Here is a 57671-nt window from a genome sequence, read left to right as displayed (position 1 = left end):
ACCGCGAGCCGCGCAACCCATGATCGCCTGACGGAGTCTGCCATGATCACCCCGACCTCTCTGCTCTATCCCGACGCCTTTCTCTCCCCGCTCGCGCTCGACGAGGCCGTGCACCGCGCGCTCGATGAGGATCTCGGCCGTGCCGGCGACATCACCTCGCTTGCGACGATCCCCGAAGCAACGAAGGCGCAAGCAATCCTGGTCGCACGGCAGTCCGGCGTGATCGCCGGCTTGCCGCTGGCCCTCGCCACGTTGCAAAAACTCTCGCCCGACATCGAGATACGCGCACATGTTCGGGACGCCGCGCGCGTCGCCCGCGGGCAGCAGGTGCTGACGATCTCGGGGCCGGCACGCGCCATCCTCACGGCGGAGCGGACCGCGCTGAATTTCGTCGGCCGCCTGTCGGGCGTTGCAACACTCACCGCAGACTACGTTGCGCGCACCGAAGGCACCAGGATGCGGGTCTGCTGCACGCGAAAGACCACGCCAGGGCTGCGCGCCTTGGAGAAATACGCGGTACGCTGCGGCGGCGGCTTCAATCACCGCTTCGGCCTCGACGACGCGATCCTGATCAAGGACAACCACATCGCGGTCGCCGGCGGCATCCGCCCCGTGCTGGAGCGCGCCCGCGCCCATGCCGGCCATCTCGTCAAGATCGAGATCGAGGTCGACACGCTCACGCAATTGCGCGAGGTGCTCGACACCGGCCTTGCCGACGCCGTGCTGCTCGACAACATGGACATTGCGACGGTGCGCGAAGCCGTTGGGATCAACGAGGGACGCCTCAAACTGGAGGCATCCGGCGGTGTCACCCTGGACTCGATCGCAGCCATCGCGGCCACCGGCGTCGACTACGCCTCAGCCGGCGCACTGACGCATTCGGCGCCGAATTTCGACTGTGCACTGGATATTGAGGCCTGAGGAGGTCTTCTCCCTCTCCCCGTTCCTACCGGGCTGCAACGAGATTTGCTCGCGCCGAGAGGACTGGGGTGAGGGGCATCTCTCCACGTATTCGACTGTCGAAAGACCCGTACCCCCTCGCCCGCATCGCAAGAGCGATCTTACGTCTCCCCGCAAGCGGGGGACATAAGAAAGGTTACCGCCGTTCGCTCACGTCATCTCGGCCGAGCTCTTGGCTTCCTGGGCGAGTGCGGGGGGAGAGTACGGCGGTCTGCGCGGGGGTGCCCCAGCTTGGTTCCTCGCTGCCGTCGCCCCAGGCGCAAGGCCGGTAGAAGGTGTGGACGGCGCTCGTGTCATCTTCTTCATCTCGGCCACCCAGGACGGACGCACCCACTACGCGTGGTAGTGCGTCGACTTGCCGACCTCGGGCGCCGGATCTGGCCACCAGCATCGCCTTCCAGAGTTTCTGGCGCGCTTCCGCCTGCTTCCTGCTTCAGCGGTTCGAGCGGCTGAATCGTCAGCGAGCGCGCAGCGTCGCGGGCCTGGAACCGATTGGGATTGCGAGCGGCGGCGCGCGAACGGCTGAGGCGCCAGCGAAGAGGCGGTGTGCTACTGCCGGTCTCTCCTGGCGTTGATGCGAAAATGCAGAGACAAGTGCCGAAGGACGCTAACCGCGCGCCCTTCGGACGGGTACGCAAACACACAAGTCGCTACGCGCACGCTACGCTTACGCCAGAAAAATCGAACCGCAGTACATCCGTGCGATTCGAGGCTTCTCGTGAGTATCTAATTTAGATTGCTGGGGCGTTAATCGGCGTTGCGCGTGCAGCGCACGCAAGCGAACACAGGTGGTTCCACGCAGCGACCGCGTGCACTGGTAAACGCCGCTCATGGTAACGATAAACATCCGGTCAACGTGAGTGGTGAGAAGCCCTGCACGCCCGTATCATAAGGGACTCGCTGTGTTTCCCACTGTCTCACCATTGTCGTGCGGCCACTCCCTCGACCTCGCATCGGTGTTCCCCAGGAATTTATGAAGGGTACCCGGAAGCCCGATCGTGACCGGCAGGCCCTTCATGATCTCGAAGAAGCACCACGAAGTCGGCATGTGCCGCCGCGGGTCCGAAGCATCTGTAGCTTGCCTGCTCGACCGTAAACTCGGTGTCCTGCATGTCGCGCTAGTGCTTCTCGAGCAGCGTGTGGATCCGCGTCAACTCTTTCAATACCTGCGGCAGCGGCGATCCATCGACGCGTTGTGGGATCCCGTTCTCCGTGCTGCCTCACTGATGTTCTGCGGCGCACGAATGCTCGCCCATTACGCTCTTTGCACGGAATTCACGTTGCTTGCGGCTCGCGCTCTACAGGATGCCCCACGCGCGATAGCGTCCCCGGCCAGTCGTCTCGCGAAGGTCGAGTTCGGCGACGAGGTTTTGGGCCGCACGGGGCGTGATCCCAAGCTCCGCCGCGATCATGCCGGACGAGACAATCGGCCGGGTCAGCACGTAGTCGAGGAGCGCCGGCAGTTTTGAAGTGGCGCGCCTGCCGGTGAGTTTTCGGGCCAGCAGGTTTCTGGTCATCAGCCAGCGGTCGTGGTCCTTTAGGCCGGCCTCGGCGGCGGCCGTCATCGCCTCTAGCTGCACAACCAGCCGCGCTGCGACGTCACGTGCCCGCCGACGCTCACGCGAGATGCTTTTCAGCCCGCCATGCAGGCACAACAGATAGCAGCGTGTCTTGCCGCGGTCGCGCAACACGCTAGCTGCGAGCAGGCACCCTAGCCAAGGCGTGTGCTCGAGTGGTTCAATCGCGTCCCAAGCATCCGCGGCGATTGTAGCCGCCAGAGTCGGCGGCAAATTGCGGGTCGCATCGACGACGGCGCGCCAGTCATCGATGCGGCCGTCCTCGTCCCAGTCCGGATCGTAGACGAGCGAGTCCCGCTCTGGCCACGACCGAAGCTCGTCGGCAAGTCTGCGCTCCGCCTTGGCGTTGGCGGCGTCGACCGCGGCGAAGGCTGCGGCCAGATGGAGATCGGTGTTCATGACGCCAAGCGGTCCGTCGAAACCCACCGCGTCCCGCTCTGCGTCCTCGTTGAGCCCGAGACGTTCCTCAACCTCTTCTCGCTCACCCCGGCCCCGAAGGTCAGCCAGTCCGGAAACCGACAGCGCCCAATTGGGCTTTGCGTCGGCAATGCGCCGACGGGCGCGCAGCACGGCGTGAGCCCGGGTCAGCTCGTGGGTGGGGGCGCGGACGTCCATGCCGGCGTCGTGGAGCACGAGGTCATCGAGGTGGACAAGTTCGCCGTCAAGCCACAGAGTGGCGCAAGCGTCGGCGAAGTGCATTCGGCTGATCGCACCGTCACGGATTGGGCTTTTGGCCAGTCGCTCGTCGAGGCGGGCGACAGCATCCTCGGCCGCGGCAAGCGGCCCCGCGAGCTGAGCCCAAGGCAGTGGATCGGCGATTTTGTAGCCGGAAGACAAGGCCTTGATAACCTTAAGAGGAAACGGCGAAACGGAACCTAACACACCTTTATGTTCCGTCATAGCGAGACCTGTTCCCGCTCTCCTCTCGCTATCGATAAGCAGGCCTTATCGATCGGGTGACCCCGCAGTGGGATCAGCACGCGCAGCGCTGTAAATCACCACCGCCAAGCTTTAGATCAACCACAAATCGCCACTCGTGCCAACCCCGGCCGTATTCCGGACCAGCCGCACCTTTCCGGTGACTGTGCCCTACCCGGCAAAGCAGGCCGCCCTCGAAAATCGGCCTTCGCGGAGGCAAGGTGAAGCGTAGGTAAAAACAGGCCCGGAAATTGACGCCCGCCGGACCGCCCTTGCCCAAAGGGAGAATGGCGTCCAACGAGCTGTGCGGTCTCAGGCTGCACCGGGACTGCGGCAATCAGCATCAGCTAGCTAATCTTCGAGCCCCTCGCGGTGGCGCTGACCCAAAGATTAGTGCCGACGCCACGACACCCCCCTTCCCCACGGCCTGCGGCGACGTCAGACGCGTTCCGATTTGCTGCAGGCGAGCCAATAGCTCGCGTGCCTCGTCTCAGTCGCTGATGAGCGCGATGAAGGGCGATGCGCCGATGAATCTCCTCATACAGGCCGTCGCGGATTCCTTTTGGTGGGCCGTCCGCCGCGGAGTTGCCCCCCTTTGGCACATCCGGGCAGAACTGGACGCCACGGTCGAGGAAAACGACGTCGGCTCGATCTCGAGCTCATGAGCGCGTGCCGATGCACTGTTCGGGTGAGGCGGACCTTTTTCCACCACCGTCAATTCCCGCGCCATCGCCTCGGTCTGCGAATTCTCGATATGCACGGCTATGGCATGCTCCTCTAGACGCAACCATCCCTAGGTGATTCCGATACAGGGAATACGGGAGCAGGCCCCGTTAGTAGGACCGCCCTGGCCTTCCAGTGACGGGCGGCCTCAGGTCGACGTGCGGCTCTTTGTGGTGCTGACTGGAACTTTATGGTTAACGGCTGATAAACGCCTCCCCTATTCTTCCATCCTTCCGCTCCCCCGCTCCCCGGCCCTTTCCGTCTCCGGACACGCGGCGCGCCGGCGCTTTGCTTCTATCGATGTCGTCCTAGCTGACTTCGATCCGTCCCGGGCGACAACAGCCTCGTTGGCCCGCGCCCGCGCCTGCGTGGTTTCAAGACAACCGGTGCGAGACCCGCGCGGGCAAACCCTCGGCGCGGTGCGACCTCGATGGTGGCGGAAGGCGCCAAGGAACAGCGTAACTGGAAGCCTCCGCCGACACATGCGCATTCGCCCTCGGCTGCGAGCGGGAATGGGCTGCACCGTCGTTGATACGCGGTGTGGCCCGTTCCGCGAAAGAGAAGAGATGCCGTTCCTTCCGAACTGGATTGGCCGAGACCGGCTTCGGCGACACTGATCGCCCGACCGGCTCCGGTCTACCTCTTGCCCGTCGCGCCGCGGTGCCCTCCTCCATCCCTGCTGCTGTCTTAGTCCCGCCAGTCGCGTGGGACCAAGCAACCCGGGATGGCACGGCGGATGATCCGCATAGGACACCCGAGGGATAACAGGTCCTCAACCCCGTGCCTAAGCTCGAACGCCTGCCGCGCGAGGTGCACTGCTTCCGGGGTGTTGTGCCGCTTGGGAGCCGACTGTCCGCCAAAGCCCTTGATCGTCACGGTATGCGGGCTGACGTCGCGGTCGTGCTGTGCGAGCGCGACATGTTCGCAGCCGATGATCATGCTTCGAGGGTGGAACGGCGGCTGGGAGCGCGCCGGCGGTGAAAGAGGGCACTTTCCGTCGCTGCAGCGCTCGCCGGGTCGGCTCGCTATTCCAAGCCAGCACGCCACGAGTCGGTGCAAACGCAAGCGCCCGCATCTGGTGATGCGCTGGACGACTTGCTCGTAACGGGTCGCGGGACTCTCGACCTGCCATCCTTCCGACCTGCCATCCTTCGCGTCTGCACGGTCTAGCGCCCCGCAGCGGATGTTCGGTTGCGGCTGAGCGGAGCGCGCCAGGGCCCAACGCTGAGTTTTGATCCGAATGGGGCGGTGCTAGAGTTCGAGCGCGAGTCGAATGTGGGAACTGCGTCGGGACGACTGGAGAAAGTTGACCGCGGTCAACTTCGGTTTAAGAGCGGCGCCTTTGGACCCGCAGCAGCCGTGCAGGCAACGTGCCGAGAGTTGACCGCGGTCAACTTTAAACTACCCGTGGCCCGATTCGGACCGTTAAGGATTGGTTTACCCTTTAACTGTTGCGAGACCGGCCAGAATCGGGCGTAATAGCCACGCTTTGCGCATGCCGTGTACCCGAAATTCGTAACTACGCGAGAAAGCCGTGGCCCTGAACGACCAACAAGCGATGGCGTCAATCACGCCTGGCGCGCCGCAGGCGATCCACGACACGATCGCGGCAGACGCGCGGGAACTGTCGGCGAAGCTGCACGCCCACCGAACGAAGCTGTTCCCGCCAAAAGCACGCAAGCATCTGCGCCGCTTTACATCTGGCGAAGTCGCTAAGCTCGTCGGCATCAATGACGGCTACCTCCGCCAATTGTCGCTGGAGGGCAGGGGCCCTCAGCCGGACACCAGCCCATCGGGTCGAAGGTCGTACACATTCGACGATATTCAAAGTCTTCGTGCTTATCTCGATGAATCCGGCAAGGGCGCGCGCCGATACCGACCGTATCGCGTCGCGGGCGAACAGTTGCAAGTCATTGGGGTCGTTAATTTCAAGGGAGGGTCGGGGAAGACCACCACGGCCGCGCATCTCGCCCAACATCTCACCTTGCAGGGCTATCGAGTGCTGGCGATCGATCTGGATCCGCAGGCTTCGCTCTCCGCGCTGCACGGCTATCAGCCAGAGTTTGATGTCGAGGAAAACGGAACTCTGTACGGCGCCATCCGCTACGACGATGCGCGTCGCGAACTGAATGAGATCATTCGGCAGACTTACTTTTCGGGACTCGACATCGTTCCCGGCAACATCGAACTGATGGAATTCGAACATGAAACCCCGAAAGCGCTAGCGGCACGCCAGTCGGGTGACCCGCTGTTCTTCGCCCGCGTTGCCCGTGCCCTCGCCACGGTCCAGGACCGCTACGATATTGTCGTGATCGATTGTCCGCCTCAACTCGGATTTCTCACGCTTTCTGCGCTCTGCGCAGCAACGGCAATTCTGATCCCTGTGCATCCGCAAATGCTCGATGTCATGTCGATGTGCCAATTTCTAATCATGACATCCGACCTTCTTGCGGTCGTCGCCAAGGCCGGCGGCAACATGAATTACGATTGGATGCGCTATCTCGTCACGCGTTATGAGCCCGGCGATGGACCGCAGGCCCAAATGGTCGGCTTTATGCGCTCGCTGTTTGGCGACCGCATGGTCACGAACATGATGCTGAAAAGTACGGCGATCTCAGACGCCGGCATCACGAAGCAAACGCTCTATGAGGTTAGCCGAGATCAGTTCACGCGCGCTACCTACGACCGTGCGATGGAATCGCTGGACAGCGTCAATGGCGAAATCCAAAGCCTCATCCAGGCTGCGTGGGGGAGGGCCTAATGGGTCGAAAAAACCTGCTTGCTGATCTCATCGATGACAAGTTGACCGCGGTCAACGAACAACCGTCAGGTGAGCCCAGCGACAATCGCAGACCAACCCAGCCAACACTCGGGTCGCGTGGGGCTGTCGGCGCCATGAGCCGTTCACTCGAGATGCTGTCCGCGGAGCGCGACGCCGCCAAGGCCTTGACCGAGCAACTCACCACCGGTCAAACCGTCATCGAGATCGCCCCGGATTTGATTGACGCCTCGATCGTTCCCGATCGTATGACGAGCGTGGACGAGAAGCACTCTGGCCTCGTTGAATCGATCCGCGCCAATGGGCAGTTGGTGCCGATCCTCCTTCGCCCGCATCCGTCCAGCCCGGGCCGGTTTCAGATTGCCTATGGCCATCGTCGCGTTCGTGCGCTCGCCGAACTTGGCCGCCCTGCGCGGGCCGTGGTCCGCGACCTTAGCGACGAAGACCTGGTGGTGGCACAAGGCAAGGAGAATGGTGAGCGGGAGGATCTGTCCTTTATTGAGCGGGCAACTTACGCCGCCGCGCTCGAGGATCGTGGATTCAAGCGCGAGATCATCATGGCGGCGCTCAGCGTCGACAAGACGGAGCTCTCCCGCCTCATCACGGTCGCGCGAGCCCTTCCCCGGAGCCTACTCGATGCAATCGGGCCAGCGCCAAAAACCGGCCGCCGGCGCTGGATGGAGTTGGCAGAGCGGCTTGTAGGTCGCCACGACCAAAAGGTATTGGCCGACAGTGTTGCCAGCGATCGGTTTGTGCGCGCTACTTCCGATGAACGGTTCGCGATAACTTTCGCCGCGCTGGCGCCCCGCAAGCCCAAAGTTGCACGGCCGACAACCTGGGCGGACGACGGAGGCAAAAAGATCGTAAAGATTGAACGTCGCGCAGATCGCATCACGCTAGCTGTAGATGAAAAGGCCGCGCCTGCGTTTGGAGACTTTGTGATTTCGCGGCTGCCGGAACTCTACCGGGCATTTCTCGATGGAGGCACCGATGAGTGACATCGGGCGTCTTGCCGCTTTGGATATGGCGCTGCCTGGACCTCACACGGTCGGGCAGCGCGATGCGTACCCGCGTTTCCGTCCTCTCACCGTAGGAGCATAGCGGAAAAGAAAAAAGGCCCCCGGAACGTCTCCGTCCGAAAGCCTTCTCTCGTCACGTTTGGCGACTGACAGAGAATCACTTTCACGAATCGCAGTCAAGCGTCTTTAGCGACGGCACCGTTTTGGTGAGCGGATTTTCTTTGCCCGCATGAGGCAAAGACATGCAGTCACACTCCCCAACGACGCCCTTTGGGCGGCGATCGTTGACGCTTGCCCATGTGGCAAGCCAGATGGTCGCAACCGAACGTCCGCCCGAAAAGATCGTCCATAAGTGGAAGATCTTCCACGCCATCTGCACGGCACGGCCGCGCCTTGGCGTGTCGGAGCGCTCGCTCTCGGTCTTGAACGCGCTCTTAACGTTCCATCCCGAGACCGCACTGACGGGGGCAGGCGATCTGATTGTCTTCCCGTCCAATCATCAACTCAGTCGGCGGGCGCACGGCATGCCAGCGTCAACGCTGCGACGTCACCTCTCCGTGCTGGTCGACGCGGGCCTGATCGTTCGGCGCGACAGTCCCAATGGCAAGCGGTATGCGCGGAAGGACAATGCCGGCGACATCGAGCTCGCCTTCGGCTTCGATCTGTCGCCGCTGGTCGTGCGCTCGGAGGAGTTCGAGAGCCTGGCAGCCGATATCGAAGCCGAGGCCCGCGCACTCAAGCTGGTACGAGAGCGCATCACGCTGTGCCGGCGCGACATCGCGAAGATGATTGCAACTGGCATCGAGGAAGCGGTTCCGACGCGAAGGGGAGGGCAGGGGCCTGCCGATTGGCAGGTTGTGCACGCTGCCTTCCGCGCGATCGTCGATCAGATTCCGCGCACGGCTACGCGCCAGGAGCTCGAGCCGATCGCCGACGAGTTGTCTCAGCTTGCCGACGACGTGTTCAATCTTCTAGAAGAACACATCAAATCCAAGAATCCAAGCGCCAATGAGTCCCATTCTGAGCGCCACATACAGACTTCAAATCCAGATACCCCAATTGATCTTGAACCTGTCTTCCGAGAAGGCAGGGCGGCGGGAGCTGAGCCCAAGCCTCAACCGTCGCGAGTCGGGGAGGGGACATATCCGTTAGGAATGGTTCTGAGTGCGTGCCCCGACATGGTCGATTATGCGAAGGGTGGGGTTTCGAACTGGCGCGATTTCCTCGCTACCGCGGCCGTTGTGCGATCGATGCTGGGGATCAGTCCGAGCGCCTGGGAGGAGGCTCAAAAGGTTATGGGCGAGGTGCCCGCGGCCATCGTCGTCGCGTGTATCCTGCAGCGCGGGACGGCGATCAATTCCGCCGGCGGTTATTTGCGCGGACTGACGCGAAAAGCCGAGGTCGGCGAATTTTCGCTTGGCCCGATCCTGATGGCGCAGATCAATTCTCGCCGGCGAGACAAGCAGCGGGCGTGAGGCGATGAGGCGCCGCCCCTAAACCGTTCGTTTCTCGTGGATCGAAGAGGCCAGTCCAACCGGCTGCGGCGGTGTCGACGCAAAGCTGTTCGCAGGGATCGTCATGGCAAAACACCACCCGATCCTCACTCTGTTTTTCCAGCCTCGTCATGGAGGCGCCGCTGAGCGGCGGATGGAGGTGGCGCGGTTCGCGGACGGGGGGCCGAGCCTTGGGGGCGCTAATCCCGTTGGATGGGAGATGGTCGAGCACGCTGTTCCGGGACAACAGACTTTCGCGTCTGGTGCAACTTAGACGGTCGCCTCCAACCGCAGCCGAGCAGCGACAGTCTTTTTGAGGAGCTTCTGGAGAGAGGCTAATGAAGAGACGAGATCGGTGCCGCGATCCACGGACCGTTCCGCTCGATGCGAGTGGGTGCGGTTTTCCTTCGACGGCCGGCAGTCAGGCCGGCAACGTTCTCAACCTCCTCCGGAGCACCAGTAGTATCGATCTACGTACAGCCTCGCAGAAGATCTCCAAGGCGAGGCAAGTACCTGCCTATCTTAAGCGGAACGATACGACGCCTCAAGGAACGCACTTTCTCTCCATCGAATAGGGCGGGATTGACCAGCAGCATCGTGCTTGGAATGACAGCCCTTTTTCAAATGGACATGTTCGAGGGAGGAGTGATCGATGCTGCGCCGCTGCACCAGGGCGCTGACCTCTTCCTGCCGCTGCTGGAGAAGTGGACAGCCATGGAAGACTATGAACCGGTCGACGGGCTAAACTTTGCCGAGGGATTGCGCGATTTGGATCCCAGGACGCGTTGTCGGCGATCGAGCGGAGATTGAAGCAGGTGCTTGGTTCGAATGATATCGATCTTCTAGATTCTGACACGGCAGCACACGTTGGGCATGCACGACGACGTTACGTGAAAGACAGCATCTTCTGCCGCTTTCATTTCTCGAGAGAGTGGTCGCCCGATGTTCCTACAACGGGGCATCCGGAGCCGTCTCTATGATCGCCGCGCACGGCACGCAAACCGCGCTAGATGTATTGCTGGAAATCCACACGGGCGCCACAACGCGGTACGTTCGATCTTGATCCGAAGACCCCTTGTGGTCTACTGTCCTTTGTCCTAGGACAACGGACGAGAGCGAATCTGCATGAAAAGTCAAGACGTTGTTATATTGCTGAAGCTCGTGAGCCTTGAGCAGGCCAAAAATGAGGGCGACGCGCATCTTGTGGAGGCTGCGCATAACGATGACCCGTACTCAGTACGCAGCCTGGAGTCAGCCCTTGGTATCAGCAAGACAGAGGTCAATGCTTCGATCAACCGGAGCGTTTCGTCGGGACTTGCGGTCAAAGATCGGGAAACCGGCCAGGCAAAGCCCAACCGCCGCAATCTCTATAATTTCGTGGTGCACGGATTGAAGTTCGTTTTCCCGGCTAAACCGGGTGCGATGACCCGGGGCATCCCCACCGCCTTTGCGGCCGCCCCGCTTAAAAATCTTCTGATCAGCGCAGGAGAGTACATTTACGTCTGGCCGTACGCCAAAGGCAAGGACATGGGGCAGGCGGTAGACCCGCTGTTTAAAAGCGTACCCCAGGCCATTCAAAAAGACGATCGCCTGTACGAGTATCTGGCCCTTATCGATGGTGTCAGGCTTGGACATCAAAGGGAGGCTGGGCTCGCGGCCGAGCGTTTATCGGAAAGGCTTCTCAGAAAATGACCACCGTTAAAGGCCAATTGCTTCATATGTTGCAAACGGTCGCGCAGTCTTTGGGAGATGAACTGCGCGAGCGGCTGGTGTTTGTTGGCGGTTGCACAACAGCCCTTTTCATTACGGACGAGATCGTGCTCGAAGGCGTTCGGGCAACCGATGACGTGGATCTGATCGTTGATCTCGTCGGGCATGCGCAATGGGCTCAACTGCAAGACCAGTTGCGTCAGAAGGGGTTCGTGGAATCTCCGGAAGACGAGGTCATTTGCCGCATGCGGCTCGGCGACCTCAAAGTCGATTTCATGCCGGATGATGAAAGCATTCTCGGCTTTAGCAATCGCTGGTACGCCAAAGGCATCGGGACGGCGGTCACGTGTCACCTGAACGAGACATTGAACATCAAGCGCCTCACGCCGGAACTGTTCGTGGCGACAAAGTTGGAAGCATATCTCGGCCGCGGCAACGACGATCTCCTAGGCAGCCGTGACATCGAGGACATCCTTCTCGTCGTTGACGGGCGAGAGGAACTCGTGGCTGAAATCCAAAACGCAGACGATGATGTTCGCTGCTACATTGCAGAGAAGTTCAAAGCGCTCTTAGGTCATGAGGATTTTGATCATTTTCTCGACGGCAATATCAAGGGACCTGAAGGCCGGGTCGATATTGTACGAGAGCGCTTTGTCGCCATAAGCCAGAGCGATGCTGGCGAGCAAGAGGGGAATGGAGATCAAAGGGCGCAGTGAGCAAGGAAAGAGGACGCGCGATAACCCCGATTGCGGCGGAGTCGGAGTGCGCGCCGATGCCGTGTTATGTCTCCTTCTCGACGGTTCAACCTCTGCCCCAACAAGCGGTGACCTTGCCCGCCAGATTATCCGCGATGTCGTAGACTGGTGCGTCGCCACAGACGAAGCCGCAATGGCAGAAAGCCTCAGCCGGCAATTGCGCCGCACTCATCGCAGTTCGGCGATTTCCGCGAGACAGCGTGAGCTAAGTGCTCGCCCAACGTGGTGAACCAACGCCTGCGACTCGCCTCGGTTTCGCCCGCGCTGCTCGAGGTCTATGCCGACGAGGGCATGTCGCTCGAGCAGTTGATGGCCTTCGCCGTCACCGCGGATCACGGCCACCAGGAGCAGGTCTGGCAGACCATCTCCGGCTCTTGGCAGAAAGAGCCTTATCAGATCCGCCGCATGCTGACGGAGAAGTCGGTGCGCGCCTCCGACCGTCGCGCCATGTTTGTTGGCCTAGATGCCTATGAGGCGGCCGGTGGTGTGGTGCTGCGCAACCCCTTCCAGTCCGACGACGGCGGTTGGCTCGAGGACGTCGCTCTGCTCGACGGTCTGGTCGCTGAGAAGCGAAAGGCAGAGGCGGAAACGATCGCCGCCGAAGGCTGGAAGTGGATCGAGCTCCTAGGGTGCGAAGCTCATCGGCCAGTACGACAGCTCAGCGCTTTGTCGCTGGGTGGCATCCGACCGCTCGCCTGGACCTGCGCAGCAACACGCGCTTAGCCCTACGCATCTTGCGGCCGAGAAGTCGATGGGATGACTCCAGTTCTCATGTGATCCATCGTGAAATCCGAACCTGCCATCGGATTACTTGATCTCCGTCACCAAACGATTGCGTCCCAACGATACTGCGTCGGCCGCACAAATGCTGACCTCCAGTGGATAGGGACAATGACACTCTCAGAAACGAACTTTCGCTTACTTCGAACAAGCAAGAATATTGTTTTGACTCTTGCGGCGGCGTCTCTCGCGTCGAGTGGGGCACAAGCTGCTGACCTGCCAATTAAAGCCAGAGCAGTGGAGTACGTGAAGGTTTGCTCACTGTACGGCGCCGGCTTCTACTACATCCCTGGCTCGGACACTTGCATCAAGCTTGGCGGATATCTGCGCACTGACTTTGTCGCGAATAGCAACAGCGATTTTGACCCGGCCGCCAATGGCGTAGCGGGAGCACGCAACCGTCTAAGCAACAGCTACACTTGGCGCGCTCGTGAAGGACTGAGCATCGACACGCGCACCGCGACTGAGTACGGCCTCGTTCGCACCTATTTCTCGGGCGTGTTCACCTGGACGTCGGGTGGCTATACCGGCGCCGGCACGAGCGCCGTCAATGGGGCGACCGCTTATACAACGTCGACGGCTTCACAGGTCGCTGGTGGTTCGCTCGGCGTCTACTCCGCCTTTATCCAGTTCGCAGGCTTTACGATGGGTAAGGCCGTCTCACAGTTCTCGGCGCCCTGGACCAACTATCCAGGCAACGAGTTCGATGATCTTCCGGGCGGCGGCGGATGGGTCACCGGCGTGAACCAGTTCACCTATACCGCTGACTTCGGACAAGGCATCACGGCCGCTTTCTCAGCCCAGGATCAGGTAGCCTACGGTACGACCAATATCTGGAATGTAAGTGGAGCAACGGCGGCCGCTCTCGCCACCGGTGCGTACGGTACTAACAACATCGGCGGTTCATCGTCTCCAGACCTCGTCGCGATGGTTCGTATTGACCAGGCGTGGGGTCTCTTCCAGGCGTCGTTCGCGGCGCACGACAACCATGCTGGGTACTACGGTGGCGACGAAGCGACCGGGCATCCGAACGACAAGTGGGGCTGGGCTGCTGCTTTGGCCTTGTCAATCAAGAACATCCCGACCGGAGCCGGTGACACGATCAACGTGTCAGGCGCTTATACCAACGGCGCGACCCGCTACAACTTCAACGATTTGATGCCAACCACCTACGCGATGTACGGCGGCACGGGGCTGGCAGGTGCTTATCAGAGCGTCGGCCTGGCGGGCTTGTCTGACTCCGTGTTCGTTGCCGGTGCGGGCCAGGAGCTAACCAAGACGTACGGCTTCCATGCTGGTTACACCCACAACTGGGATCCTCATTGGAATAGTGCCATCTACGGCGGCTGGGGCGCCGTTCGGTATAACGGCACTGCCAAGGGCTACATCTGCGGCGCATTCGTCGCCAACCTTGCGCTGTCGAGCGGCAATGCTGGCTGTAATCCTGATTTCAACTATGGGGTTGTCGGCGTCGTTACGCGCTGGACGCCGGTCAAGAACCTAACCTTCACGGCGGATCTCGCCTACACCATGCTCGACCAAAAGTACACGAGCGGAAGTACAGTGACACTGCCTGTGCAGTCTGCGGTCGCCAAGCCGGCGGCTCTCTACGAATTGAAAGATCAGAGCACGCTGACCCTGCTCTTGCGGGCTCAGCGGAACTGGTGAGGCTCTGTCTAAACCAGCGGAAGGAGAAAAGAGAGGCTCAAAGAACGAAGAAAACCTCCAAGGAGGCCTCCGGCATGCCCGCCGGGGGCCTTCTGCAAATAGTATCTAAATCAGGGCTGAATGATACGGCGGCTTTCAAACGGCGTTGAAGGACCCTTTTTCTTGGTCCAGACGAAGGGCCGAGCGTCGTCGTTGTAGGCTTTGCTCCCACCTTCAAGAAAAGCGGGTGCTGGTGAGATCTTCAAGCAAGTTGGAATGCTGCTGCGACAATCTTATGCCGTCTCCGCAAGGGCGGTCTTCTTACAAAGACGGACGAGCCACCGGCAAAAAGCGCGAGACATTTCGGGATTATCGCCTCGGTCGACAGCATAGGCGCGATACTGCATGCCGCTGGGAGTGCGCGATCGTGGAATCACATTGAGAGCTCCGCCACGTACCAGGTCACTTACAATGATTTCGGGTGCGACCAGAAGACATTTGCCCGTCATCACCGCCGGCAGGGCCAGGTAATTGTGATCATATCGCGCTCCCGATTTTATATCCTTTGGGGTCAGGTTCATGGCCCGCAGCCAAGTCGGCATTATGTCAGGCCGGGATGTGATGTTCAGGATGGGTACTGTGCGAACAACCGGGAGGCTCTTGCCATCGACGTGATTTGGTGAGCCCACACATACGAGTTGCTCGTTGTAGATTTCCCAATCATCTGCCGGCTCGATTACGGAAAGATCCCGTGTGATCAAAATGTCGTAATCGTCGGACGACGTCGGTTGCGAAAGTGAGCTAATCACATCCACAACTACGCCGCCCATTTCATTAGAAAAAGCTTGTAGATTTGGAATCAGAAAGGCGTAAGCGAAAGTCGAGAGTGACGTGCGGACTACAATCCGATTGGTGTCTCGACGATTCCGTCGGCGCATTCTCTTAGCGGTGAAGCAAACGGTATCTAGCGGTTCTGCAACCGTGTTCGCAAAAAGCCGTCCGAATTCCGTCAATTCGCTACGCCGGCCGCGACGCTGCATGAGGTCACTGCCCAGATACTCCTGCAGCACGGCGAGGTAGCGGCTGACCGAACTCTGGGTCATTCGCAAGGCGCTAGCCGCGCGGGTTACGCTTCCCTCGCGCGCAATTGTGACGAATACCCGGATCGCATTGAGTGGCACTTCATCCGTTTCGGTAGCCATTTTGTGCTCCGGAATTTCGGGCATGCCCGTCAGTTCTCGCAGGAGGGCATTGCCAGAAACCAATAGTCCATCACATTATTCGATGATCGTAGCCGGGTTACTAGATACCAACTGCAGGTCGCGCGCGAAAGCGATTTCGCTCGGACGCGGTGCAATCCGTGCGAACGAGCTCACTTCTAGGTGCGCACATTGGTTTCCAAAGGCGCGACGAAATCGTGCCGTTAAATCGGCTGGCGTGATCGCTCTTTGCGCGGTAGGAGAGGGGCGTTTACAGCAATTGTCGAACAGCAAAAACTGCGCCCGAGCAGAGCTCAGACGCAATGACGCCGTCTTGGACAAGAGATCTAGCGAAGGAAGCGAGCTTCGGCCGCCTTGACGCTATCCACGTTCTGGAGGTCGAAAATCTCTTCGACCGGCAGAATATCCTTGTGGACGTTCTGGACGCCGCCATCGGCAATGATTCGGCGGAAGGTCTCTCTCATCGCAGTTGCAGCAGCGCGGATACCGTAATTGCCGTAGATCATTACGCGGATATTCCCGAGTGCTTTGACCCGCTCGGCGTCGAGATCCGGGTACGCGTTCGGCACGATCGCTAGCGGCACCGATCCGCCCCAGGCGCGCGAAAAGCTTTCGATCTCTGATGCATCCTTCTTTTTCGAATGGATTAGCACCATTTCGGCGCCGGCCTCTTCGTAAGCGTTTGCTCGGCGCAGAGCTTCCGTTTCGCCAAGGCCCGCAATCAGGGCTTCGGTGCGGGCGATCACGAGAAAATTTGGGTCCCGTCTTGTCGCAACAGCGGCCTCGATCTTGCCCTGGAACTCCTCGATGCGGAGCAGTTCCTGGCGTCCGCCAGCCATAAGGCTCGTCACTTTCGGAAATGTTTTGTCTTCGATTACCACAGCGCTGGCGCCAGCTCGCTCGTATTCGTGAACGGCGTGGATCACGTTGATTGCATTGCCATAACCGGTGTCAATGTCAGCGATGATCGGCAGCGTCGTGCGTCCAGCGATCGAGCGCAGCATGTCGAGATGCTGGGTCATCGAGATCAGGCTCATATCGGGCAGACCGTAAAGCGCGGAGAGTTCGAAGCCCGATGCCCACAAAGCATCGAACCCGGCCTCTTCGGCCAGCAGAGCCGAAAGAGGACTATGGGCGGCCATGACATGGATGAGACTGGTCTCGTCCAGGCGAGTACGAAGGCGTTTGATGGAGGACATCGGACAATCCTTCTTTCGCAGATTCGGCTGGCCTTCACTGAGCGGGGTCACCTCGGCGCCCTGATCGCGCAATTGGGCCGCGCCAGCGGTCATGATCTTGGCTTTTTGAGGGACGGACGACATCTGAGTCGGTCTTAAACGAGAGACAAGAGTCAGCACCTAAGTGAAAAGCGGAAATCTTGCCGGTTTCTAATTGCTCTTAAGCGGGCCGACCAATGGTGTGATCGCATTCTTGCGATCTAATGATCAACCATCTCGATGATGGCGTCGTGTCTCGTTGCACCTCAGAGCTGGTCAAGAAGCTAGGGGGGACATCGTTTCCGCGCGACACTTGATCACTCGAGACCATGTTGGTTGCGCTAACAGTGAGAGCGCTGATGACGTTTTAGTTGGGCAGCGTCCTCAGCCCAACCGGGAGCGACCCAGTTCCGAGGAGGCACCGTTCTCTGCCCGGAAGCCGCATGTCATCTCATCTGCTCACGTGAACATCGACTTAGTCGATGAATGTCATCGCAGCGTAGCATTTCGCGGCTCTAACGTCGGACACGTTTGGCAAGCACGAGATCAGCGATGCTAGCTTTCGACCGCTGCGAGGATCTGCTGATCGCCGCAAGGTCAAGGCTATGCGTTCCGTACTGATTGAAGCGAATTCCGGGAGACGGTGATGACCCGCAGCCATCTGACACGGCGAGAGGCTTTGACTGGTGCGGTCGCAGCAGGTTTGTTGCCGACCGCGAGCGCCGTCTGGGCTGAGAGCGACGGCAAGAAACCAGCCCGGCGGCGATTAAGAGTTGGCATGTCCGGCTTTCCCCGCACGTTTGACCCAGTCATCGCAACCGACACCGCCATTCGGCGGATCATGCCACAGCTGTTTGAGAGCCTCATTGCCTTTGACCACACCAATGGGATGGCGCTGCGGCCGGCATTGGCCGAACGTTGGGAGCGAGTCGATGCGCAGTCGCTGCGGCTGTTCCTGCGCAAAGGCGTGGCGTTCCATGATGGAAGCCCGCTGACTGCCGAAGATGTCGCCTTTAGCCTGGGGCCCGACCACCTGTTGGGACCGGGCCGCAGCGGAATGTCCGATGCGCTGCAGTCGCTGGACCGGCTCGACAGAGTGGATATCGTCGATCCCTATACGGTCATTGTCCACGCCAAAGGGAACGACGCGCTGCTTGAGCAGCGTCTGGCCTCCTGGGGAGCGGAGATCGTCAGCAAGCGCGCGTTCATCGCCGCGGGCTCGTGGGAGCGCTGGACGGCAGCTCCTGTAGGGAGCGGCCCGTACAAGCTCGTCAATCACAAGCTCGACATCCATGTCACGTTGACTGCGCACGATGCATATTGGGGCGGACGGCCACCATTTGAGGGCGTCGAATATCGCATTATTCCCGAGCTTTCCGCGCGCGTGAACGGCCTTCTTGCCAACGAGCTCGACATCATCACTGACATCCCACCCGATCAATTCGAGCGTATCGAGAAGCGCGCCGATCTCCAGATCTCGGGCGGGCCAGTACAGAATATCCGCTCGCTCGTGCTCGACCAGAACGATCCAGTGCTGAAAGATGTGCGGATCCGCCGTGCGATGAGCCTTGCGCTCGATCGCAAGCTCTTGATCGAGAGCCTGTGGGCAAACCGTCTGCCGATTCCGAATGGCTATCAACTCGCGAGCTATGGCCACGGCTACATCGAGGATTTCCCCGCGCTGCTTTATGATCCCGACAAGGCCAAGGAGCTGGTCGCTGCGGCGGGCTACAAAGGAGAGCCGATCATTTATCGGCTCCTCAACAACTACTACCCCAATCAGATCTCTGGCGCGCAAACCATGATCGAGATGTGGCGTGCAGTCGGCCTGAACGTCAAAATCGAGATGATGGAAAACTTTGCCCAAGTTCAGCGCCAGCCGGTGCGGGCGATCTTCGACACCTCCAACACGGCGTTGTTTCTGGATCATCTCGGCCATCCCTGGCGTGAATACGGCCCCAGCGGCGCCCTGCCGAAGTCGGTCGGGGTCTGGAAGAACGAGGAATATTTCGCCTTGGGCGCGCAGCTCCAGGAGACCGCTGAGCCCGAGCAGCGCCGTCCAATCGTGCGCCGCATGCTCGAGATCATCAATGAGGTCGATCCGCCCTGTGTGATTTTGCATGTGTCCGGCCAGTTCTATGGCAAGCGGCGCGACATACCCTGGTTGCCGGGGCTGACGCTCGACCTCAATTTCGGCCCATTCAACAGCGCCTTGATCCGGACCTGATTCAGGATGAATGACGCGTTCCTCCGCTTGCGCGCAGCTCCACCACGTGGGCTGCCCGGCTCCCGCAATCCCTACGACGCCGCCCGCGAGGAGCAGCCGCGTCGACGCTGGCAAGACAGGGAGATCAGATGACACCACTTCTTGAGATCACAGGGCTGCAGGTCGCCTTCGACCAGGTGCCGGTGCTGCGTGGAATAAATCTTGGCCTCCGCCGTGGCGAAACGCTCGGCATGGTCGGCGAAAGTGGTTGCGGAAAGTCGGTGACCTGGCTTGCGGCGCTTGGTCTGTTGGGGTCGCGCGCCCGGACGGCAGGCAGCGTACGCTTTGCTGGCGAAGACCTTCTCCATGCTCCCGCCCGTCATCTGGAACAGGTGCGTGGTCGCCGAATTGCAATGATCTTTCAGGATCCGACCAGCGCGCTCAATCCCGTGCGTACCGTGGGCGATCAGATCGGCGAAGCTCTGCAGCTCCATCGTGCGATGGACAGGCGCAGCGCGCTGAACGAAGCGCGTCGTCTGCTGGATCAGGTCGGCATTCCCGATGCGGCGCGACGGCTTGGCGGCTATCCGCACGAGTTTTCCGGTGGGCAGAATCAGCGGGTCATGATTGCCATGGCGCTTGCGGGACAGCCCGACATCCTCATCGCCGATGAACCCACCACCGCTTTGGACGTCACTATTCAGGCGCAGATCCTTGAGCTTCTGCAAGAGATTCAGCGCGAACGAGGCATGGCGCTGGTCCTGATCTCACATGATCTGGGCGTTGTCGCCGAGATCTGCGAGCGCGTGCTGGTGCTTTACGCCGGGCACATCATTGAAGAAGCACCCGCCGTGCGTCTGTTCGACCATCCCACTCATCCATATACACGCGGGCTTGTTGGGGCCCTCCCGAATCTAGACGGGCCTCGGCAGCGCCTCGCCGCCATTCCCGGTGTCGTTCCGAGCCCGGCGGACCTTCCGCCAGGATGTCCCTTCGCGCCACGCTGCGACCTGCGCACGGACCGGTGTGGTGAATGCACTGTCGAATTGACTTCTGTGGAGGATAATGCCGACCACAGAATTGCCTGCCTGCATGTCACCGGCCAGCGGTGCCAGGACGAGACCGTCGCCGCATGACGATGACGGTCGCACCGCTTCTCCAAGCCGATGGGCTTGTCCGACGATATTCCTTGCGCCAGGGCCTGTTTCGGGGCCACTCGACGGTCCACGCCGTCAATGGACTGTCGCTGTCTCTGGCCAGCGGCGAGACGCTCGGACTTGTTGGCGAATCGGGCTGCGGAAAATCCACCGCGGGCCGGCTTCTCATTGGCCTGGAACGACCGGATGCGGGCACCGTCAGCTTCGGCGGACAAGAGTTGCCGCCGATGGGCGATATCCGTTGGCGGCATCTCAGGATGCGAATCCAAATGGTATTTCAGGACCCGCTGGGGGCGCTCGATCGCCGGTTGACGATCGGGGCGCAAATCGCAGAACCGCTCGAAATTCATCGGATCGGCAGCAAGTCCGAAAGAGCGGACCTGATCAATAAGCTCCTCGCTGACGTTGGCCTCAGAACCGATCACGGGGCGCGCTATCCTCATGAACTCTCAGGTGGCCAACGCCAGCGTGCGGTGTTGGCACGAGCACTCGCGACCGATCCGGACCTCATCGTGTGCGACGAGCCGGTGTCCGCGCTCGACGTCTCGATCCAGGCTCAAGTCGTCAATCTTCTGCGTGACCTGCAGGAGCGGCGGCGCATGGCGATGATCTTCATCAGCCATGACCTGCGCGTCGTTCGGCAGATCAGTGATCGCATCGCCGTGATGTATCTCGGCTCGATCGTCGAAGAAGGCTCGCCCGATGCAGTTCTGCGCGCCCCCTTGCATCCGTATTCAAAAGCGCTGGTTTCTGCCGTACCCAAGCCTGGACGGCGTAACGAGCGCACGATCCTGCAAGGTGATCCGCCCAATCCATCGGCGCGGCCCGCCGGCTGCGCCTTCCATCCACGTTGTCCGGCGGCTCTTCCGGCCTGCGCACGGATTGTGCCAGAGCTCACATCCGTAGGCCCAGGACGCAGGGTCGCTTGCCATCTGATCAACAGGGATGGTCTTCAACTTGGGAGCGTCGCCTGATGACCCGCTTCATCATGGTTCGGCTGGCTCGCGCCGTGCTCACCATAGCGATGGTAGTTACATTCGCCTTCGTGGTTCTGCGAGCCTCTGGCGATCCCGCTCGCGCGATGCTGTCGCCGGAAACGTCGGCCGACGCAGTCGAGGCGTTTCGCAAGGCTTGGGGACTCGATGCACCACTCTGGGTCCAATACCTAAAATATCTTCTTGCAGTCGTCCACGGAGATCTCGGCCAATCCATGCGGGACGGGCGTACTGCCGCCACGGTTGTTGCCGAACGCATCCCGGTCACGCTGATGCTCACTGCTCCGGCACTCGCCCTCAATCTTCTCCTAGGCATTCCGGCCGGCATCTATGCAGCCCTCAAGCGCGACAGTTTCACGGACCGTCTGGTGATGATGGTGACGGTAGCGGGCTTCACCGTGCCATCATTCGTGCTCGGGCTCGTACTCGTGCTCGCCTTTGCGGTCGAGCTTCCCTGGTTTCCTTCAGGGGGTGCAGGCAGCTTGCGCCATATGGTCCTGCCGGTGGTCACGCTTGGCCTTGGCGGCGCGGCCGTTCTGGCTCGTTTCACCCGCAGCGCCATGCTCGAGGTGCTCGGGCAACCCTATATCCGCACGGCCAGTGCCAAGGGTGTACCGTGGCGCAGAGTCGTGACGGGCCATGCCCTGCCCAATGCCGCCATACCAGTGTTGACCATTGTTGGTTTGATGGTGGGCAACCTAATCGCGGGGACCGTGCTCGTCGAAAGCGTCTTTTCCTGGCCGGGAATTGGCAGCCTGCTCGTCGTCTCCGTCGTAAGTCGCGATCTGGCTGTGGTCCAATGCATCTTGCTGCTGGTGGCGGCCGCCATGATCGCGACAAACCTCGCAGTCGATCTCCTTTACGGTATGCTCGATCCGCGTCTGCGCAATACGCGGTCTGCTGGAGGAGCGTAGATGGCGGAAATGTCTGTCGGACAGATGTCGTTTGCTCACGCTAAGAAGAAGAGAGTACTTCGGTGGCGCAACGTTGCTGTGCAAGGCGCCATCGCTTGGCTCGCGCTCATGCTCGTCATCGCGATCCTGGCAGATCGTCTCGCTCCCTATGATTATGCCGCACTTGATCTTCGGCATCGTCTCGCCGCGCCTATTGGCTTCGGGGGGCACGTATCGCATCTGTTCGGCACCGACGAGCTTGGCAGGGACCTGCTGGCGCGCTTACTTATATCGATCCGGATGAGCCTTTTCATTGCCTTTGGAGCCACGCTGATAGGCGCATGCCTGGGTACCACGCTCGGCTTTCTCGCCGCTCATTTCCGCGGCTGGGTCGAACAGGTCATCCTCGCATGTGTCGATTTCCAGGCCAGCATGCCATTTCTCGTTCTGGCGCTCGCCGTACTTGCATTTGTCGGTAACTCTCTGCTGCTCTTCGTGGCCCTCCTTGGCCTTCATGGCTGGGAGCGCTACGCGCGCGTCACGCGCGCGCTCGCGATGAGCGCGAACACGCAAGGCTATGTGGTCGCCGTACGCCAGCTGGGCGCAGGACCTTGTCGCCTTTACCTGCGCCACATCCTACCGAACATCGCCTCAACCTTGATCGTCACCATGACGCTCGCCTTTCCGGATATTATTCTGCTCGAGAGTGGTCTGAGCTTCCTTGGTCTGGGCGTGCAGCCCCCGCTCACTTCCCTCGGCAATATGGTCGGCTATGGTCGTGACTATCTGACCCGCGCGCCCTGGATACTCGTGCCCTCTTCGCTGATCATCTCGCTCACCACACTGTCCATCTCGCTGGTGGGGGACTGGCTGCGCGACCGCATGGACAGGACATTATCGTGAAGGCCTCTGTGACTCACCCTGCTACCCGCCGCGTCATCCTTGTAAGTTTCGATGGGCTTCGTCCCGATCTTATTAATGCTACAGCGACTCCTCATCTTCATAGGCTGCAGCGGCAGGGCGTGACCCTCGCCCGGAATGTCACCGTCTTTCCGAGCGAAACGCGGGCGGCGATGCCTAGCCTTGTTACCGGCGCATCACCCGGGCGCCATGGCATGGTCGGGAACCAATACCTCGACCGGGCAGCGGAGCCGTCACGCTACGTCGACACGGCGGATGATCAACTGGTCGAAACCCTGGATACGTTGAGCGGCGGGCGTCTCATGGGCGTGCCATCGCTCGGCGAGGTTCTTGCCGCCCACGGCAAGACGCTCGCGGTGCTCGCGTCGAATTCTGCCGGGACAACCCGCTTGTTCAACCACAAGGCGCGCACGCTCGGTCATCCCACAATCTCGGGGCACTTCGCGCGGCTCGCGACTTCCCGATCTCTTCTCGAGGCGCTGAATGCTCGGATCGGTCCGCCCCCGGCGCCCCCGCCTGCAGGAACGCCCGATGTCGCAGCGCAGAGCTATCTGACGGCGGCTTTGCTCGACATCGTCTGGCCACAGCTTCGGCCGGACGTCACCATTCTCTCCTTTGGCGAACCGGACAGCTCGTCTCATTACTGCGGCACGGCAGAGGTACGGACTTTGGAAGCGCTCGCCTGGGCCGATCAGCAATTCGGTCGCGTTCTGGACTGGTGGGAGGCTGAAGGCCGGCGGCAGGACGTCCACATCATTGCCGTCTCAGATCATGGACACGTGAGCGTCCATGCGCAGGCTGACGTTCACCAAGTGCTCAGAGATGCCGGATTCCGTTGCGGCTCGGCGCCTGGGCAAGACGTAGATGCGATTCTCGTTCCCGGGCAGGTGGGGGCCATTTATCTGGCAGACCCCTCGGAGCTGAAGATCCGGCGAGCCGTCGCAACAATGACCAAGGCGCCGTGGTGCGGACCGATCTTCACCGCTGGACGAAATGACATCGAGGGCATCGCGCCGGGCAGTTTTGCGCGACAGCTTGTGATGGCAGATCATGCCCGTTCCAGCGACATCCTTTTCTCCTATCGCGCCGATAGTGAAGTCGATCCATTCGGCCTCATCGGCCGAACCTGGAGCAACGACGCGCCGATCGGACTGGGAGTACATGGCGGCTTGCATCCTAAAGAGATGGCCGCGGTCGGCATTCTCGCCGGGACTGCCTTCCGATCGGGCAGCCTTTCAGAAGTTCCGTCGGGAATCTGCGACATCGCGCCGACCATTCTGCATCTCCTGGGAATTGTCGCCCCTAGCCAAATGGATGGGCGCGTCCTCAACGAGACGTTTGCGACATTGCCCCGGGCTGCACCCGCGTCGGTCGTAGAGACCGTCAACGAGGCAAGCTCCTCCACTTACCACCAGGTCTTGCGCCGCATACAGGTAGGAGCCGCAGCCTATATCGAAGGCGGCTTTGCCGAGAGCGCCGCGTGAGTGTGGTGGCTCCCGGACCTTGTCGGGATTGTTTTGAGTGATTTGAAACGCAGCCTTGGGAAGCTCTACGCCAGCGAGGGACATTCCTCGATACCTCCGAGCAGTTGTTGAGCGCCTTGCTGCTGCAGGCGTTCTAAGGCGCATCCGCTCGGAAGGCCAATTGATGGAGCAATTGGACTCCAAAAATTGTTGTTCCGCTGGTTCGTGGGGCTTTCGCCGGGCCTTCCGATGTGGGGCGGACGAGCTTCACGAAGAACCGAGAGCGGCTTAGTTTTTTCAGCAGACTGCTAGAGGGGGGTGGGTGCCGATGGGTATTGCAACAAAGGAACACCGGCCTGTTCAACATCCGAGGATCCCATGGGAATCGGGGCCGAGTTTAGCAACGTGACAAGCTCGTTAACTTCGGTGACAAGCTCTTCGTAGCTCTTCGACAGGGTCCATCGCGATTTAATGGCGCTTATCGTTCGCGTTCGGACCTTGCCTTGACTAGTCACGTTGTGATTCGTGGTACTAGAATGCTTTCTTCCGTTCTCGACGGTTGTCGCGCCCGACAACGTTGCTTGAACGACAACGGAATGCCTGAGGAACTGATGGGCGGAAGCGGGAAATTCTACATCAAGAACGGCTACGTTTATGGTCCGGCAAATAGCGGCCAGTTTTATATCCGCAATGATTATATCTACGGTCCTCGCAACAGTGGCCAGTTCTATGTCAAGGACAATTATGTTTATGGCCCGCGGTGTTCGGGCCGCTGGTACATTTCCAATGACTATTTCTACGGGCCGCCCGAAGAAGACTACCCGCCATTCATGGCGTAAGCTTTTTCAGGCGGCGGCGGGCTCTCAACAACGAAGCTCGATATGCGTGAGCTCGAAAGGAATCTCCGGGTCCCGGACGCTCAATTCAAAGGCGGCCTCCACACCAAGGCTGGAGATGACCAGTTTTCGTCGCAAAGGTGCTGCAGCCATTGCTTCCGTGATCTCGCAGACGAGGTTGTCGAGCCCTTGGCAGTCCACTAGGTGGCCTTCGACTTGGTGACCTGCCACACTGCACGCGTAAGCGAGCGCTGGAATCAGTGCGCTCAGAATGCGTCCCTGATCGGTATGTTCGATTGACCGGGCGGTTGCCGCGGCACTCGCGGTCATTGGAAGATAGGCCGGTGCCTGATCGGCTCCTTCGCCTTTAAACCTCTCGAGGTCATGTCCAGGCAACTCCTGCTTGAGCACCAAAGGCCGCTGCAAGCTGGCCGACTGGATCCGGAAGGCTGCGGATCTGTCTTGGGCTTTCCGGACGCGTCGCGCTTGGCGAAACTTCGGATCATCTTGTCGAGGATCGACGTAACTGCCGTAGATGACAGGAACTGCTTGACGTCGGCTTCATCGAGCATCGACAAAGCAAAAGCCTTGACGATGCTCGACTTGCCTGACCCATTCGGTCCGACGATAACGTGCCAGCCAGGCTCCTGGCCTGGCTCGAAGTCCATGCGTAGGCTTTCGATCGACCGAACGCCGTCGATCGCCAGCGACCTCAGATACATGGAGGCTCCGATATCAGCGGAGTAAGTGCTCGTTCATCAACTCAGCTTCCGATGGTGAATTCTCGAGACCGAGAAATCCGACCATCATCATCTTCTTTCCAGGCGCTCTACGAGAAAACCATCATGCTGAGCCTTCAATGCCCGAAACACATACTGAAGACCGTCGCGTATGACATCGGTCTTGCTCTTTCCAAGTTGCTTTGCCGTCTGCTCAAGCTTGCCTGCCAATGGACCGACCAGATCGACCGTCATTCTAACGCGGACAGTTTCAGGACCATCGGATTGTCCAATTTCATGCGTGAGAAACGCGTTAGACTCGTCTGTCAAATCTAGATCTCGCAAACGCGTGCTCTTGGGCCGCGGTCCGGCGCTGGCGACCCCATGTCTTTCCAGAATTTTCGTTGCCATTTTTGACCTACTTCATCGGTGATTGGCGTGGATTTCATGCTGTTACCCCAGAATCCCTTGTGACATGAATTCGGGGTGTAGATCTCCGCTCACCTTGCCGCGTTGAACGTGAAGGCGTTGCGGTCAAGTCTGTCCCAGGAAGAAATGCGAGCCCAAGAGGCGCTCCGAAAGAAATTTCCGGCACGTCCCACGCTACTGAAATGATCACGCTCGACGATGTTCCGATCTCGCCCGGCGCCCAAACCCGATTGGCGGCTTGGCAGGCTGAAATCAACACGCTTCGCTCATACAGGGCGAGGGTGGCTGAAGCGGCTTCGAAGTTCAGCACCAGGAATAATCGAAGAAACAAGACCTTTCAGGAGGTTAGAGCCGCCTTAGAGAGGATGTGCTGCGGCGCCAAACGGTGCTGCTATTGCGAGGATTCTGCTGCCGACGAAGTCGAGCATATTGCGCCCAAGACCCTGTTTCCGGAGCGGGTATTTGATTGGACGAATTACATCTACGCCTGTGGGCCGTGCAACGGCCCCAAGAACAATCGGTACTCCTACATAACTCCACTAGGTGAGACGAAGGAGTTCGTAAGGACGCGGGGTGGGCGGCTTGTGGCGCCGCCTGGAGGGTGCGAGGCGTTGATCGTAAGCGCGAATTTCTCCGCACCTTTTGCTTTTGAGTGCCCTGATGCACAAGGTGTCCACCAAAATAGGTGGACACCTTGTGATGGCAGCGGATGATCAGAAACTGCGGGTCAGACTTGTTGGCCGGAACGGTCGCCGGCGCTACGAGGCGGCATCGAAAGAGCGTCTTGTCAGGGCCTGCCTTGAGCCTGGGGTTTCGGTATCGAGGCTTGCACTCGAACATGGGGTCAACGCGAACCTCCTTCGGAAGTGGATCAAGAAGCACAGCGCGACCAGGTCGCTGCCGCCGTCCTCACGCCCGGCGTTCATCCCGGTTCAGCTTGAGGGGAAGGCCGAGCGGGACCTGTCGCGAAAACACAGCGTGGCGACGGTTGATTTGCCGGCTTGCGATGAAGTGCGTGGTTCGGAACCCAAAGGGACTTCAGCTTTTTGTTCTCCGGCCAAAGTGAGCGTGTCGCTGCCGAACGGGGTGAAGCTCGCGCTGGAATGCGGCGATGTGGATGCATTGACGGCGATCATCGGAGCGCTGGGCGATGTTTAGACTGGGCGGTGACCTGCAGGTCTATCTGCACCGTGAGCCGATCGACTTCCGGGCTGGCATCAACAGCCTTGCGGTCCTGGTCCAGGAGACGATGGCGCTCGATCCATTCACTCCGGCGGTTTTTGCGTTCTGCAATCGCCGTTGCGACCGGATGAAGCTTCTGTTCTTCGATCGGTCCGGCTTTGTACTGGTCCTGAAGCGGCTGACCGAGGACAGGTTCCGATGGCCGCGCCGCCAGGAGGCGATCGTCACGCTGACGACGGAGCAATTGCACTGGATCCTTGACGGCATCGATATCGATGCGATGGTCCGCCATCCGGCGCGGCAATATCAGGTTGCCGGCTGAGCTCTCGAGTTGAGCGGTTGACGCGTCGGTACGGTTCAGATTCAAGAATCCGATGAATCGAACCGGCGATCCGAGTGTTGAAGTGCTGCTGGCGCGCATTGCTGCGCTGCAGGCGGAGAGCCATCAACTCGCCGACCGCATCGTCAAACTCGAGGAAGAACTGGCGCTGGCAAGGCTGCATCGTTTTGCGCCGCGCAGCGAAAAGCATGTTGATCGTCTCTTCACTGAAGCCGAGCAGGCCTCCGATGAGGAGGACGCCGGCAGTGAAACGAACAATATCGCCGAACTTCCGGACACGGGCTTGCCACCCGTCGAAAACACAACGGGAAAGAAGCGCGGCCGCAGGCCGCTGCCGGCGAACCTTCCGCGTGAGCGCGTCGAGTATGACCTGTCCGACGATCAGAAGGCGTGTCCTTGCTGCCTTGGCCAGATGCATCGCATGGGCGAGGCTGTCACGGAGCAACTTCATATCGAGGTGAAGGCGAAGGTTTTACAGAACGTACGCTTCAAATATGCGTGCCGCCATTGCGATCGCACCGGGATCAACGCCCCTGTCGTGACCGCGCCGATGGCGACGCAGCCGCTGCCGGGCAGCGTTGCCACGGCCTCAACGCTGGCGTTCGCGCTGGTTCATAAATATGTCGATGGCACGTCGCTCTACCGCCTGGCGCAGGCCTTCGAACGCGCCGGTGTTCCGGTCAGCCGCGGCGCTTTGGGTCGCTGGGTGATCGGCTCGAGCGAGAAACATCTCTCCCGCGTCTATGACGCCCTGAAGCTGCGGCTCAGATCGCAGCCTCTCATCCATGGCGACGAGACGACGGTTCAGGTCCTCAAGGAGAAGGACAAAAAGGCCACCAGCACATCGTACATGTGGGCTTATCGCAGCGGCAAGGGCAGCCACGAGCCGATCGTTCTTCTGGATTATCAGCCGGGCCGCGGCCAAATCTACCCGCAAGCCTTCCTCGGCGATTACCGTGGCATCGTGATGAGTGACGGCTATACCGCATGGCGCACGCTGGAAGGGGCCACCCACATTGGATGCATGGCCCACTCCCGGCGGCGCTTTGTCGATGCCCTCAAAGCCAGGAAGAAGGGCGGCGGTCCGCCCGAGCAAGCGCTGCGGTTCTTTGAACAGCTCTACCGGGTTGAAAGGCAGGCGCGGGATGGAATACCGGAGAAGGGTGAAACACAGGCCGACTGCATTCGCCGCTTCCGCCAGCAACATAGTGTCCCCATCCTCAATGCTCTCAAAGTATGGCTCGATGACATGGCCCCGAAGGTCTTGCCTGACAGCAAGCTCGGCGACGCCGTATCCTACACCCGAAACCAATGGGAATATCTGACGCGCTACACCGGGGACGGCAGCATGCCGATCGACAACAATCTTCTGGAGCGCGACATCAGGGTTTTTGCAACTGGCAGGAAGAGTTGGTTGTTCAGCGATACCGTGGACGGAGCCAAGGCCAGTGCCGTCGTCTACAGCCTGATGCTGACCTGCCGCGCCTCACGTGTCGAGCCGTTAGCGTGGTTGCGCCACGTCCTCACCGAATTGCCTCAGCGCGCCGGCGACGCCGATATTACCGACCTGCTGCCCTTCAACTTCCACAAAGCCGCCACTGCCTGAACGGCACGATATCGCCCGATACTAGGGCAATCCATCAAAACCGCCGGCGTCAACGTGCGCGGAAAATCGCGCTTACCGTTGATCGATCCTCGTCGAGAAGATCCGTTGAATTTCATGCAACTCGACCTCTCAGGAACTTTCTGTTTTGTACCTATTGGCACAGATCCGATCCTCGTTCGCCGCGCCGTTTGGACGATCGAGGTGCTCGATCTAAACAAGCCAACCCTGACTCGTGCGCGCTCATCCGCGTGCTTCAACTTCATGAATGCGTTGCGGTTCTATGCCGGTCAAAAGCTAGCGAACGTCCCGGTCGCAGAGCTCGAGCAGACGAAGCTGATGGTCCTGTCGCAACCACACCCGACCGTTCTCTTAGAAATGCAACGATCACCCTTAGCAGCCCCGCTCTTCGTCGACATCCCTGAAGCGAGAACTTGGCGTTTCACGCCGACCTAGCGCGCGCGATAGAACCCATGTGGGAGATCCGGACTTGCCTGCGCAAGCTGGACCCTGCTCCAACATCACGGGTGGGGCGCCCGCCCGGCTCTCTCATGTGAGTGGTACCGAATACTCCACGTACAGCGACGCGAGGTCAGAATGGGCCGATTTGGGGCCGAAGCGGAGGCGAGAGAAGAAACTTTCCCAGTCGGCTTGGGTGAGTTCGCCTGGCTTGTCCTGACGACGGGCTCGGTCGGCCTTCAAATCATCCAGAGACTTGTCTGCACGCAGAACTCTTCCCTTTGTTCTTTCCAGAAGATGCGTCAGAAGAGAGGGGAACGGCATATTCCAGTGCTTGATTTTGCGAGCAAATTCCTCTCTCACCGGGATCATTGCCACGAGATCTGGATGAGTCATTAGCTCAAGGCCATTGGTCCGCAGTGTCGCATTGTGGCTGGCGTGGTGGCCGACTTTATATAGCACCGTCGCGGCGAGGAGCTTTTGGATATCGATTGCGGCCGGATCCTCTCTCTTGGCGCCGCTCGGCCAAACGTATTGTTGCCAAGACTCCCAGTTTCCGACCTGCGCATCTCCAGGGAAGAGCAGCACGCGACGATCAGTTTGGGCTCCAAACGCGAAAGCGAGAACTAAGCTAGTGTTGTTGGTGTCGGAATCGAGCTTTAAAGCAAGCTGTTCTGCGGCCCCGAGCCAATCGCGATCAATCCGCCGCCATTGGTCCCGCTCAGAAAAATAAGCTTCGTTTTGTTCACGTTCAACCTCGGTAAACGGACGGAAATACTGGTTATCGAACGGCATTGAAAGTTCAATGGCTCTCGCTTCATCGGCATCAAGCGAGATGGCTTCCTTCTCCAGCTGAACCGCAGCCGCCAAATATACACCAAGTCCGGCGCTCTCGTCACTCAGGTAGACCTCACCCTTTCGCGGGTTGCTGCGGAGGAGGAATTTGGTGTCCTTCGGAGGTCCGAGAACATATGCTTCGACCGGAATCCCAGCGGGGAGCGGAATCGGATCCGCGCCCGGCGTGAAGTATCTTACCCTTTTGGCAAGGCCCTTGAGCATCGCCAAAATGGCTCCGGTATCCATCCTCGATGTCGCCGCACCGGGCGACTGGCCGGTGAACGCGAGCAGCTCTCTGACTTCATCCCGTTGTCCCCCGCCTCTTGGCGCTCTTCCCGCCTCATCTTCGTCCTCCTCTGGAGCGGTCGCGGGCGGTCCGAAGTGCTTGTCGAGTGTGAGCAGGAGCTGAAGCGCCTTTTGTCTGCGCGCGCGGATCCGTGCCGCATCAGCATCCTTGTCGTTTTCTGTCCAGGCCAGCCAAAGCTCGTCGATCTCGAACTTTCGGAAGATAGTCTCTGCCTGGCAAAATCCGGACAGATGATCCCAATGTTCGTGGGTGACTACCAGGACATCGAGACGAGATCCCGTCGTTTTTGCCAAGTCGTCGGCGATTTCGTTCAGAATGTTCGCCGCGGACGGCATTCCCTGGAGCGCTCCGCAATCGACCAAGACATTTACATCGCGCTCCGGTCCGGCAGGAACTCTGATCAGGAAGCAGTCGCCAAGGATGTTATTGTACATGCGAACAGAGATGTGGCCGGGCTTGGCTGATGGGGCTCCTGTGGTTGACCTTGCACTCTCTTCGCTGTCCACTCCGGATTGAGGAGATGGTGCGGACTGGCCGCCCTTCTTTCGCGCCGGCTTTTTGTCTGCCTTCTTCGCCGTCTTTCGGGTTGGAGCCTTCTTTCCTGCGCTCAGCATGAGGTCATCCGTTCCGATGCAGAAATGCGAACGGCTCCTCGCGTGAGTCGAGACCGAAATAAGTAGCTCCTAGCGACTCGGTCTCACGCTCAAATAGAAAACGCCTCTGCGCCTCGAGACGTGATGCGCTCAGAATGTCCTTGCTTACGATATATCGAACTTTTGCAGAGTGGAGATCGATGATCAGCGTGCATCCACCACGGAAGGTGAAATCTGCCCCGCGCGACCGGTGACCAGATGCATCAGCGCCCGATTGCTCCTGAGCATCGCTAAAGCCTCTCCGCTCCTGAACAATTTCGACCACAAGTTGTGGGAGTTCCTCGCCGTCGGGGCCGATACGTCGGGTGGTTCGGACCGACTGGACGTCAAAAGCTGGCAACCCACCCTCCTTGACTGACCGCCTGATCGTCTTGGGCGCATCGTCATCAAGCGCCAATCCCATCTTGCGAAGAGTTTCTGCCGGAAACCTGTTTCGGTCCTTCAGGCGCGCATAGAAAACTCCCGCGTTGTCGATCGCCTGCTTCCAGAGGTCCTCGCGGGTTTCCTTATAGCTCGTGTCGATGCCATCGAGCCATCCCAGAGCCATGTCCTCATTCGGCTCCCCCCATAACAAACTGTCGACTGCCAAGGATCGGCAATCACGGGGGTAGATACCCCGTCTTCTGAACGCTTCCACAAAAGCGATACGGTATCCACGATCGTCATCAGCAACCAGATCGCTGTCCGCCGTGACAATCGCCCGCAGAAAGTCGCCAAACGTGACGTCGACGGGAGGAAGATAGTCGAGTGCACGGATGCACATCCGCAGGACATGGCCTGCCGTCTTGTTTGCCTCGGAGGTTAAACGATTTAGCAGATCGGGATGAAGATCCCGGTCGGGAAAGCGTTCGCCCTCTCCGGTAACCATCCGGATCAGGTCCGCGACACGGGTTCGATAAATGGTGATGAATGCGTCGAATACCGCGGCGACCAAGATGGCCCCGCGTTCATGCGGCTCCGTCACATGCGCAATTGCCCGCGCGTCCGGGAGACCGCTCACCGGATCGATCTTGTCGATCCCGTCGCGAAGGGAGCCGTAATTACCTATTGCTTGGCCGAATTGCAGCGCAAGATTGCTCAGGAGCGATCGCTGGGAGAGATCGCCGCGTACGCGTCCGATCTGGTTCTTGACCGCCTCCGGCATGGTAAAGTGCTGCAACAGGGCTACGATATCGGCGAAAGCTTCGTGGAATGCTAGGGAGTCGGGATTGCTCGGTTCAAGATACATCCTATGCATGCCGTCCAAAATCGCATGGCTCATTTCGTGGGCGATGATGTCGTGCGACAGACAGGAGAAGATCATTCCCTCCGGCAAATTATTGCCAATCTCCTCTCCACTGGCCCTGAAATAGCCAAACAAGAGCGCGCGCTTTTGCGGACTGTAATACGCGTTGGCCTCGCGGAGCGCATGCGGATAGATGCGGAGCTTGCCAATGTAAGTTCTGCTTTTGAACGCTGCCAGATCGTCCCTTCGCGCCCATCGCCACGCCCAAAGGACTCGTCGCCCTAGGGCCCGCTCGAAGTTGCGGATTGTTGTCATTCCGATCGCATAAACCATCTGTTGATGGAACTGCGGGTTACCCTCCGATGGAGCATGCCCGTCTTGCGCCAGCAGCTGCGGTGAATTCAGATCGACCGGTTCATAAAAGGCGTCGCTCGCCGGGTCCACGTCAATCACTTCGAGGTACTCGCCGCTTGGACCAGCCCCAAGCGTCTCCCACGGTACCTTGATCACCGCCGCATTCATCGTGGCGGTCCGCAGGTCCGTTGAGGCGGAAGGATCGAACGCGTAGACACGCAACCGCCGGAACGCGGGAGAGCTGGGCTTACGCACGCTCAATATCCACCAGCAAAGGGAAATTGCGTCGGAGAGGTTATGGTAACCCCCAGCTTTGTCTGCAAAGCCGCATCAATATGTGCACGCAACGCGGCGTCGCAGATCGCATAGCCCCAGTTTATTAAGCGATCCTGTAGATTCCTTGGCATCGCCTCGAGTCTGGTGGGCACCTCGGCGAGAGCGCTTGAATTGCGGGTCGAGCATCCAAGTGGGTCTTCACTGAGTTGGTAATCGGCGAATGTCGTCCGAATACCCCAATACGTTCCGGAGTGATCGTTTCGACGAAACGAATCGATCAGGTGACGCTTGCGCAAACTCCTAACCTGGTTGTCCACCGTATCAAGCACCCGCAAGGAGTGGCGTGCCCAGTCCCGATGCGGGTCTGGCTCGGGAGCGATTTTCTGTCCTGCATCGCTAACAAGCAAGGTCGTGTACCTCTTTGAAATCGTCTCCAAGCCGAGGTTGTCGTAGACTCCTCCATCACTTAGGATGGCAGTTTTGGTGTAGGGCTCGCGATGGAGATCCGCGCCAGGGGTGTTCACGACGTCCTGAGTGATGTCGAGTTCGCACGGCGACAGGATTGGAGGGAAGGCCGAAGACGCAGCGACGGCTTTCGCCAGCGAAACATTCGGACGATCTACCAATCCCACCCTGTAGTCACCCATGTAGTTACGCGAGAAGCGCCAGAGAGCCGCCGTCTGAATGTTGGTCGCGTTTATGACGAAGCGCGGGTTGCCCGCCTGGGTGTCGTCGGGAAGATCTGCAAGCGTCGTCCCTTTGAACGCGACATCGTCATATGCTTTTGCGACCCGGTCGCTGATGGACCCGGGTAGCAGAATGCCGCCTATGATCGCGCCGGCGTCGATAGTCGTATCAGCCATCGCTCTGATTTGATTGACGACCATGCCAAGGTTGGTTGCAACGTCGTTTTTGAAAGTGAGTTTGCTCCAGTTCGCTCCGAGTATCCCAGCTGTGATCGAGCCACCCGACACGCTGGAGATCCTGTTGATCTTTCGCAGTAGCGCTAGCTCGTTCAGCCGGATCAGCGCGCCGGCATGGAACACCATGGCGCGGTAGCCTCCCCCGGAGAGCGCAAGCCCAATCCCGTCCTCAGGTTTGGCGAGGGGTCTGTCAATGAACTCGTCCACAGGCATGAGAAAAGCTCCAATCGATTCATGCTGAGAATGATCTTAGAGGAGCATGCATCAATCGGCATGCCGCTCAGCAATATGCTTCCGAAACTACAAAGTAGGCTTCACGAAAAGACCGGAAAAGAACTTACACGCTTTGGTAGAATTGGCAAGCCGCGAGCCGTGAGAGCTCGGACTGGTCGGCTAAGCCGCGAGGTGTGCCGCGCATCCTGCGAGTATATGCAGATCATGAGGGTTATCCACTTACTGCCCGTTGACTCTCGGTTGTGATGGACGCAACTTACCTGCTTTTTGGGTTATAGGAGGGGGCTGTGCGCTTTCAATTGCAATGTCAGAGAAGATCAGCATATCGGGCAGTTGCTTTAATCATCACGCTGGCTTCCCTTGCGGGCTGCACACGCGGCGAACTTGAACATAAGGCCGACGCCTACAATCAGGCCATTGCAGAATCGAACAATCGCCAAATCCTGCTGAATGCAGTTAGGGCGAGCCAACGCGCCCCGATGTCTTTTGTTGGATTCGGAGACGTCGCCGCAAGTCCCACGTTTTCTGGTACAGCTGGAGGAACATTCAATTTCGATCCGTTAGGGCTGACGACGTACAACATCAATCCCACCTTGAACGTAAACGGGGGGTTCACCTCCTTCACGATGAACAATCTTAACTATGCGGCCTTCGCCCAAGAACTCCAGCGCCCACTATCGCCGAGCATTGTTGAATATTTCGATCAGCTGAAGTTTCCGAAAGAACTTGTGAAGTTGATCTTCGTCCAAGAATACACGCTTGCGGTGCAGAGACGGCAGAGAATAGCGAGCGAAGCTGCCGTAAGGTGTCGAACCCGAGGAAACCAGCGTGACGCTGATATCTGCGCTGCGATGGAAAGGGATCGCGACCGATTTTATAAGGCTGGCTGCCAAGACTTCCCCGAGACGCATGGCACGATGACGGTGCTAAACGTCGGAAGAGATCTGTGTGCGATGGTCACGTTCCAGACGTTCGTCAGACAACTGCGGCTCCTCGAGGTCGAACTCCCATTCAAGCCGCGCACAAGTCAAGCAATCCTCTATTATCTTGGTGAGCTGATAGCTGCGCAGAACTATTCGACGCATCGGTTTTTGCCCGAAGTGTTGATCGAGAAAGATAGCCGCCGGTTGGCAGTTCCGCTGTTTGAGGTCGAGCGAGCTGCTGGGACCGTCGCCGGGGCGGCAGTAACCGTCTCTTATGGTGCGGAGACTTTCTTCATCCCGACGCCCGTGTTTGGCAGTAACGAAGAAGCCCGATCGCTGCAGGTGTTAGATTTGGTGTCACAGGTGATAACGGCCGCGACGTCCAAAGACGCGCTGCCGAAGACCTCAACGGTCACGTTGGTGCAGGCGCGCTAGGACCAGTTGCGGAGCAGTCGAAACACTGCGTGCCTGTCGAACAGCAAAGGTTCGGGACTTTAGGTGTCTCTTGCGAGAACAAGGGCAGTCCTGGTTCAACGTGCGGCGGACCGGATGGGGTAGTTTGCGCTCGAAGGCGTTGGGTAGAGGTGTGTGGGATTACTTCTGAATGAGAGCGGCAGTGTCGAAAAGGGCGGCAATTTAGCTGAAGCTCAGCAAGCTCGCGTGAACAAGGCGGCGACCTGGGCACAAATTGTAGGGCAAAGTCTGGGTGCTGGTCCGAGTGCAGACGCACGCTCCCTAGTAAGAAAGATGTTTGTCTGGATTGTTGAGCAGCCCGCGTAGACGCGGTAACGTGCAGCGTAAGATTGAGACGAGTTCGCAATGAGATCGGCGCACGAAGTGGACCGCCACTCTCTCCAAGCGTTTATGGCGTCTGTTTAGTTTTGCAGCTGCACAACAAAGTGAATAGTTGTCACGGGTGTCTGCACATCTGCAACTCTTGTACGGTCTCGTTCTATTCGGCTGCGAACCTGGGGAGAGATTTGTCATGCGAGCGATGATGACGTCCGGGTGGCGGGTGCGACGCGCAAATGCTCTTGCGGTCGTCGTCCTCATGCTTGCTACCGCACAATCATATGCCATGGACAAGCTCGGTAGCACGCCGTCTGCGGATGACGTCCAGCAGCAGTCCTCGAAGAGTCCGCTGGATCAACCGAAGGCGCCAGCTAACGCTCAGCAGCTCTCGACCCCTGACAACGCAGCCCCAGGCAAGCATGAGTCGCCTGTCCAGTTTGGGCCGCCGTTTCAAATTGTGGACTTTACTCTCGGAGCCGTCGACCCAAATCCGGTGATCATGGGCAGCGCTGCGATCGGCCAATTCGATCTCGTCGTTCGGTATGCTGATGATTCGAGTGGGCGTCGGGGTATAGGGGAGGTGCTGGATCGGCTGGCAGTTTCGATCGATGGCGAGAGCTTCGTTCGGGGCATCGCCTCCGCGCGATTTTCCGATTCACTTCAGCCGACCTCAGACGGTGCACGTCTGGAGCGGATGAAGGGATCATTCGTCTTCACCCTCAACCGCGACGTGCTCGCGACGGTGTTCGGTATCAGCTGGGGCTCCACACATATCATCTACCTCATCGATCGCGAAACCGGGATCAAGTCGAGCCCGCTCAATATCTTCGTCCGCAGCCCTTGGCCTGCAATCGTAGGAGTGTCATCTGCTGGCGGCGCATTCCTCGCGCTTGTCGGTTTCCTTGCTATCCGTTCGGCTAAGCGTAAGCCCTCGGAGTCCAAACCGCCTCTCGTTCTAGCGGCGAAGCCGACCGAGATCGAAGAAGCAGTAGTGACGAGGGCGGTGTTGCCGGCTCCAGAGGTGCCGTCAGCCGTGCTGACAGCCTTAGGCGAGGGGCGCGCGATGCTGGTGCTTGGGGGCGGTGCCTCTGCACAGGCCGGCTATCCCGATGGTGCAACTCTCGTAGCTCAGCTCGTGGAGCGGTTGGACGATGCGCTTCCGAGGAGCCTGATCGAGAGTGTTGAAGCTGAAGCGAAATTGATCGTCTCCGGCGACGGCTACAACAAGGTGATGGATGCGATCGCTGCTGCCGTCCCGCACGAGCGTGTCGCGCGCGAAATACAGGAAATCATCTCGACTACGCGGCCAAATGCTTCGCTGCACCATACCCTCGCTGCGCTGCCATGGCGCGGCGTCGTTACGCTCGCGCGCGATACGCTGGCGGATGGCATCTTCGCGGGGAAGACCGGCTGGTCGAAGTTCTCACTTGAACAAGCGAGTGAACTGCCGAACGCGATCAAGAGCGGCACGCATGCGCTTCTACGGCCTATGGGTGATCTCGACCGGCCCGATGCGCTATCGCTGTCGATGACCGAACTCCGTCGTAACCTAGCGCGCTGGCCGGAATTCCAGCGCCAGATGGCGCTTTTGCTGCAGACGCAGAATTTCGTGTTCATCGGCGTCGGCGCTACCACGCTCGAGCAGTTCCTACAGGCCGTTGGCGTGGACTTGGAAGTTGCCGGCGAGCGACATTTCGCGCTCGTGCCGGATCGCCACGACATCGGCCTGCTGAGCGCTACGGTATCGCGATTCGGTGTGACACTTTTGCCCTACACCGCCGATACGACCCATATTGCAGTCTCCGACTTCGTTACCAAACTTGCCCACCTTGCGCGCTTCACCGCGCCGGCCCGTGGGCGCGCCCAAGGCTCGCCCAACGAGTTTGCCGCCAGCCGCATCGAGGCCATCAAGCTCACCAACATTGGTCTGTTCGAGCAACTCGAGCTAAAGTTTCAGACCCAGATTCCCGGTGTTCCGGGCGCCGCATGGACCGTGATCTTCGGTCCCAATGGTTGCGGCAAGTCGAGCATTCTGCGCGCCATCGGGCTTGCTCTGAGTGGCAATGAGGCGAGCGCTGCAGCCGGACGCCTGCTCCAGGTCGGAAAAACCGAAGCCGCAATCGAGCTCACCTTCGGTTCACAAGTCCTGCGCACGCGGCTTGTGCGCAACCGCGACGTCTCCGTGGTGCCGAGCGCGACCACACCCGTGCAAGGTGGGCTGGCACTAGTGCTTGGCTTCCCCGCTCTGCGCGGCGCCCCCTCAATCAACCCGAAAGGGCCGGCCCCGCTAGAAGCGCGTCTTGCGGAGCCCGCCGATCTGCTGCCTTTGGTCAGTGGTGAGGTGGACCGGAGGCTCGGCAGTTTCAAGCAGTGGCTGATCAATGTGCTGGAACAGGCTGGTCGCGGCGACGCGCGAGCAGTGGCGAAGAAGGCATTGCTCGACAATATCATCCACGACGTTGTGCCCGGCATGTTCCGGAAGCTTGCGCCCCTCGACAGCAGCTATGTGATTCGCGTGAAGATCGACGACAAAGACGTCGCTTCGCCGGAGGATGTGCCGTTCGACGATCTCAGTCAGGGTATGTCGTCGATCTTCAACTGGCTCGGAGTTCTGGTGCAGCGGATGTATGACTTCTATCCCCAGGCGGCGGAGCCGCAGAAGGAGCACGCGATCACACTGATCGATGAAATCGATGCACATCTGCATCCGGATTGGCAGCGGCGTCTCGTCGAACTATCCAAAAAATTCTTTCCAAATGTTCAGGTCATCGCTACCTCGCACTCGCCGCTGCTCGCAGGTGCGCTGCGCGGCAAAGAAATGTGTGTGCTGGAGCGCGATCGGCGCAGCGGACGTGTCGGTCCGCTACCATTCGACCTCGATTTCTATGGCCGCAGCAGCCAGGAGATCCTCACAAGTGTGGTGTTTGGCCTCCAATCTGATCGCAACCCGGAGACGGAGCGTCTCATTCATCGTTATTACGACCTTTTTGAAAAGGTGAAGCGAACCCAGTCTGAGGATGATGAGCTGCAAGAGCTCGGGCAGCGTTTAAACAATGTGAGCTATGGCGCGATCACCGAGGCTGCCGTCGTCAAGACTACTGAGCCAGAGGAGTGGTCGGCAGATGAAACGGAAATCCTGCGTAAGCACTTCGAAGCAGCTAGCGCGACAACGTCGAGGGCAGCCTCGTGATTAGAGTAGTAAAAGATCCGCAACAGGACCCGTCTTGGCAGGACGTTTTCACCGAGGCGACGCGACAGCGCGGCGAACTAATTAAGGAGTTCAGAAAGCGGGGCGACACCACAGTCGAAGACCAACTGTACAAGAAATACATGAGCTTTCTGCTAAAGATATTCAATCAAAAATGCGCTTACTGTGAAACGGTGATCGGAAGCAATCAGCCGGGGGACGTCGAGCATTTCCGTCCCAAGGGGCGCGTTGCGGACGACAACTTCAAGCCGATCAAGGTCAAGGTCAGCAAGTGGGGCGAGATCGATCATCCCGGCTATTACTGGCTGGCGTACGACTGGGACAACTTGTTCCCGGCCTGCATCGACTGCAATCGTTATCGTAAACACGGCGCGGGCAAGGGCGAGGGGGCTGGCAAGGCCGATCGCTTCCCCGTCGACGGCTTTCGAGCGGCCGAGCCTGACCAGGAGAAGAGGGAAGTCGCGTTGCTCATAAATCCCAGTAAGGACGAGCCGGATGATCACTTGCAATTCCTGGATACCGGCGAGGTCTTTGCGCGAACCGAGATGGGCAAGCGGACGCTGCACATGCTGGGCCTAAATCGTCGCGAGGTGCTGGTGAAATCGCGCAAGCTTGCATTTAGCAATGCAAGGGTGCTTCTGCAGCAATACTGCACGGCCGTCCTGAGTGGTAGCGAGGAACAGGAGGAGCTGCGTGAACGCATCAACGCGATCTGGGAGGGACGGGAGTCATACACTGCTATGCAAAAGCTAGGATTCGAGATTATTCGTCAACGCGTCGCGAGCAAAGGGATCGCTATTGAATTGCCTCTGAAAAAGACTTGAGCACGGACGGCGCTGGAATGAAATGCGTCTTGTTCGGCGGGCAGCAATAGCTCTTGCGGCATTGGTGCTGATCCCTGGTACTGCAGCGTGCAAAGATCGAGGTCGCGCGAGGCGAGGTTATCGTAGCTCAGACCGCCTATCGGCGGACAGGTCAAGGATGCCGAAGCGGAGCGGGGAGGGGCGGTGGCCCTATCCCAAACGAAAGGTCCGAACCCACAGGCGCCCTTAATCTTCTTGCCGCCAGTGCGAGCGCGTGAGCTCGATGAAGACGTCAGTTGAAAGGTGGGAGATGCGCCGCACCGCATAGAGATCGGCGTTCGCGCCCTAGCGATGACAGAGGCCGGCGCGAAACGGGCTTGCTGTTGTGTTTCCGCTGACGATCCTTTCTCAGCTATTGAGATCCCGCAGCATGCACTGGTCGCTTTGATTATCTCGTTCGACTCTGGTCTTTTAGTCAAGCTCGACCATCCCGAACCGGCTCGTCGCATCTAGACCGACGCTTCCGGGACAGTGGTGCTGGCCGGCTGGAAGGGCCTACCTGGCACTTTGCTCCCCCGATGATTGGTCCGGTGGCAGCGCTGGTGTTAACAAGATCCTGCAGGCATTCGGCTTTCTCCGAGCCGCGTGGAGGAGGAAAGTAGACGAAGAGCATGGCTGGCGCAGGGTCCTTCGATCGCGCTCGGCTTCTGCCGCAATCAGGCGCTCGAAAACATCCAAACGATAGGCCTCTCACCCATGCTGGGCTCCGTCCGGCCAGCATGATGAATCGGTCCAACTGAGTTGGGAGTGCCAAATCTTCCGGCCTATCCCCATCTCGCTTAGCGGGATCGCGTGGATCCGCTCGTGTAATTGCCATGCCTTCAGCGCAACATTCAAGCGTCCTCCGGGGTCTGCGGCTCGTCAGGAGTGATTCCGTCGAAGAAGAAGCGCACAATATAGCGATCAAAAGGTCCTAGAGATTTGATCGCGAGCACCGCGTTACTCCCCAAAAACTTGAATCTCTCAAGTGTTCTTATGAGATCCATCTCGGGGTCTTCAAAATTGATGAGCCCAGCGGTATGGATCTTCTTCGATATCATGCGCGGTAGGCCGTATTCCTCGAGGTGGTAGACTGCACTGGGGAGAAACGCCCGGCTCATCCTGCCCACGAAACCGGAAACGTCGACAGAAGGGTTCACGATGATCTTATGAAGCTCATTTGCGTCGCCCAGGAGAGCGGACAACTTAAACGTAACAGTCCGCTCCAGTTTGAAGAAGTCCTCTATGCTTATGCCATCTTGCCTCAACGTCGAAATAATCTGGGAGAGGTCATCATGCCAATTGTGCGCGATCGCCTTGGTGACATTCACAACGTTAGACCATGTCGTATCCCAGCCGCCGGGTTTGAGTTTGAGTACTTTATACAGCATAGGGTCCCACTGGGAGGGATTTGATGAGTTGAGATAGCCGAACCCCTTCCACTCATCCGGAGCGTCCCTCATGTCTTTCGCCAAACGCAGCAGAAAGTCGGCATCGCTGTCCTGAAGAAGATTGTCCTTCTTGAGGCGCCCGAATTGTTCGGCGCCAATGATAGCGGACATTTGGCTTCTGTACTCGACGATCCGTTCAATTTGAAGGTCTGTCAGCTGGTCTGCATCGCCATGTTCGTCGAGAGTCCCTAGCATCTTATCTGGAAACGAGATTTCGAGTTGGGCATCTTCGGATTTTGGCGGCGCATCTAAAAGGAAAATATTGCCTACGAAGTACTTGAACATGCGCCCGCCGCGGCCAATAATATTCTTGTATGTAAAGTCCTTAAGGTTGGTCCTGCCAACCTTGCTGCGCCATACGATCACGTTCTGAGCGGAAGTGTTGACACCCTCAATGATCGAAGAGGTGGACACAATGCTGTCGAATCCGTCCTCATATTCAAAAAGTTTGATCTGCAGCTGGCTGAGGCATCTGTGCATGCTGCCATTGTGAACCCCGACGGCGCGCTCAACCAGGTCGGCCAAGAGCCAGTCCTCTTCGTAGTTGTCCCTGAGCCACTTGGCGAATGCTGAGGTGTAGATCCGATCAACGGGTGGCAGGTTCTCGATTACAAGGTCGGCAATCTTTCGGATCTCGGAGTATGTACCGGCATAGACAAGCGTTTTCTGATCGCCAGGAGAAATCAGCTCAATAAGCTTCGCGCCTTTCTTGGCGGCGTCTCCTCCAAAGTCCCTGTAAGGTTCTTGAATATTCAAGTACACCGTATTGAAATTAAGGAGTTCAATAAACTCCATGTCGCGCGTGAACGCATTATCGTTGAGTTTCTTGATGTTCGGCGCAAGGTAGTACCTCTGGGTTGCCTTCTTGGAAAGTTTTAGAATCGCCTTTATGAGAGTGGAGGCGCGCTCGGGGTCGTGCTCTTGGCTCGCCTTGTAGAATTCATCGACTACGAGAAGGTCGATCTTTTCCAGGGATGCCAGATATCCGAAGGCGCGCTCCTGCGGAAAGATGAAGATGTTTTTGAGTCCGAGCCGTGTATCCGGCGCAGTAATGATCGTGTAGTGGTCGGAGAATTTCTTGAACAGTCGCCTTCGTGTTTCATCCATGAGCGCGATCGTCGGAACAATAATCACGACGTTGTCGGGATGCTTTGCGGCTACAAATGCATCAATGATGAAGCTTTTCCCGAAGCTCGTTGGGGCGCTTACCGCGATGCTGTTTCCGTTCAGCAGCTTGGCAAGGATAGACGATTGCTCTCGGTGCAGGGTTGCCAATCGACGCCCAACGTCGACCTCAAACGCATGATGCACGTATTTTTGATCCCATGATGCGCTCTCAAGTTGCAGGTAGGGAAACAGGCCGGTCGCCCGGATCATATGGTTCACTAATTGAGGGTAGGGCGTCTTAGCCTGCTCCAAATCTGCTAGCAGTTGTATCAGGAGGTTTCTGGCAGCCAGCTCGTTCTGGCTGGATAGCAACCCATTGATCTCCTGACACGTCTCAAAAATCTCCATCATTTCTGTCCTTTGTAGAAGGCTACCGCGTGGACAAACGCATCAACGATCTTTTTCTTGCTTGGGACGGGAAAGAGGATGATGTGGAAGTTGAGATCACCGTATTTGTGAACTGAGTTGGATTTTGCGAGCTGCTTTGAAAAGTAAGAATTAGCCCGTTCCTTGTGAAACGCGGTCAACGTTGCCTTGTAATTCTGGGACAATTCCTTCGCAGCCGCGGTCGTAGCGCATTCATGTAGCAAGAGGATCGGTATATGAATCTTCGCCTTCAGCGTGTCGATCGACTCCCGGTTGCTTAAGGCGGCTTTGATCTTCTCCCGAAGGCCCGCCTCGATCGCCAGGCCATCCAGGTCCGAGACACTGGTGATGATCGCGTTTTCCTTCTTCAGCTTATCGGTCGAAAGCGAGTTTAGGACGGAAGTCACTACCGCATCGAGTCGAGCATCAGCTATGGAGTTGTAAAATTTCGCTTCGCCGAACCAGAGTGTAAAGTCGTCGCCATTCACTACGATGTGTACGCTGTCTGCACCCTTGGCATTGTCCTGAACGTTCTGCTTGTAAAATATCTTTGGAACGACTGGCAAAGCGCCAAACCGATGGCGCATTAGTCCATACAAGAACACTTCGGCAATTTCGCTGCCCTGACCCAGCTCATCCTTGTCAGTCAATCTGAGGTTCTGAGCGGCGGCTATAAGACTGCTGTGACTCTGGTCCACAAGTGCGGATCGCTCTCTTTGGGACAGGGCGGTTTGAGCTATATTGTCCCAGAGGTAACTCTGGAACTTGAGATACCGCCACTCGGCGTCCTCGAAGTCGTTAATTAAACTGAGGACCCGCTTGTTCACTAAGGCGGTGAGCTGAGACACGGAAGTGATTCCGGCAAGAGCGTCATCGATAAGGATCTCGAATGACAAGCCTGTCATTGATATAATTGTCTCCCAAAGACATACGCATAGTCCACCTTGGTACGAATTCCTACCGCACATTCCTGGGTAGTCGGGTGGGCGGCATACCTTTACCCGGGTTTTTTGAGCGGGCAGGGCCCGCGGCGGTATGGTGTTTCACGCTCATTGCTGCCGCGAACGCGACGGTCCGTTTCAAGCTGAGCCGAAGGATGCCGCCCATCAGCCTGGCTTCGTGCTGGCGATGGTGGTCGCGGAATCGGGGCCGGGCCTTGCCCCAGTCGCGCCGGCAAGCAGCGGCGGGTCCATGGGGCCGGCGCATTGACCTTGCCCCGAGGTGTTATCCGGTTCTGAGTTCGCCCTTGCCGTTGGATTTGCGCAGTTGGGCGGTGGGAGCTGGCGCGGAGCCTTCGGTATAGCGCAGCGCCATATCCCGGCGCGGATGGCAGGTCATCGCGAACTCGGACGGGGTTCTCCATCCAAGCTGCGAGTGCGGTCGTCTGTCGTTGTAGAAAGTAGTGCGAGTGTACGTCATAACCCACGCACAAAGCGATAGACGTTCTGGTTGATTGTCGAATGCCACGGCAAATCCCGCCCCAATCGTGTCACTGGTTATTAGGAGAGCAATCGGCAGCATCATCCCCTTACGAGTCTCATTGCGTTGTCCCCTTGCTTCCTATCCCCAGCGGAAACGTTGCACGGACCTCAAGTCCGGACTCATGCGGTCAGGCGGCCCTATGTGAAGGGTTTGCACGTCGCACCCGGGTAGCCGCATAGTCCAGTCTGCCCATCAACCGGCATGTAGCTGCACCGCATCAACGGTAGCTATGGGCCAACAGCGGTCATAGGGCGCGACAGAGTCATTGTCGCCATGCGTAAACCCATTGCTTCTGCTTTGTGCGCATGAGTATCTGGGATAACGTTTCGGATAGAAGTGCAGCGCCAAGTAATCAGGCCCGCAAGAGCTGGAAATTTGCTCGTTTCTGGCGGCACGAGGTGGGGTGGGGCTATGGACCTTGAGGACCGGTTCGACGAGTTGGTGTTTCAGCTTTTTAGGGCTGAAGGCTTCCACGCCGAGTCCAAAGCGGGTCCTCCCGCCGGGCTCCGTTGGTCTCCCCATTTGCTGATTCGTTCACGGACAGGGGCCACGGCGGTCGGCGGCACGCATATTTTCCGATCCCGGACCATGCCGGCTCACGCTCTAAGGAGCTCCGCCCTTCAAGCGGAGTATATGCGGCGTGCCTGGCCAGCGGAGCGTGGCATACTCGTCATCGGTAATAAGGTCGAATCCCGCGTACATAGCGAGGTGAAATCGCTGTTTCCAAACTTATTGATTTACGACATCGACAATCTCGCATTCCTAGTGTCGAAACACCCGGCGCTCGGTAGTACGTTTGAGGACATTACTCGCGAGGCCTTGCCGTTCTCCGAGGTCGCAGTACCTCAACCGCTGGAAACGAACATGGAGCTTGATTTTTCCAGTCCCCTAACGCCGCCGGCCGGCCTGCCGACGATTCTGAAGGAAACCAAAGGGAGTGATCTCTGCAAAGAGATAAACGCGATACCGATGGGGCGGGCCGATGCCGAGAAATTCGAAGAGAAGATGATAGAGGCTTTACGCTATATCTTTGACAAGGATCTCACCGCTTGGTCAGCTCAGAAGCCGAGCGATACCAAGCTCTCGTTCTACGATCTCGTTGTGCGAGTAGCGTCAGAACACGACTTTTGGAATGCGATCGTCAGTCAGTTTCGCTCCCGGTATATCGTGTTCGAATTCAAGAACTACGGAGCGAAGATCAAACAAACACAGATTTACACGACCGAGAAGTACCTCTTCTGTACTGCTTTGCGGTCGATGGCTATCATAATCTCTAGGAATGGGGCGGATAAAAACGCTCTGGCGGCGGCGCGCGGCGTTCTACGGGACAGCGGTAAGCTCTTGGTCAATCTCGATATCCAAGACCTTTGCGACATGCTTCATCGCAAGGAAAACGGGGATGACCACAACAGCATTCTGGTCGAGCGTGTCGACGATATGCTGATGAGGCTGGAGCGGTAGTTAGAAGAGAGGCGCTTGTACCGTTGCCTTCACTTTCGTCAGCGTCGGATGCTCGGTGCCGCTAGTGGGTTTGAGAGCGGATGACAGAAAAGCCAGTGCCCAATGGTGGGATGGCATCGGCTTGCACACCAACACGGGTTAGCCGGATGATACCTTCGATTGCGCGGACCGGTGAATGCATCGCGCGCTACGCTAGCGCCAACTCTTGGATGTGCCGACAATCACTTATCCGCCCTGTCACTACAATAGGGGCAGACGTTTGGTCTTGCTGACGACGCGCGTCTGCATCGGAGCCGGCTGTTTTCGTTGAGCGCAGTGGAGTGAATAGCGAGATTGCATTGACGAGTTAAACTCGCAGCCCTCAGCGACCTCGAACATGGGACCGGAGCAACGGGCCGTTGGTGAACGCCTAGGGCTCCCAGTCGAGGCGCTCGGCGTGCTCGTCGTGCCGGCGCGCGTCCCATTCATACCTCTCCGCCAAAGCATCGAGCGCCTTAGCCGTATGAGGGTGATCATAGGTGATCGCTTTGGCCCACGCCCGGTACTTTGCAGCTTCCTGGCGTTCGAGTTCACCGCCGTCGCCGGGCATGCGGGTGGTGATGCCGCGCCGGTTGCCTTTGCCGATCTGAAAGCCTTCGATCATCGGCTTGCTACGAAAAAGGTCGATCACCTCCCGGACTGGCTCGGCCGGCCAATTGCCGTCCGAGCCCATCGGCGAGGCCGACAGCATATTGCCGATACGACTGTCGGCGACGTCCTCCCGCCCGGCCGCCTTGGCCAGGGCTCGCGCCTCCTTGATCCAAGCCTCCAGCACTATGCCGTCGATCGAGCCGTCGTCGAGTGTCCCGGGAATCCGATTCCAAAGCTCCAGCAAGCGATAAGCCTGAGTGGCGACCGCTCGCGCATTCTCAGCGTTTTCCGGCTCCCGATCGACAACCCCACTTTCCTCGCTGGCCTTGTAGACCGCACTTAGCATTTCGATGAACAGCGACGGCTGTTCCGAGAGGGCCCTCAGCAGCACCTTCGCCGGTCGGCGAGAGTGTTCCAGCACCCGAAGATAGTTCCATTCCAGGGCGACGAGTGCATTTCGATCGATGTCGTTGCGTTCGTCGAGCAGCTCCAGAATCTCTGCGACATAGTGTTGGAACATGGTCGCTTCGTTGCTGTCGCCGTCGCTTTCGAAAGGTTGGCGAGCGGCCTCCCGTAGTACCTCAACCAGCAGGTCGCTGGGCAGATGCACCTTATTGCCCCGCCCTGCGAGCGGCAGGGCGTGCCGGGCGCGGCCGACGCTGATCAATTTACGGATAGCGTAGGCGACATCTTCGCTGTCGTCGCTCATCCAGAACACCGGCGCGTGGCGCCAGTACGTTGTTTCGAATTCACCGCCGATGCTGGCGACCTGATCCCAGGTCCAGCGCTCGATGGGAAGGGCGCGTAGAATAGTCTGTAGAGCGGTGTGGCTCCAGCTTCCGGCTCTCGCCTTTCCGATCAGCGCCGCCGCCCAGGGCTCCTTGCGATCTCGGAAAATGGAGATAATCAGGCCGTGCGCGACGTCCCGCTCGCGGGCATTGTCGCTCCGAACTGCTGCTTCGAGTAGAACGTCGAGCTCGGGTGCAGACAACCCGCTGTCATAGAGGGCCTTGCCAAGATAGCCAGCAGTACCCGTCAGTCTGGCGAGTGACAGGACGGCGGCGATCCCGCCCTTGGCGTAGACCGCCTGCGCGGCTTGCTGCCTCACGGTCTCGACATCCCGCTGTTCGGCTTCCCATCCCGCACCTGAAGGGTTCGGCAGTTGAACCGACTGCTGGAAAAGCCAGGCAACCTCATTGAGCGAATCGGTGGGGGCGAACCGGTCGTAGACCGCTTCTAGTCGATCCAACACTGGCGCTGGCAGTGACCACTCAGCATCCGGAAATTGTCGGTGATGGTTGAGCACCCGCCGCAGCTTGTCCCAGAACATCGCCCGATCGTTGCTGTCCGTAATCCGCGGCTCCGTCGCCTCAAGCGCCTCAAGCGCGGCGGCGGGGTCGGGCGCCAGATCCCCAAGGCGGTCGAGCAGAAGCGACCATCGCGCTGGGCTCAAGCCAACGTCGGCAAGCAGGCGCTCGCTGATCGCGGCAGCCCCCCGCCCGATGAGGGCCCAGGTAACCGTTTCAGCATTGTCGACAGTGAAGTCGCGCCAACGCGGCATAGGCGATGGCGTCGAGGTATCGTGCCCCCGAGGCAGGATACCGAGCATCAGCTTCCACGCAGCGTTTGGCTCCCGCTTTCTGATCAGATCTAGCGCGCGAAGCCGCTCGTCCAGCTTGGCATAGGTCTGCGGAATCCAGAGCAGATGGATCTCACGCAGGCTGTTGGCTGGGCCATTTGTGTACCGGCGGGGTTTGATGTCGATGGCGTCGAAGCGCGCTAGGACATGGGTCACTCGCGGCATCCAGTCTGGCGACCAGGCGAGGGCTTCGAGAGCCCACATCAAGTCGGACAGGTGCTCAGCACCGAACACTCCACCGTCGTCTTGGCCAAAGAGAGCGCCGATGGAAGGGTCGTTCTGGTCGAGACTGTCTTCGACTGCGCTCAGGAAGGCGCCCGGCGACGCCTCCGCCAATAGGCGAAAATCGCGGGAGAGCGACCACCACCGTCGCTGATCCGCGTTCTGAAGCAGCTTTCCTACAATGGCGTCGGCCCGCCGAGCGACGTCAGGCACAGCGCGAACCCGGTCGCCCCACAAAGCAAGCATGATGAGGACCTGACCAATGCCATGGCGCAGCATGCCCGAGTAGTCCCGGTGAATGCCGTGAACGGCCGCCATCCAGCGCTCGTCAGGATCCATGTCGAAGCGCGGGTCCGCCGACCCTAGGACGGCGTACGCCGCGGCCTCAAACCGCTTTATGTCGGCGCTCGTCAGGTAGTGCGCGAGCAGGAACCAAGCATCTGACGGAGAGGCGACGCGCCAAGTCGAACCGATCTTCTGCAACGGGCTGTCGAATTGGCCAATGTATGGCGCTAGAGCGGCGATCACGGTGTCATAGGGCTGATCGGCTAGCTCCGAGAGTCGAGCCCGATCAGCTCCGGCGTTTTCATCCCAGCCTCCAGCCAAGAGCGCCGCGAGCAGAGCCTGGGGCGGCGGCTCCTCCGCCCATTTTGGAAGTCGCCCAGGAGCTCCAGGAATCAAACGACGTAGGACGGCGAGGTTGCGAGCACTGTCGCGGGCGAGCGACTTCGCACGCGGCTCGGCAATGCCGGCACCCGTCAAAGCGCTGGCGATCCCTTCGCGTGTCGGTCGGGCAAGCGTGCGGACTTCTCCGCGCGACACCGGACGCTCGTCGTAGGCCTGCAGAACGTAGTGGCCGCGCTCCGCAAGACTCCGGGCTAGACCGGGCTCCGGCTCTGTTAGTAGCAGGATCTGAGGCGCGGGAGCGTTGGCCAGAGTCCGGGCCGCAGCGACGGTAGTCGCGACGAGACAGCGGGCGCGGTAGGCGGTCGCCAAGTCGTGGGGCAGCTCGCTGAGAGTGGCGTGGAAGAACGCCACTACCTCTTCCGTCGTGGTCGCCTGGAGGGAAAACACGGACGGCTCGCCGCGAAGCCAACGTAGGATTTCGGCGGCGTCCTGGTCCCGGTCGCTGAGAACCAGGTCCTCCGTCAGAGGCCATTGGGTCGCAAGCGACCATTCCTCCCAAACCTCTTCGAGCTCTCGCGTCCCGGGTGGCCGTTTGTCCAGACGGGTCGCAAGCCAGAGTCCGACGGCGGGCGTTTGCTCTATCCAGTGAACTAGGTCGTCGGCGTCATAGGCGAGAACCTTTCGCCAGGGACCTTCATCCTGGCGCGTCTTTGCCCACGCGTCCTTTTGCGGCCAATGGCGCGGGGTGACGAATACATAGGTTGCGTCGGTAGGGTCGAGCGGCGCGGGTTTGGCCGTTCGCTTTCGGTAATCGTCACTGGCCTTCTGGACGATGTTTTTGCGCTGAGCACCGATCTCCCATCCCGCGTCGCCTACAGGCACATAAGCACTGCCGACCACAGTCGAGGTAAGTCCGTCCCAGCCAGGATGCCGGACGCCCTCGTCGGCGGGGAACCGAAGTTGAGCCGATGGACCGAGGGTAGCCTGGATCAGGTGTGCTAGAAGCGTCGGGAGACTGACAGCGCCATCGGTACGGTTAGCCCAGTCCGAAAGATCTTCAGCGGTGACCCATCTGATCGGCGCCCCGGGACGATCGGACTTGGTAATAATTGGCACGGCCGGCCCAATGACGGCGCCAGCGGGCAGGAACCGAATACCAGCCCCTTCAAGGGCGCTACGGATAGCTTGGGCATTATTTGCCACGGGCGTGCGCTGGCCGCGCTCGAAGTCGGCGATAGTCGAGGTCGCCACCCCAGCCGCCTTCGCGAGATCTCGCTGCGACCATGCAAGGAGAGCACGTGCTGCCCGCACGTGCTTCGGTGTGAGATCAATAGGGGGACTGGACCCAGTCATGTCATACAATATATATGACATCAGCTCAGAATTCCAGGCTGTTCCCTTTCGTTGACAATTGATAGTTTTTGCCGACATTAGGTAACAATATGACCGAACGTCAGTATAATTACCGCGAGCGCGCCCTCAGCCTCACCCGGGCTCGAGGGATTGCGCGCGCGCGCGATTTTAAGGCCGCCGGCATCCCTCTCGTCTACCTAAAGCGCCTAACCGACGCCGGCGACCTTGTTCGCCTCGGTCGCGGCCTCTACCAAGACCCCGAGCGCGTCGGGCAAGACGTCGCACACGACCTGGCCGAGGCGGCGCGTTTGGTCCCGAACGGCGTCGTCAGCCTGATCAGCGCCCTTCGTCAGCACGAGCTGACCACCCAGCTGCCGCACGCTGTCTGGATGACCATACCTCACAAGTCCCGCACGCCGAATGCGCCGGGCCTGCGGCTGGAAATCGTCCGCGCAACCGGCGAAGCCCTGACGGTTGGCGTCAAGCACGTCGAGGTGGAAGGTGTGCAGGTGCCAATCTACTGCGTAGCGAAAACTGTCGCTGATTGTTTTAAGCATCGCCGCCACGTCGGCGAGGACGTGGCGATCGAAGCGCTCCGCGACGCCCTGCGCCAGAGGAAGACCACTCCGAGCGAGCTCATGAAATTTGCGGCCATCGACCGCGTCGCAAGCCTGATGGAGCCTCTTATCAAGGCCATGCAATGACGGGGAAGAGCGTCAAGGATCCCGCCGCGTCGATCCGGGCCAAACTTCTCGCACACGCCAAACAGCACCGTGAAGATTTCGGACGCGTGCTGACGCGCTACGCTATCGAACGCCTGCTGTTCCGTCTCAGCCAGACAGACGCTGCCGACCGCTTCGTGCTGAAAGGCGCGATGCTGTTCGTCACTTGGCCCCAGCATGTCTTTCGTCCCACTGGAGACCTCGACCTGCTCGGCCAAGGCGATCCCGATCCTGCAGCGCTTGCTGAACTCTTCACGCGCATCTGCCAAGTGGAGGTCGCTGACGATGGCATCATTTTCGACCAATCTACGCTGAAAACCGAGCACCTCCGCGAAGCCGACAAGTATCAGGGCGCTCGGTTGAGTTTGAAAGGGCGCCTAGCCCGGGCGATCATCCCCGTGCTGGTTGACATCGGTTTCGGAGACCACGTCTATCCGCCGCCAAAGCGCGCAAACTTCCCCAGCCTACTGCCGGGCCTGCCGCAGGCGAACATCCTAATGTACCCGCCAGAAACTGTCGTCGCCGAGAAGTTTGAGGCAATGCTCCGCTTCGGCGAGATCAACGGCCGGATCAAGGATTTTCATGACATCTGGGTCATAACGCGCACATTTGCTTTTGACTTGTCTAGGGTGGTCGAGGCGGTTGGCGGCACGCTTCGGCGCCGAGATACAGCGTTCCCGACCGGCATTCCTGTGGGCCTCACCCAATCATTTGCCGTGGTCGCTGAAGAGCGCGGGTTGTGGACGGGCTTTCTCCGCCGGACTCCGCCGAACCTTAAGCCGCCGCCGTTTCCGCAACTGCAGGAGGATCTGCGGCGCTTCTTCGGCCCCGTCATCGACCGCCTCGGCGTGCCCGAGGGTGCGAAGGGCCAATGGGATCCGGGCGCCGGAGCTTGGCGCTAGCGAAACTATCGGGCACAACAGCGAACCTGAGACACGTTCGAAAGTAGTCCATCCGCAAATCGGAGATGGCACGTCGATATGACCATCCGCGCCGCAGTACTCAAGTTCGGAGAGCGGCGGGGAATAAGCGTGACGTCATATCCTTGAAGGTTCAGTATTTCCGCGACGATCTCTTCAAACCTTCCAGAGGGTAGGGTCCAGGCTAACGACGGGTCGTTCTTCAAGCGCTTAACAATTTCAGAATTGGTGGACGACACGTCGACCATAATGCGGCCGAACTCCGGAGAGTCTTTTGATAGCGGCCTCCCATCCGGCCCCACAAGTCCAGGGGCGTGTCCCTGATGAAGTCGCCCGATCGCGTCAAAGGTTTATCGATGACGAGAACCTATCGCGCTGATCCTATCCTTACCTGATAACTCGGCGTTTTCCCATGCGATGCTTGGACGCCCCTGTCGGCTATTTGCCGTGGGGCGCTGGTGCGCCAAAGTCCACCAATTATTTCTTCGCAATTCGATCATTCAGCCATTGACCCACATATCGTCGGATCCGGACGTCACCCAGATCGTCGAGAACGGTCGACGGCAAAAGCTCATCAGTTGCGAGCAGTCTGCGTGCCGGGTGGCCGGTGTCGAGCAATTCGAGGAGGCCAAGCGCGGTCGCACGGTCTCGGCTCTCTAACGCGATGACGCCGAGCAGCAACAATGCCCTGTGCGGTTGGGAATGTCCGACCCGCTCAAACATTTGGACGGCATCGGCGACTGGAAGATGCGCTCCCACCAGAATCGTGGCAGAGGCCGCCAGCGGCGGCGGCAATCTCATTAAAAGGTCTGCGGTGATCTTCCCTACGATTTCGAGCTCCACTGTGCTGGCGGTGCTCAATGCGTCGATAGCGTCGACGCGCAGCCAACCAAGCGCCTTGTCAGCAAAGAGCGACCAGATCTGGCGTCGAATGGCCGGCCCGCAAAATCGGGCCGCGGCGCTCAACGCGTCCCGGCGTAGCTGCCGGTCGGAGGTCTGCCTGGCCAACGCGATCAGCTTGGTCCCGGTCTCATCACCAAGTGATGCGTACGTCTCTAGCGCGGCCACAGCTTCGCGCGCGATCGGATAGGAGTCCGGCTCCTGATAGTGCGGCTCGGCATCGGACCAACGGTCCAGAGTCAGTTGCATGAGTACCGGAAAATGCTCCGGGTGCGGTCGGCTGCTGAGGATAGCGGTCAAACTGCGGCGGACCCGGCTACCCTTATCACTCGCAAGAGCAAGGAGCTCGGTAGGTAGTGGATCTGGCAGTCTTGACGCCAGATATTCAAGCGCCCTTTGACGCGCGTCGGCGCGATCATGGTGCAGGGCCAACCAGATCAGAGGTTCCTGGCCAATCGTGATCGCAGCCTGAGTTGCGGCAGCTGCCTCGGCGCCGTCCGTCGCTTCCGCGAGCCACCTGCGGACAACGGGGGCCGGCTTTGATAAACTTGCGATCATCACTGGCACGATCACACGGAGCACGGTCGAAGCCGCAACTGGCGCTGCAGCCTCAAGCAAGGCGAGGGCAGCTGTTCCTACCGGACGTGGCTCCTGCTTGTTCGTTTCGAACGCCTCAAATAGTTCCCTTGCTTCTGGAGAGAGTTTCGAGAACACCGATTCCAACCGTTCCGCTTCGACACGGGCTTGAACGGCATAAATATCGACCAACAGATGAACGAACGCCGAGGGTGACGCCGCATGCGTCTCCAGGCAATTGATCAAGATCGACGGAGCCGCGGTGATCGCGCACTGGATCAGGGACCTGCGCAAGCCTTCATCATCCGGCTGCGACAAGATCCGGTCCGCCAGAAGGTTCTCCAACGTCGCGTTCCAACATTGACGCGCCGCGTTCCAACCTGCTTCCTCATCGCCGCTCTTGCGGGTCGCTTCCAGAATCGTACGGATTTCGGCTGCCGTCGCCGCAGCCTTGGAGGTAAAAACCTCCTGCGCCCAGCGCCAGGCAAAGTCTGTTAGCCGCGCGTGGTTGGCCAAGTCCTGCCATCGGCTGGCATTGCGCATGGTTTCGATGAAGGTGTCGACGATGACGCCTGATGCGTAGTCCCTGTCGTCGTCTTGCGTCGCGTAATATTCCTCGTACCCTTTGTCGTACTCGCCATCCTCAACAGCTCGCCACTCTTTCCCGGTGTCTTCGCGGCGAGATCGCCGAATGGCCGCCAAATCGTCGAGCGCCGCGATCAACACAGCCTCGTATCCAGCGAGGTCTCGGACCGCGCCTTCCGCTACTGCGTCGACGTTTCGATCGAACCCCGTCCCGATCAATTTGTGAGCGACCGCAAGGAACGCGGGTGTCAGACCAGTTGCAATTCGATCGAGTTTGTCTGCGAGGTCGCGACCATAGGATCCATGGTCCTGTGGAAGCTGCTCGCGAATGAAGCGATCGGCGATAATTGCCGATCGGGGATCAGCTGAGACTCGCTCGTACCAGGCATCGTCGAAACTTGGCGGCTCCCAATCGTCGATAAAGAACGCACCGCCGCGTCTTACCCCCTTGATGAACCATCTTGCGAGCTCGGCGGGGATGGACGCGCTCGTGCCAACGTCCGCCGCCAATTGCAGCAGGGCCCGGAAATCGGCGTCTGGGTCGAGCAGGGATTCCTCGAGCCACGCGTCAATCGCGGACCGGCTTTCGTCCGACGCCTGGAAAGTGTCATCCATTCCCTCGATCGTCGCCCATAGATTATTGGCAGCATTCAGCGAGCGGGCGGCCGTCTCCAACCCCCATGCACGAAAAGCACCTGTCAATTTAGTCAGGGCTGCAAGGAGAGATTCGAGGGCAACCTCACTGCGAGACCAGTTTTCCTTCAGGAACATTTCGAAGCCCGCCCGAACGCTCGGATGCGCGAACGAAACCGTGCGCAGGGGCTGGCGGAGGTGGCGTGTGGCGACCAGACGGTCGATGGTCGTTTCTAACCCATCGGCCAATCCGGCATCGGACTTTCGCAGCTGACGTTGCAGTGCAGTTAGCTGGGTGCGATCGATTTGACCTCGCGCTGCGAGCAAGCCCCAGATCACGGCGGACAGACCGATTTGATCGGTCGCGCCGAGATATTTGACGACGACGCCCTCAACGGCATCTCGGTGGGCCAAGCCGAGCAGGCGCTGCAAGAACGCGCGATCCGCCTCATCTGACTGAAGCCCATCCGCGAGGTTTGTAAAGAACAAGTCTAGCTCGAGCGGGGTCTCCAACGCTTCGAGCGCCGCTTGTCTGAACTTGAGCGCTTTGGGCTGTAGATCGGTCGCGAGCAGGTCCATGCGCTTGTCGTAGATATGAGCCAGCTCGCCGTTGCTGTACTGCTCGGCATTCAGCTCGATTGACCACCGGTTGAATGCGTCGTTCGCGCGGGCCTGGCCGAGCATATCACTGCGGGAGGTTATGACATATCGATGTCCGGGACGCGCATCTTTCAAAAGACGCGGTAGTTGCTCCGTCCAGGCTTCTGACCCGCGTCGCAGGCTATATTGGCCCCAAGGATCCTCGACGTAGAAGAGCGTAGGTCCGGTGTCAATCAGCCGTCTTGTAATCGAGGGTTCATCAGTAGGATTCACGGCGACGACATCGAGCCGCCCGTCCTGCTGACGAGCCATATCGCAAAGAGCAATTGCGGCCAGCGTCTTTCCTGTCCCGGAAGGCCCGGTGATCACGATGGCATTTCGCTGTTGCAGGAGAGATGCCATCTCGGCGAAGTTCGACGGCTTGACGAACCCCACGAGTTCCGCTGCGCTCGCAAGATATCCGCCGTGAGCCCGGATCGTTGCCAACAAGTCATCGCGTGTCCAGACGCCCGGGCCGGTTCCGCGCATTCTGCGTCGAGCTTCCTGGCAAAGTTGCCCGCGGCACTCGGTTTGACGAGAGTGTGGGACACGAAGCAGCTCGCTCAATATATAGCCGATCTCGAGCTCAATTAATCTCTCTGTCGCCCCGCCCCGGATCGCAATGCGTCCCTCTGGCGCAAAGGGTAGCGTCTTCCTGAGAGAAGACGGGAATTCCAGTGGGTCCGATTGCTCCTCAAAGTCGGAAACGAGCAAGTTACGTGCGGCTCCTTTCGCGTCGGCGTTGGTGACCAACAGAAACCGCGTGTCGAGGTCATCGAGATGATGTTTCGCAGGCCTTCGCTTCTCGCCATGGTTAAGCAATCTGTCGAGGTCTTCGATCGACCACGGTTCACCCCTGCGGAATTTAATCTGCACGACAAGCTTGTAGCCGCCTGCGACAATGGCACTCGGCACCACCCGGCCCGGTTCGTGGGCTTCGCAGTCGGCCTCAAGATCTTCCTCATTGGCCGGCTCTAACGTGATGCGTGTTGCCGATTTCGTAATCAGCAGCAATCGCAGAGCCGCCAGCACAGAGACGTTGAGCTGATATTCGTAGCCGGCCAGGGCTGCGGTCGCACCGCTGGCTGAGCTGGATGTGCTTTGTGACAACAGAGGATCTTGGCCCTTCATTCAAACTGCGTTTGCGCAATCGAGAACTTTAAATCACCTCGTTTATCGCGATGGCCTCCTGATCGCAACAAGGGTCTCGGCGCAATCAGTCCAGTTGTTCTGGGTGCAGGCATAGCAAATACACCAGCGGGCAATTCCAGCGCCTGATGGCCGACCACGGCAACGTCTGCGGCGCGGCATGAGCCGTTCCGGCAACGCCCGGGACATTGCCGCGATGGAGAGCTTCTTCTCGTCGCTCAAGTCTGTACGGACGAAAGGCAAAACCTAGAGGGCCAGGGACCAGGCGCGCGCCGATGTGTTCGACTACGTCGACGAGTGGGTGACGTTTACATCTACCATCCCCCAAATCGGTCTAGCGCCATCGAGTGGATTGCGGTACGCGAGCTTGCGCACGAACGAAAAGTGGACGTATCTGGTGCGGTTTCTGGTGCAGTCGTCGCGGTGCGAGCAACGAAGACCAAGCAAGTCGTCGCCGCCACCACCGCTGATATTCTTGGTGGGCCCGGCAGGACTCGAACCTGCAACCAGACCGTTATGAGCGGCCGGCTCTAACCATTGAGCTACAGGCCCGTTCCCAATCGTCTTGCTGACG

Annotated in this window: 40 protein-coding genes, 1 tRNA gene and 4 pseudogenes (1 of these 45 running past the window's edge); 28 read left to right on the top strand and 17 right to left on the bottom strand. The window is 59.3% G+C overall.

Annotated elements, in window-relative coordinates; all coding sequences use genetic code 11:
- Together IVB27_RS24685 and nadC are read left to right on the top strand one after the other, a co-directional pair.
- Window positions 1-31 carry the end of an L-aspartate oxidase gene (locus IVB27_RS24685; protein ID WP_247445772.1) on the top strand. It extends 1574 nt beyond the left edge of the window, so the window shows 31 of its 1605 coding nt (coding positions 1575-1605); its start codon lies off the left edge, out of view; its stop codon occupies window positions 29-31.
- Between the two features lie 11 nt (window positions 32-42).
- Window positions 43-921: a carboxylating nicotinate-nucleotide diphosphorylase gene (gene nadC / locus IVB27_RS24680; protein WP_247445771.1), complete on the top strand. Its 879-nt coding sequence runs from the start codon at window positions 43-45 to the stop codon at window positions 919-921.
- A 175-nt stretch (window positions 922-1096) separates the two neighbouring features.
- On the opposite strand, the pseudogene IVB27_RS24675 reads toward nadC, so the two are convergent.
- The 3 genes and pseudogenes from IVB27_RS24675 to IVB27_RS24665 all read right to left on the bottom strand — a co-directional run.
- A pseudogene (locus IVB27_RS24675) lies at window positions 1097-1329 on the bottom strand (cell wall hydrolase); the annotation flags it as partial.
- 929 nt (window positions 1330-2258) lie between these two features.
- A complete protein-coding gene (locus IVB27_RS24670) occupies window positions 2259-3437 on the bottom strand; it encodes an RHE_PE00001 family protein (RefSeq protein WP_247445770.1) in 1179 nt (392 codons plus the stop codon).
- Window positions 3438-3945: 508 nt separating this feature from the next.
- A complete protein-coding gene (locus IVB27_RS24665; RefSeq protein WP_247445769.1) occupies window positions 3946-4215 on the bottom strand; it encodes a hypothetical protein in 270 nt (89 codons plus the stop codon).
- A 1521-nt stretch (window positions 4216-5736) separates the two neighbouring features.
- Here IVB27_RS24665 and repA point away from each other — a divergent pair.
- The 8 genes and pseudogenes from repA (at window position 5737) to IVB27_RS24625 (ending at window position 14382) form a co-directional block, all read left to right on the top strand.
- Window positions 5737-6939, top strand: a complete 1203-nt coding sequence (gene repA / locus IVB27_RS24660; RefSeq protein ID WP_026233724.1) for a plasmid partitioning protein RepA — start codon at window positions 5737-5739, stop codon at window positions 6937-6939.
- Entirely contained in the window at window positions 6939-7955 is a 1017-nt protein-coding gene (gene repB, locus IVB27_RS24655) for a plasmid partitioning protein RepB (RefSeq protein ID WP_247445767.1), read from the top strand. The genes repA and repB overlap by 1 nt, the downstream gene beginning before the upstream one ends.
- A gap of 263 nt (window positions 7956-8218) precedes the next feature.
- Window positions 8219-9451 (top strand): plasmid replication protein RepC, encoded by a 1233-nt coding sequence (gene repC / locus IVB27_RS24650; RefSeq protein ID WP_247445766.1) that lies wholly within the window; start codon window positions 8219-8221, stop codon window positions 9449-9451.
- A gap of 600 nt (window positions 9452-10051) precedes the next feature.
- Window positions 10052-10279 (top strand): hypothetical protein, encoded by a 228-nt coding sequence (locus IVB27_RS24645; RefSeq protein ID WP_247445765.1) that lies wholly within the window; start codon window positions 10052-10054, stop codon window positions 10277-10279.
- A gap of 315 nt (window positions 10280-10594) precedes the next feature.
- Window positions 10595-11161 (top strand): hypothetical protein, encoded by a 567-nt coding sequence (locus tag IVB27_RS24640; protein WP_247445764.1) that lies wholly within the window; start codon window positions 10595-10597, stop codon window positions 11159-11161.
- Window positions 11158-11895: a hypothetical protein gene (locus IVB27_RS24635; protein ID WP_247445763.1), complete on the top strand. Its 738-nt coding sequence runs from the start codon at window positions 11158-11160 to the stop codon at window positions 11893-11895. Before IVB27_RS24640 ends, IVB27_RS24635 begins: the two co-directional genes overlap by 4 nt.
- A 258-nt stretch (window positions 11896-12153) precedes the next feature.
- Window positions 12154-12558: pseudogene (locus IVB27_RS24630) on the top strand (DNA-binding protein); the annotation flags it as partial.
- A 267-nt stretch (window positions 12559-12825) separates the two neighbouring features.
- Entirely contained in the window at window positions 12826-14382 is a 1557-nt protein-coding gene (locus IVB27_RS24625) for a porin (protein WP_247445762.1), read from the top strand.
- Window positions 14383-14654: 272 nt separating this feature from the next.
- Here IVB27_RS24625 and IVB27_RS24620 read toward each other — a convergent pair whose 3' ends face one another.
- Together IVB27_RS24620 and IVB27_RS24615 are read right to left on the bottom strand one after the other, a co-directional pair.
- Window positions 14655-15563: a LysR family transcriptional regulator gene (locus tag IVB27_RS24620; RefSeq protein ID WP_247282215.1), complete on the bottom strand. Its 909-nt coding sequence runs from the start codon at window positions 15561-15563 to the stop codon at window positions 14655-14657.
- 344 nt (window positions 15564-15907) lie between these two features.
- Window positions 15908-16780, bottom strand: a complete 873-nt coding sequence (locus IVB27_RS24615; protein ID WP_345946915.1) for an isocitrate lyase/phosphoenolpyruvate mutase family protein — start codon at window positions 16778-16780, stop codon at window positions 15908-15910.
- Between the two features lie 664 nt (window positions 16781-17444).
- Between IVB27_RS24615 and IVB27_RS24610 the strand changes: the two genes are divergently transcribed.
- From IVB27_RS24610 to IVB27_RS24580, 7 genes are all read left to right on the top strand, one after another.
- On the top strand, window positions 17445-19025 hold the full coding sequence (locus tag IVB27_RS24610; RefSeq protein WP_247445760.1) for an ABC transporter substrate-binding protein: 1581 nt from the start codon (window positions 17445-17447) through the stop codon (window positions 19023-19025).
- A gap of 128 nt (window positions 19026-19153) precedes the next feature.
- Window positions 19154-20140, top strand: coding sequence for an ABC transporter ATP-binding protein (locus IVB27_RS24605; protein ID WP_051113058.1), 987 nt, complete (start codon window positions 19154-19156; stop codon window positions 20138-20140).
- Entirely contained in the window at window positions 20137-21135 is a 999-nt protein-coding gene (locus IVB27_RS24600; protein WP_276001467.1) for an ABC transporter ATP-binding protein, read from the top strand. The genes IVB27_RS24605 and IVB27_RS24600 overlap by 4 nt, the downstream gene beginning before the upstream one ends.
- A complete protein-coding gene (locus IVB27_RS24595; protein ID WP_247445759.1) occupies window positions 21135-22070 on the top strand; it encodes an ABC transporter permease in 936 nt (311 codons plus the stop codon). The genes IVB27_RS24600 and IVB27_RS24595 overlap by 1 nt, the downstream gene beginning before the upstream one ends.
- 24 nt (window positions 22071-22094) lie before the next feature.
- Entirely contained in the window at window positions 22095-22952 is an 858-nt protein-coding gene (locus IVB27_RS24590) for an ABC transporter permease (RefSeq protein ID WP_247445833.1), read from the top strand.
- Window positions 22949-24454, top strand: coding sequence for an alkaline phosphatase family protein (locus IVB27_RS24585; RefSeq protein WP_345946914.1), 1506 nt, complete (start codon window positions 22949-22951; stop codon window positions 24452-24454). The genes IVB27_RS24590 and IVB27_RS24585 overlap by 4 nt, the downstream gene beginning before the upstream one ends.
- Window positions 24455-25029: 575 nt before the next feature.
- Window positions 25030-25272, top strand: a complete 243-nt coding sequence (locus IVB27_RS24580; protein ID WP_247445758.1) for a hypothetical protein — start codon at window positions 25030-25032, stop codon at window positions 25270-25272.
- 24 nt (window positions 25273-25296) lie between these two features.
- Here the strand turns inward: IVB27_RS24580 and IVB27_RS24575 are convergent, their stop codons facing one another.
- The 3 genes from IVB27_RS24575 to IVB27_RS24570 form a co-directional block, all read right to left on the bottom strand.
- Window positions 25297-25683, bottom strand: a complete 387-nt coding sequence (locus tag IVB27_RS24575) for a hypothetical protein (protein WP_247445757.1) — start codon at window positions 25681-25683, stop codon at window positions 25297-25299.
- Window positions 25596-25991 carry an AAA family ATPase gene (locus IVB27_RS43680; protein ID WP_524536501.1) on the bottom strand — a complete coding sequence of 132 codons (396 nt, stop codon included), beginning with the start codon at window positions 25989-25991 and terminating at the stop codon, window positions 25596-25598. The genes IVB27_RS24575 and IVB27_RS43680 overlap by 88 nt, the downstream gene beginning before the upstream one ends.
- Window positions 25992-26078: 87 nt before the next feature.
- On the bottom strand, window positions 26079-26399 hold the full coding sequence (locus IVB27_RS24570; RefSeq protein ID WP_247445756.1) for a hypothetical protein: 321 nt from the start codon (window positions 26397-26399) through the stop codon (window positions 26079-26081).
- 717 nt (window positions 26400-27116) lie between these two features.
- Here IVB27_RS24570 and tnpA point away from each other — a divergent pair.
- The 4 genes from tnpA to IVB27_RS24550 all read left to right on the top strand — a co-directional run bounded on the left by tnpA (window position 27117) and on the right by IVB27_RS24550 (window position 29998).
- On the top strand, window positions 27117-27575 hold the full coding sequence (gene tnpA / locus IVB27_RS24565; protein WP_247445831.1) for an IS66-like element accessory protein TnpA: 459 nt from the start codon (window positions 27117-27119) through the stop codon (window positions 27573-27575).
- Window positions 27568-27921 (top strand): IS66 family insertion sequence element accessory protein TnpB, encoded by a 354-nt coding sequence (tnpB, locus tag IVB27_RS24560; protein ID WP_247445755.1) that lies wholly within the window; start codon window positions 27568-27570, stop codon window positions 27919-27921. Before tnpA ends, tnpB begins: the two co-directional genes overlap by 8 nt.
- 52 nt (window positions 27922-27973) lie before the next feature.
- A complete protein-coding gene (gene tnpC, locus IVB27_RS24555) occupies window positions 27974-29545 on the top strand; it encodes an IS66 family transposase (RefSeq protein ID WP_247445754.1) in 1572 nt (523 codons plus the stop codon).
- A gap of 105 nt (window positions 29546-29650) precedes the next feature.
- Window positions 29651-29998 carry a hypothetical protein gene (locus IVB27_RS24550; RefSeq protein WP_247445753.1) on the top strand — a complete coding sequence of 116 codons (348 nt, stop codon included), beginning with the start codon at window positions 29651-29653 and terminating at the stop codon, window positions 29996-29998.
- A gap of 93 nt (window positions 29999-30091) precedes the next feature.
- Here the strand turns inward: IVB27_RS24550 and IVB27_RS24545 are convergent, their stop codons facing one another.
- From IVB27_RS24545 to IVB27_RS24535, 3 genes are read right to left on the bottom strand one after another with little or no spacing between them, the layout of a single operon-like run.
- Window positions 30092-31759 (bottom strand): MBL fold metallo-hydrolase, encoded by a 1668-nt coding sequence (locus IVB27_RS24545; protein WP_247445751.1) that lies wholly within the window; start codon window positions 31757-31759, stop codon window positions 30092-30094.
- Window positions 31760-31763: 4 nt separating this feature from the next.
- Window positions 31764-33632 (bottom strand): gluzincin family metallopeptidase, encoded by a 1869-nt coding sequence (locus IVB27_RS24540; protein ID WP_247445750.1) that lies wholly within the window; start codon window positions 33630-33632, stop codon window positions 31764-31766.
- Window positions 33633-33634: 2 nt separating this feature from the next.
- The gene (locus IVB27_RS24535; RefSeq protein WP_247445749.1) at window positions 33635-34789 is read right to left on the bottom strand and encodes a patatin-like phospholipase family protein; all 1155 of its coding nucleotides are present in this window, start codon (window positions 34787-34789) and stop codon (window positions 33635-33637) included.
- A 308-nt stretch (window positions 34790-35097) separates the two neighbouring features.
- On the opposite strand from IVB27_RS24535, the gene IVB27_RS24530 reads away from it, so the two are divergent.
- The 3 genes from IVB27_RS24530 (at window position 35098) to IVB27_RS24520 (ending at window position 40557) form a co-directional block, all read left to right on the top strand.
- The gene (locus tag IVB27_RS24530; RefSeq protein WP_247445748.1) at window positions 35098-36168 is read left to right on the top strand and encodes a DnaD domain-containing protein; all 1071 of its coding nucleotides are present in this window, start codon (window positions 35098-35100) and stop codon (window positions 36166-36168) included.
- A 643-nt stretch (window positions 36169-36811) separates the two neighbouring features.
- Complete coding sequence (locus IVB27_RS24525) at window positions 36812-39715, top strand: AAA family ATPase (RefSeq protein ID WP_247445747.1); 2904 nt, start codon at window positions 36812-36814, stop codon at window positions 39713-39715.
- Window positions 39712-40557: an HNH endonuclease family protein gene (locus tag IVB27_RS24520; RefSeq protein WP_247445746.1), complete on the top strand. Its 846-nt coding sequence runs from the start codon at window positions 39712-39714 to the stop codon at window positions 40555-40557. The genes IVB27_RS24525 and IVB27_RS24520 overlap by 4 nt, the downstream gene beginning before the upstream one ends.
- A gap of 872 nt (window positions 40558-41429) precedes the next feature.
- Here IVB27_RS24520 and IVB27_RS24515 read toward each other — a convergent pair.
- The 3 genes and pseudogenes from IVB27_RS24515 to IVB27_RS24505 all read right to left on the bottom strand — a co-directional run.
- Window positions 41430-43541: a DEAD/DEAH box helicase gene (locus IVB27_RS24515; protein ID WP_247445745.1), complete on the bottom strand. Its 2112-nt coding sequence runs from the start codon at window positions 43539-43541 to the stop codon at window positions 41430-41432.
- Window positions 43541-44464 carry a HamA C-terminal domain-containing protein gene (locus tag IVB27_RS24510; protein WP_247445744.1) on the bottom strand — a complete coding sequence of 308 codons (924 nt, stop codon included), beginning with the start codon at window positions 44462-44464 and terminating at the stop codon, window positions 43541-43543. The genes IVB27_RS24515 and IVB27_RS24510 overlap by 1 nt, the downstream gene beginning before the upstream one ends.
- Before the next feature lie 319 nt (window positions 44465-44783).
- A pseudogene (locus tag IVB27_RS24505) lies at window positions 44784-44954 on the bottom strand (IS3 family transposase); the annotation flags it as partial.
- A 498-nt stretch (window positions 44955-45452) separates the two neighbouring features.
- On the opposite strand from IVB27_RS24505, the gene IVB27_RS24500 reads away from it, so the two are divergent.
- Window positions 45453-46502, top strand: coding sequence for a hypothetical protein (locus IVB27_RS24500; RefSeq protein WP_247445743.1), 1050 nt, complete (start codon window positions 45453-45455; stop codon window positions 46500-46502).
- Between the two features lie 409 nt (window positions 46503-46911).
- On the opposite strand, the gene IVB27_RS24495 is transcribed toward IVB27_RS24500, so the two are convergent.
- On the bottom strand, window positions 46912-50973 hold the full coding sequence (locus IVB27_RS24495) for a helix-turn-helix domain-containing protein (protein ID WP_249811707.1): 4062 nt from the start codon (window positions 50971-50973) through the stop codon (window positions 46912-46914).
- 89 nt (window positions 50974-51062) lie between these two features.
- On the opposite strand from IVB27_RS24495, the gene IVB27_RS24490 reads away from it, so the two are divergent.
- Both IVB27_RS24490 and IVB27_RS24485 read left to right on the top strand, forming a co-directional pair.
- The gene (locus IVB27_RS24490) at window positions 51063-51677 is read left to right on the top strand and encodes a type IV toxin-antitoxin system AbiEi family antitoxin domain-containing protein (RefSeq protein WP_247445741.1); all 615 of its coding nucleotides are present in this window, start codon (window positions 51063-51065) and stop codon (window positions 51675-51677) included.
- Window positions 51674-52597: a nucleotidyl transferase AbiEii/AbiGii toxin family protein gene (locus IVB27_RS24485; protein WP_247445740.1), complete on the top strand. Its 924-nt coding sequence runs from the start codon at window positions 51674-51676 to the stop codon at window positions 52595-52597. Before IVB27_RS24490 ends, IVB27_RS24485 begins: the two co-directional genes overlap by 4 nt.
- A gap of 495 nt (window positions 52598-53092) precedes the next feature.
- Here the strand turns inward: IVB27_RS24485 and IVB27_RS24480 are convergent, their stop codons facing one another.
- On the bottom strand, window positions 53093-57079 hold the full coding sequence (locus IVB27_RS24480) for an nSTAND3 domain-containing NTPase (protein WP_247445739.1): 3987 nt from the start codon (window positions 57077-57079) through the stop codon (window positions 53093-53095).
- A 113-nt stretch (window positions 57080-57192) separates the two neighbouring features.
- Here IVB27_RS24480 and IVB27_RS24475 point away from each other — a divergent pair.
- Window positions 57193-57344: pseudogene (locus IVB27_RS24475) on the top strand (IS3 family transposase); the annotation flags it as partial.
- Window positions 57345-57573: 229 nt separating this feature from the next.
- On the opposite strand, the gene IVB27_RS24470 reads toward IVB27_RS24475, so the two are convergent.
- Window positions 57574-57649: transfer RNA gene (locus IVB27_RS24470), tRNA-Ile, on the bottom strand.
- Between the last annotated feature and the right edge of the window lie 22 nt (window positions 57650-57671).

Source organism: Bradyrhizobium sp. 197 (assembly GCF_023073375.1).
GTDB lineage: Bacteria > Pseudomonadota > Alphaproteobacteria > Rhizobiales > Xanthobacteraceae > Bradyrhizobium.
This window is presented reverse-complemented; position numbering and strand designations above follow the sequence as displayed.

Coding starts and splice junctions, on each gene's coding strand:
- nadC (WP_247445771.1), top strand. CDS start 43: ATGATCACCCCGACCTCTCTGCTCTATCCCGACGCCTTTCTCTCCCCG.
- IVB27_RS24670 (WP_247445770.1), bottom strand. CDS start 3,437: ATGACGGAACATAAAGGTGTGTTAGGTTCCGTTTCGCCGTTTCCTCTT.
- repA (WP_026233724.1), top strand. CDS start 5,737: ATGGCGTCAATCACGCCTGGCGCGCCGCAGGCGATCCACGACACGATC.
- repB (WP_247445767.1), top strand. CDS start 6,939: ATGGGTCGAAAAAACCTGCTTGCTGATCTCATCGATGACAAGTTGACC.
- repC (WP_247445766.1), top strand. CDS start 8,219: ATGCAGTCACACTCCCCAACGACGCCCTTTGGGCGGCGATCGTTGACG.
- IVB27_RS24640 (WP_247445764.1), top strand. CDS start 10,595: ATGAAAAGTCAAGACGTTGTTATATTGCTGAAGCTCGTGAGCCTTGAG.
- IVB27_RS24635 (WP_247445763.1), top strand. CDS start 11,158: ATGACCACCGTTAAAGGCCAATTGCTTCATATGTTGCAAACGGTCGCG.
- IVB27_RS24625 (WP_247445762.1), top strand. CDS start 12,826: ATGACACTCTCAGAAACGAACTTTCGCTTACTTCGAACAAGCAAGAAT.
- IVB27_RS24620 (WP_247282215.1), bottom strand. CDS start 15,563: ATGGCTACCGAAACGGATGAAGTGCCACTCAATGCGATCCGGGTATTC.
- IVB27_RS24615 (WP_345946915.1), bottom strand. CDS start 16,780: ATGTCCTCCATCAAACGCCTTCGTACTCGCCTGGACGAGACCAGTCTC.
- IVB27_RS24610 (WP_247445760.1), top strand. CDS start 17,445: ATGACCCGCAGCCATCTGACACGGCGAGAGGCTTTGACTGGTGCGGTC.
- IVB27_RS24605 (WP_051113058.1), top strand. CDS start 19,154: ATGACACCACTTCTTGAGATCACAGGGCTGCAGGTCGCCTTCGACCAG.
- IVB27_RS24600 (WP_276001467.1), top strand. CDS start 20,137: ATGACGATGACGGTCGCACCGCTTCTCCAAGCCGATGGGCTTGTCCGA.
- IVB27_RS24595 (WP_247445759.1), top strand. CDS start 21,135: ATGACCCGCTTCATCATGGTTCGGCTGGCTCGCGCCGTGCTCACCATA.
- IVB27_RS24590 (WP_247445833.1), top strand. CDS start 22,095: ATGTCGTTTGCTCACGCTAAGAAGAAGAGAGTACTTCGGTGGCGCAAC.
- IVB27_RS24580 (WP_247445758.1), top strand. CDS start 25,030: ATGCCTGAGGAACTGATGGGCGGAAGCGGGAAATTCTACATCAAGAAC.
- IVB27_RS43680 (WP_524536501.1), bottom strand. CDS start 25,991: ATGTATCTGAGGTCGCTGGCGATCGACGGCGTTCGGTCGATCGAAAGC.
- IVB27_RS24570 (WP_247445756.1), bottom strand. CDS start 26,399: ATGGCAACGAAAATTCTGGAAAGACATGGGGTCGCCAGCGCCGGACCG.
- tnpA (WP_247445831.1), top strand. CDS start 27,117: ATGGCAGCGGATGATCAGAAACTGCGGGTCAGACTTGTTGGCCGGAAC.
- tnpB (WP_247445755.1), top strand. CDS start 27,568: ATGTTTAGACTGGGCGGTGACCTGCAGGTCTATCTGCACCGTGAGCCG.
- tnpC (WP_247445754.1), top strand. CDS start 27,974: ATGAATCGAACCGGCGATCCGAGTGTTGAAGTGCTGCTGGCGCGCATT.
- IVB27_RS24545 (WP_247445751.1), bottom strand. CDS start 31,759: ATGCTGAGCGCAGGAAAGAAGGCTCCAACCCGAAAGACGGCGAAGAAG.
- IVB27_RS24535 (WP_247445749.1), bottom strand. CDS start 34,789: ATGCCTGTGGACGAGTTCATTGACAGACCCCTCGCCAAACCTGAGGAC.
- IVB27_RS24525 (WP_247445747.1), top strand. CDS start 36,812: ATGGACAAGCTCGGTAGCACGCCGTCTGCGGATGACGTCCAGCAGCAG.
- IVB27_RS24515 (WP_247445745.1), bottom strand. CDS start 43,541: ATGGAGATTTTTGAGACGTGTCAGGAGATCAATGGGTTGCTATCCAGC.
- IVB27_RS24510 (WP_247445744.1), bottom strand. CDS start 44,464: ATGACAGGCTTGTCATTCGAGATCCTTATCGATGACGCTCTTGCCGGA.
- IVB27_RS24500 (WP_247445743.1), top strand. CDS start 45,453: ATGGACCTTGAGGACCGGTTCGACGAGTTGGTGTTTCAGCTTTTTAGG.
- IVB27_RS24495 (WP_249811707.1), bottom strand. CDS start 50,973: ATGACTGGGTCCAGTCCCCCTATTGATCTCACACCGAAGCACGTGCGG.
- IVB27_RS24490 (WP_247445741.1), top strand. CDS start 51,063: ATGACCGAACGTCAGTATAATTACCGCGAGCGCGCCCTCAGCCTCACC.
- IVB27_RS24485 (WP_247445740.1), top strand. CDS start 51,674: ATGACGGGGAAGAGCGTCAAGGATCCCGCCGCGTCGATCCGGGCCAAA.
- IVB27_RS24480 (WP_247445739.1), bottom strand. CDS start 57,079: ATGAAGGGCCAAGATCCTCTGTTGTCACAAAGCACATCCAGCTCAGCC.